The sequence below is a fragment of the Pseudarthrobacter albicanus genome, from assembly GCF_018224015.1.
Classification (GTDB): Bacteria; Actinomycetota; Actinomycetes; order Actinomycetales; family Micrococcaceae; genus Arthrobacter; species Arthrobacter albicanus.
In genome coordinates this window covers 57,672-115,342 of the sequence record NZ_JAGPOT010000010.1, presented here as the reverse complement: position 1 = coordinate 115,342, position 57,671 = coordinate 57,672, and the positions used below count along the sequence as shown (strand labels likewise).

Genomic DNA, 57,671 nt, shown 5'->3' with positions numbered 1-57,671 from the left:
GGTCGAGCCCGACGGCGGCGCGCCCCGGCTTGGTCGGGGTGGCCCAGACGGGTCCCACGCAGAAATAGTCCAGTCCGCTGCGGCCCGGCGAGGCCGCGATGGCAGCGTCGACCTGGTCCGGGCTGTGGGTGGACAGCCCGATCACGGTGTCCTTGCCGAGGAAGGTCCTCGCCGCCGCCAGCGGGAGGTCCTTCTGGCCGATGTGGAACACCGGTGCCGCCGACAGCGAGGCGATGTCCGCCCGGTCATTGACTGCCCACAGCCGCCCGTGGCGGCGGGCGGCGGTGTGCAGGATCTCGAGGAGCTCGAGTTCCTCGGCCGCCTCCAGGGTCTTGTCGCGCAGCTGGATGATATCGACTCCGCCGGCGAAGGCGGCGTCGAGGAAGTCCTCGAAGTCGCCGCGGTCCTTGCGGGCGTCGGTGCACAGGTACAGGCGGGCGGTGGTGTGGAGGGCATCCTTGTTCATGACACCAGCCTAGTTCCCCTAAACTGGGCCCATACCGCGGGAGCCCGCTGCGGCCGTTACGCCACTGGCGTTCGGCACAGGCGGGCTGAGAGGGCGCTGAGCCGACCGCTTGACCTGATCCGGCTAGTACCGGCGTAGGGAAGGAATCCTGCATGGGCACAGCATCACAGCGTGATAAGACACAGCGTGATAAGACACTGCGTGATAACGCTGCGATTGATGACGTCACGGCTGGCGTTTGTTACGACGTCGCGGTGATCGGCGGCGGGGTGATCGGCCACGGCATCGCCTGGGAGGCAATCCGGTCGGGACGCTCCGTCGCCCTGATCGACGACGCCCCCGGCAGCGGGGCCAGCTGGGCCGCCGCCGGCATGCTCGCCCCCGTCAGCGAACTGCACTACCAGGAGGAGGCACTCCTGGAGCTCATGATCGAATCCTCCCGCCTGTGGCCGGCCTTCGCCGCGGGGCTGGACGGGGCAAGGCCCAGCGGAACGGACGGCGGTCCGGCGGCTGGTCCCGCGGCCGGGGCCGCCGACGGAGCTGGCGCCGGAACCGGTTACCTCACGACGCCGACCCTCGCCGTCGGGGCCGACGCCGCGGACCGGCGGGCGCTCGCGGACCTCCGGGCCGTCCAGCTGGCCGCCGGCCTCTCGGTGGAGCCCCTGACCGTGCGGGAGGCGCGCGGCCGGGAGCCGCTGCTGAGCCCGGGGATCTCCTGTGCCTTTGACATCCCGGCGGACCACCAGGTGGACCCGCGCCGGCTGCTCGCCCGGATCGCGGCCCTGCTGGGAACCCGGAGCCGGAGCCGTGCCGTTGCGCGCCGCGCCGCCGCCCTGCTGTGGGAGGACGGACGGGTGGCCGGGGTCAGCCTCGCCGGCGGCGGCACCGTCCGCGCGAAGGAGACCATCGTGGCGAACGGGCTCGGTGCCGCCGGTCTCGGTGGCCTGCCCGTGGGGCTCACGCTGCCCCTGCGGCCGGTCTACGGGGACATCCTCCGGCTGCGCGTGCCGGGCCACCTGCAGCCGCTGCTCACGTCAACCCTGCGCGGGCTGGTCCGCGGCGTTCCGGTGTACATCGTCCCGCGGCAGGACGGCACCGTGGTGATCGGCGCGACGCAGCGCGAAGACGCTCCCTCGGACCCTTCTGCGGTCTCCGCCGGCGGGGTCTACCAGCTGCTCCGGGATGCCCAGCAGCTGCTGCCCGCGGTGGCCGAGCTGGAACTGCTCGAGGCCACGGCCCGCCCCCGCCCGGGCACGCCGGACAACGCGCCGCTGCTGGGCCGCGTGACGCGCCCCGCCACCGGAAACGGGGCCGGGGAGCAGATCCCGGGCCTGATCATCGCCACCGGATTCTTCCGGCACGGCGTCCTGCTCACCCCCGCCGCCGCGGCCATCTGCCGGCAGTTGCTGGACGGAACGGCCGACCCGCGCTGGGCCCGTTTCCGGCCGGACCGTTTCTCCCACCTCCCCGGACCGGACCACCACCCTCAGGAAACAGACCACCCACAGGAAACCGAACGCCCTCAGGAAACCGAACGCAGCAAGGAAGCAGTATGAACATCACATTGAACGGGGCGGAGCACACCGTCGCCGACGACGCCTCCGTCAGCACGCTGGTCAGCCAGCTCACCGGCCGGACGCTTGCCCCGGACGGCCAGTCCGCCGACGGCCGGAAGCTCGGCGTCGCCGTGGCCCGCAACGCCGAGGTGGTGCCCCGCAGCCAGTGGCACGGCACCGCGCTCGCCGAGGGCGACGACGTCGAACTGGTCACGGCAGTACAGGGAGGATGAACGGCATGAAAGACACCGCACCCGCGGCAGGGGCCGCCGCATTGGAGAGCCAGTTCCACATCGCCTCGAACGATCCGTTCATCGTCGACGGCGTCCGGCTGGGATCGCGCCTGATCATGGGCACCGGAGGGGCGCCGAGCCTGGACGGGCTGGGCGCGGCCCTCCTCGCGTCCGGCACCGAACTCACGACGGTGGCCATGCGCCGCTACTCGCCCGCGGAAGCAGGCTCGCTGTTCCAGCTGCTCGTGGACCACAACATCAGGGTGCTGCCCAACACCGCGGGCTGCTTCACCGCCAGGGACGCGGTGCTGACCGCCGAGCTGGCCCGTGAAGCCCTCGAAACGGACTGGGTCAAGCTGGAAGTCATCGCCGACGAGCACACCCTGCTGCCGGACGCCGTGGAGCTGGTGGACGCCACCGAGCAGCTCGTGGGCCGCGGCTTCAAGGTCTTCGCCTACACCAACGATGACCCGGTGCTGGCCCTGCGGCTGGAGCACTTGGGCGCCACCGCGGTGATGCCACTGGGCGCGCCGATCGGCACCGGCCTCGGTATCCTGAACCCGCACAACATCGAGCTGATCGTCTCGCGCGCGTCGGTGCCGGTGGTCCTCGACGCCGGAATCGGCACGGCCTCGGACGCCGCCCTGGCGATGGAGCTCGGCTGCGACGCCGTGCTGCTGGCCACGGCCGTGACCCGCGCGCAGCATCCGGCTCTGATGGGGGAGGCCTTCAAACACGCGGTCATCGCCGGTAGGCTGGCGAAAACGGCCGGCAGGATCCCGCGCCGCGAGCACGCCCTGGCGTCCTCTGCCATGGAAGGCCGGGCCGAATTCCTCTGAGTCCGGCCGCTCCCGGGCTGGCCGCCGGTCCTGCCGGTCAACCAGCCGCATCATCCACGAGCCCATCGTCAACGAGCAGGGAGCCCGAAATGGCAGCCACGGAAGACATCCTCACCCGCCCCCAGCTTGCTGAAGCCCTGGCGGGGCTGCCGGACTGGCGGTACCGCCTCGGCGGGCTGGTGACCGTGTACAAGGCGCCCACGCCGGCCGCGGCGCTCGAACTGATCGCCGCCGTCGGGCGCCTGGCCGAAGAGCAGAACCACCACCCGGACCTGGACTGGCGCTACACCCGGGTCTTTCTCCGCTACAGCTCCCACGACGCAGGCACCGAGGTGACGCCGCGGGACATCAAGGCGGCGGCTGCGGCCAGTGCGGCGGCCGCCGCCGTCGGCGCCACCGCGGAACCCGGGCTATACCGGACCGTGGAGGTGGGCATCGATACGGAGGATCCGGAGGCGGTCTCCGAGGTCTGGCGGGTGGCCCTCGGCTACCGCAAGGGCAGGTCCGGCGACCTCGTGGACCCCTACGGGCGCGGACCTTCGCTCTGGTTCCAGGAAACCGACACGCCCAACGCCAACCGGCTCCACCTGGACATCCACCGGAGCCAGGCCGAATCCGGTCCCGTGCTCGACAAGACGGCAGCCACGGGAGCCTCAATGAACCGTGACCACGCACCCGACTGGGTGGTGGTCACGGATGCGCAGGGGAACCGGCTGTGCCTGTGCACCGAAGAAGGCCACGGGCCCGCTGTCCCGTAGGTACAATGGGACCGCCAGCGCCGCCTGGGCAGGTTAGAGCCGCAGGATGGCGGTGAGCCGGGACGTGTCCCGACGGGTACGGTGCCGGCCCAGGTACAGGACAGCCGCCACGGCGGCGGCGGTACCCAGGACGACGGGCAGGACCCACGGGATCCAGGTCAGGCCCGGCTGGTAGCCGAGGCCGGCCGCCATGAAGATGATCCAGCTCAGCATCCCGACGGCGACGGCGATGCCGGCCGGCACGGAAATGCCGTACTTGGCGTGCCGCTTGTCATTGGCCCAGACCACGAAACCCGCGGCGACGGTCACCATGGCGACCACAATCAGGGAAAGCATTCAGGACACCTTAGTTTCGTAGGGACAGTTGCCTGTACGGCTGCTGCGGGCACGGGGCCGGGCTAGAGGGCACCGAAACCGACGCGGCGGGCTTCCTCCGCACCGATTTCAACGTAGCCCAGGGCGTTTGCGGGAATGATGACCAGGCGGCCCTTTTCATCCGTCAGGCGGAGTTCGGCTCCCTTGGAGATCGCCTCTCCGACAACCTTGGCCACGGCGTCCGCGTCCTGCGCCGATTCCAGCACAATTTCGCGGCCGATGTTCTGAATGCCGATCTTTACTTCCACAGCAAGGCCTCCCAGCCAATCAAAGTCCAATTAAATATCAAAGGGTCATGTCTATTTGTAGTCTAGGTCTCTTTGGGGAAGCGGGAGATTCCGCGCCAAGCTAAACGATAGATCAGGTCACTGGCCACATCGAGGTCAAGATTCCCGTCGGTTTCCAGCCAGTACCGGGCGCTGACCTGCGCCATCCCGGCAAGCGCCCGGCCCAGCAGTTGGGCTTCGAGCTCGGGCAGCCTGGTGTCTTCGGCGATCACGCGGGCGACGGCGTCGGCGAAGGTCTTGTTGAAGGCCTCCAGCCGCGCGCTCACATCTTCGTCATTGATCAGGTCCGATTCGAACACGAGGCGGTGGGCCTGGTCGTCGCTGGCGATGAACCGGTAATAGGCGCGCATGACGGCCTGGACGCGCTGGTCATTGTCCGTGGTGGAATTCAGGGCGCCGAGCAGGAGCCCGGTGAGCTTGCTCAGATGGCTGTCCAGCAGGGCCAGGTACAGCTCGCGCTTGGACGGAAAGTGCTGGTACAGCACGGGTTTGCTCACATGCGCGGTGTCCGCTATTTCATCCATGGCGGCCCCGTGGTAGCCATTGGCGACAAAGACTTCATGCGCGGCCGCCAGCAGTTGTGCCCGCCGTTCGTCGCGGGGGAGCCGCGCAGAGCGCTGCCCGCCGTTCCGTGCCGCCCCGGACGGTACCTTTGCGGCACTGTCCCCCCCAACCGGAGCCTGATGAATCACTGTCGGCCTACTTTCCCTTGCTGTTTTGTACATACTTTACGCGTGGGTAATATGACCTGGCGGCATCTTCGGGCATAGTTTGAAGTATGGCTTCCAAGTTGACCGCAAACGCCGCCCCCTCCACCCCCGGACCGCTGGTGGAACCGGCCGACGGCCTGAGTCCGGAAGAGGTCCAGCGCTACTCCCGGCACCTGATCATTCCCGAGATCGGGGCGATCGGACAGCGCCGCCTCAAGAACGCCAGGGTCCTCGTGATCGGGGCCGGCGGGCTGGGTTCTCCCGCGCTGCTGTACCTGGCCGCCGCGGGCGTGGGCACCCTCGGCATTGTCGACGACGACGACGTGGAACTGAGCAACCTCCAGCGCCAGGTGATCCACGGCGTCGCGGATGTCGGCCGGCCCAAGATCGAGTCCGCCCGCGACGCCATTGCGGCCCTGAACCCGCTCGTGGATGTCCGCCTGCACAACGTCCGCCTCGACGCCTCCAACGCCCTCGAGCTCTTCGCGGACTACGACCTCATCCTGGACGGCGCCGACAACTTCGCCACCCGGTACCTCGTGAACGACGCCGCCGCGATCCTCGGCAAGCCCTACGTCTGGGGCTCGATCTTCCGCTTCGACGGGCAGGTCAGTGTCTTCTGGGAGCAGCACGGGCCCACGTACCGGGACCTCTACCCGGAGGCGCCCCCCGCCGGATCCGTGCCCTCGTGCGGGGAAGGGGGAGTGTTCGGCATGCTGTGCGCCGCCGTCGGAGCGCTGATGGTGACGGAGGCCGTCAAGCTGATCACCGGCGTCGGGCGTTCCCTGCTCGGCCGTGTGGCGCTCTACGACGCCCTCGGCGGAACCTGGCGCGAGATCAAGGTGGCGCGGGATCCGGCGGCGGAACGGGTCACGGCTCTCACCGACTACGAGGCCTTCTGCGGGATCGCACCCTCGGCGGACGCCGGGACCGAGCACACCGTCACGGCCACCCAGCTCGCCACCATGCTGGCGTCCCGCAAGGCAGGGCTCAAGGACTTCCAGCTCGTGGACGTGCGCGAGAGCGGGGAATACGAGATTGTGCGGATCGACGGGGCCGTGCTGATTCCGCAGGGCAGGATCCTTGCCGGGGAAGCGTGGCACGAGCTGCCACAGGACACGGACATCGTCTTCCACTGCAAGGCCGGCACGCGTTCGGCCGCCGTGCTCGCCGCCGCCCGCGCGGCCGGCTACGAACGCGTCAGCCACCTCGACGGCGGAATCCTCGCCTGGGTGCGGGACGTGGAACCCGGCAAACCCGTCTACTGAACGGTGCGGTGAAGGGCCGCCCTGCGGACAGACGGACGCCACCGGGCAGATCAGGGCGGATGGTTCGAGTTCAGCCGCCCTGATCTGCACCGCTGCAGAACCCGGAGGGGCCGCGCGGCTGTGCGGGCCGGATCGGCTAGGCGGTGTGGCGCTGGTCCTGGGCTTCGGTGCCGGGGGATCCGTCGCCGGCGCCATGCCCGGCCGGGCATTCCGCCTCGGCCGCCGCAGGCGGGGATGCGGGCGCTGCTGCCGGCTGGTCCACCGTGATGCCGTACAGGGCCTCGAGGGCGGCGACGTAGTCGTCCTGCTGCCCGCTGGCGGCGAGTTCGCGGGCACGGACGGTGGGGATGTGCAGCAGCTGCTTGACCATCCGGCGGAGGGCGAATTCCACTTCCTCGGCTGCCGCGGTGCAGCCGTGGCGGGCGCGCACCTTCTCCATCTCGGTATCGAGCACATTCATGGTGTGGCGGCGCAGTGCGACGATCGCGGAATCCACCGACCGTGCCTCGCGTTCCTGCTCGAAGGCGCTGGCAGCCCCGGCAACGATGGTGCTGGCCTGCGACAGCGACTCGGTCTGTTCCTGGGGGGCGGCGAGCCGGACGGACTCAAGCGTCAGCAGCTCCACGCCGTCGAGCTCGCCGACCGCCGGGTCGAAGTCATGGGTGAGGGCCAGGTCGATGGCGATCAGCGGCTGCGGTGATGCGGCCCGGACCCGGGCGAGCTCGGACGCTTCGACGCGCGTGTCCGAGCCGCTGCAGCCGATCATGATGTCGGCCGCGGCGACGGCGGCGGGAAGGGTGTCGCTGTCCAGGGCTGTGCCCCCGCGGGTGGCGACGAAGCCGGCCGCGCGGCCGGAGGAGGAGTAGACGGAGACATCCGTGCAGCCGCGCTCGCGCAGCAGCGCCATCGTGGCCCCGGCATAGGCGCCGGTGCCGAAGACGACGGCTTTCTTGGTGGACCAGTCCGGGTCCTCGGACAGGTCGGTGGCGAGGTCGAGGGCAACGGACACGACCGACAGGCCGCGGGCGCCGAGCGCCGTCTGCGCGCCGACATCCTTGGCGGTCTTGGAGGCCGCCTGGAACAGCCGCACCAGCCCCGAACTTGCCGTGCCTTCGGCCTGGGCGGTGATCAGGGCCCGGCGGACCTGTCCGGCGATTTCGCGTTCCCCGACGACGGCGGAATCCAGCCCGGAACTGACCGAGAAAAGATGCCGGCTGACCTCCGGACCGGTACGGGTGCTGAAGGAGCTGGAGACGAGCTGATCGGTGAGGCCGCTGGCCCCGCTGATCTGGGAGATGAGGGCCGCGCGGGCAGCGTCGACGTCGCCGGGGTGGGGGGCCTCACCGTAAATCTCGAAGCGGTTGCAGGTGGCAAGCACAATCGCACCCGCCACTGCCGGCGATCCGGCGAGGGCGGATGTGGCGAGCTCTGAAGCGCCGGTGCTCAGTTGAGCAACGGTCTCGAGGTCGATGTCGGCGTGTGTAGCCACCAATGAGAAAAGAACCACAGCAGGACCATCATAGCTTTTTCGCCGCCGTGTAGAACAACTATCCGTCGTGGGACGGCGCACGACCGTCGGTGATTCCCGTCATACCGGCGCCCGCGGTGGCCCGCTGACAGGCTGTCGTTATCTTTTAGGCCCGGTTTTGGGCACAATCGAAGGCATGACTCCTAGCGCGGCGGCAATGAACGACACGGCACTCAACGGCACGAGTGCCGGCACGGCAAGCAGCAGTACGGCACCTGGAACGCTCGACGCCGGCCATCCGCTGATGGACGGCCGCACCGCCGGCTCCCCGCTGATCACCGCCTACCGCGGCGGCAAGCCCTCCCGCCGCCCCGTCTGGTTCATGCGCCAGGCCGGCCGCTCGCTGCCCGAATACCTCAAGGTGCGCGAAGGCGTGGGCATGCTGGAATCCTGCCTGCGCCCCGAGCTGGCCTCCGAAATCACCCTCCAGCCGGTACGCCGCCACGACGTCGACGCCGCCATCTTCTTCTCCGACATCGTGATCCCGCTCAAGCTGGCCGGCGTCGGCGTGGACATTGTCCCCGGCGTGGGCCCCGTCCTGGACAAGCCCGTCCGCACCGCCGCCGACGTCGCCGCCCTCCCGCAACTGACCTGGGAAGCACTGGAGCCGATCCGGGAAGCCGTCCGGCTCACCGTGGCCCAACTGGGCAGCACCCCGCTGATCGGCTTCGCGGGCGCACCCTTCACCCTCGCGGCCTACATGGTGGAAGGCAAGCCCTCCCGCGACCACCTTGGCCCGCGCACCATGATGCATGCCGACCCCGAAACCTGGACCGCCCTGGCGAACTGGGCCGCCGACGCCTCCGGCATGTTCCTTCGGGCGCAACTGGAAGCCGGCGCCTCCGCCGCCCAGCTCTTCGACTCCTGGGCCGGATCGCTGGGGCTGGCCGACTACGAGCGCTTTGTTGCCCCAGCATCCTCCCGCGCCCTGGACCATGTCCGGCACCTCGGCGCACCGCTGATCCACTTCGGCACCGGCACCTCGGAACTGCTCGTCGCCATGCGCGACGTCGGCGTCGACGTCGTAGGGGTGGACTACCGGCTGCCGCTGGACGAAGCCAACCGGCGCCTCGGCGGGACCGTGCCGCTGCAGGGCAACATCGACCCGGCGTTGCTTTCCGCTCCCTGGGGCGTCCTGGAAGCCCACGTCCGCGCGGTGATCGCCGCCGGCGCCGCGGCCCCGGGCCACGTCCTGAACCTCGGCCACGGCGTTCCCCCCGAGACCGACCCGGCGGTGCTGACGCGCGTCGTCGAACTCATCCACTCGATCTCCCCGGAGTAGTCCCATGACCGCTGGACCCGGCGCGGGCGACGCTGCTGCCGGGACAACCGCCGTCGTGGTGGGCGGCGGGATTTCCGGCCTGCTCGCCGCCCGGGAACTCGCCCGGTCCGGCGTCCACACCACGGTCGTGGAAGCCACCGGGGCCTGGGGCGGCTGCGTGGGCAGCCACGTCGTGGCCGGCCTGGCCCTGGACAGCGGCGCCGAGTCCTTCGCCACCCGGTCCTCCGCCGTTGCCGACCTCGCCGCCGAGCTGGGCCTGGCGCGGGACATCGTGGCGCCCGACCCCGGCGGCGCCTGGGTCCAGCTGCCCGACGGGCCCCGCGAGCTGCCCAAGACCGGCGTGCTCGGTATCCCGGCCAACCCGTGGGACCCGGAGGTCCGGCGCTCCCTGGGCCTGTCCGGTTCCTTGCGGGCCTCCCTCGATGCCTTGCTGCCCGCTTCGCTGGGGACCACGGCCGAGGTCACGAGCGTCTCGGCGCTGGTCCGGACCCGGATGGGCAAGCGCGTCCTGGAGCGGCTCGTGGCGCCCGTGGTCGGCGGCGTCCACTCGGCCGATCCCGCCCTGCTCGACGTCGATCTGGTGGCACCCGGGCTGCGCGCCGGGATCCGCCGGAACGGCTCCCTCGCCGCCGCCGTCGCCGCCCAGCGCAGGGGAGGGGCCGGCGCTCCCGCAACCGGCCCGCAGCAGCCTGCCCTGCAGCAGCCCGGCCTGCAGCAGGCCGGCCTGCAGAAGGCGGGCTCCGCCGTCGCCGGACTGCGCGGCGGGATGCACACGCTCATTTCCGCCCTGCTGGCCGAGCTGCGCGAGAACGGCGTCACGCTGCTCAGCGCCACCCGTGCCGATGCGGTGCAGCGCACTGCGGAGGGCTGGCGCGTCACCGCGGGCGGCACCGCGTACGACGCCGGGCTGCTCGTCATTGCGGTGGAGGGCCCGGCCGCCGTCGGGCTGCTCGCGGACACCCTGCCGGAGCTCGCGGGCCGCCGCCCCGACGCCGGGCCCGACGTCAGCCTGGTCACGCTCGTGGTGGACCAGCCGCAGCTGGACGCCGCCCCGCGCGGCACCGGAGTCCTGGTTGCCCCGCAGAGCCCGGGAATCCAGGCCAAGGCCCTCACGCACGCCACCGCCAAGTGGGGCTGGCTGGCCGCCCGGACCGGCCCCGGCACCCACGTGCTCCGGCTCTCCTACGGACGCGGCGAGGACCCCGCGCGCGGGCATGCGGCAAAACGCGCTTCCCGGCCCGCTTCCGGCAGTGCCGGGCCGGTTGCCGCGCCGCCCCGCTCCGACGATGAGCTGTTCCAGGCCGCCCTGAAGGACGCCTCGGCGCTGCTGTCGGTCCCCGTCACCGCGGCGGACGTCGTGGACTGGGACGTGGTGCGCTGGTCCGGAGCGTTGCCGTTCGCGTCCCTCGGACACAAGGGCCGCGTCGGCGAGGTCCGGAGCATCTGCGCGGCAGACGGCACGCTGGCCGTGGTGGGCGGCTGGCTCTCCGGGAACGGCCTGGCGGCAATCGTTGCCGACACCCCCCGGCAGGTCCGGGCGCTGCTCGCCTGAACGCCGCCATCCACCCTTTCTGAGCACGTCCACCGTCCCTCAGTCAAAATTCCCTCGCCGGGCCATCCCGGCTAGGGTCGATGACCATGGTTATTCACAGGCCCGACGTTCACGATACGCAGACCGGCCACCATCGGGGATTCCGGCGCGGCGCAGCGGCTGCCGCGCTCGGAGCGGTACTGGTTCTCACGGCAGGAGTTCCTGCCTCCCACGCCGCAACGGGGTTATCCGATTCAGCCGCCGCCGCAACTGCCTCGCCGGGCTCGCTGTCCCTCGGCCTCGAGGAATTGCTGGGCGGCCTGATCGCCCCCTTGCAGCAGCCCACTCCAACGCCACGGCCGACCTCCTCCGGAACCCCTGCACCCACGGAGCAGGCACCCACGGAACCGGCACCGACTGAACCGCCACCGACGGAACCGGCGCCGACGGAACCGGCGCCGAGCACGCCACGGAATTCCCCGACCCGCAGCAGCACTCCGCAGCCTGAGGCGCCGGATGCACCCGTGCAGACCCCCGCCCTGCCCGCTGCTCCAGCCCCCGCCCCGCCCGCGGCTCCAGCCCCCGGCGGGACCACCGCCCCGCCGCCCGCCGGCGGCTCGGCAGTAGCGCCCCCGCCGGCAGCCGGCACCGATCCGGTTCCCGCCGCGGATGCCCAAACTCCGGCAGCCCCGTCCGAACCCGGTTCGTCCGACACCGGTTCGACCGGAATCCCGTCCGCGGGAACCACCGCGCCGCAGACGCCGTCTGGCGCTCCAGCTTCCGCGCCCGCATCCGCGGCCGCCGCCAAGGGCCATTCCGGCAGCACCTCGCTTGAGGCCACCGCGGCCGTCGGGCCCGAAGGCCCGTCCCCGCTGCTCGGCTGGGGCATCGGCCTGGTCACGCTGTCGCTGGCCTCAGGCGTCGTCGTCGTCCGGATGCGCAGCCTGCGCAAAATCTGACGTCCGGGCCCTGACCGCGGAATGCCCTTCGGCAGGAATAGTGTGAAATTTCGCACTTCTACGTGTCGTAGAACTTCCCCATTTCGACTTAGCCGCGGGGAAGGGGCAAACTGGTAACCATGAGCCACACTTCTGCCGAATCTGTCACCAAAACCGAAGAATCAGTAGCCGAAGAATCGGCCGAGCAGTTCTTTACTCTCTGGACGGTGTTCAAGCGTTCCGTCGACGTTACGCGCAGCGCCGAGGCCGTCGGCGACTTCGAGGCACTCCTCGGCCGCCTGGCCGAGGGCGGCGTGGTCCACCGCGGCAGCTACGACGTGTCCGGGATGCGCGCCGATGCCGACGTCATGGTCTGGCTGCACGGCCCCGCGCCGGAGGCGCTCCAGCGCGCGGTCCGCGACATCCGGCGCAGCAAGCTCTTCACCGGCACCGAGATCGCCTGGTCCGCCATGGGCGTGCACCGCGAGGCGGAGTTCGCCAAGAACCACACCCCCGCCTACTCCCGCGGCGTCGAACCGGCGCAGTGGCTCTGCGTCTACCCGTTCGTGCGCTCCTACGAGTGGTACCTGCTGCCCGACGCCGAACGCGGCAAGATGCTGCGTGACCACGGCATGCTGGGCCGCGAGTTCCCCCAGGTCATCTCCAACACCGTGTCCTCCTTCGCGCTCGGCGACTGGGAATGGATCCTCGGCCTGGAAGCGCCGGAACTCGTGGACCTCGTGGACCTGATGCGCCACCTGCGCGCCACCGAAGCCCGCCACCACGTCCGCGAAGAGATCCCCTTCTACACCGGCCGCCGGGTCACCGCAACGGAGATCGCCGAGGTCCTTGGATGAGCAGGCTTGATCCGCAGGGCCCCGGAAGCGGGGCAACCGCGGCTACCGAAGTAAATACCGTCACCGAGGCGGGCCGGATGGCCCCCAAGGAGTACGACGCCGTGCTCCTCGCCTCCTTCGGCGGCCCTGAAGGCCAGGAGGACGTCATCCCGTTCCTCCGCAACGTCACCCGCGGCCGCGGCATCCCGGACGAGCGGCTCGAAGCCGTCTCGCACCACTACCGCGCCAACGGCGGGATCAGCCCGATCAACCAGCAGAACCGCGAGCTGAAGGCCGGCATCGAGGCGGAACTGGCCGCCCGCGGGATCGGACTGCCGGTGTTCTGGGGCAACCGCAACTGGGCCCCCTACCTCCCGCAGACGCTCCAGGACATCTACGACGCCGGCCACCGCAAGGTCCTGATGGTCACCACCAGCGCCTACTCCTGTTACTCCAGCTGCCGCCAGTACCGTGAGGACATCGGCATCGCGCTGACCGAGACCGGACTGCACGGCAGGCTCGAGGTCGACAAGGTGCGCCAGTACTTCGACCACCCCGGCTTCGTCGAGCCGTTCATCGAAGGCACCGCCGCAGGGCTCGCCGACGTCCGCGCCCGGCTCGCCGCCGCCGGCACCCCCGACGCGCCGGTGCACGTCCTGTTCGCCACGCACTCCATCCCCACCCGCGACGCCGAAGCCGCCGGACGCTCCGAGGGCGAGCCCCGTCGGTTCGAGGAAGGCTCCGCCTACGTCGCCCAGCACCTGGCCGCCGGCACCGAAGTCATCCGCCGGGTGCAGGCCGAAACCGGTCTCACCGCCCCGTGGTCGCTCGTGTACCAGTCCCGCTCCGGCGCGCCGCACGTGCCGTGGCTGGAACCCGACATCAACGAAGCCATCGAGGACCTCGCAGGCCAGGGCGTCAAGGGCATCGTGATCGTTCCCCTGGGCTTCGTCAGCGACCACATGGAGGTGGTCTGGGACCTCGACACCGAGGCGCTGGAAACCTGCCGCAGGCTCGGCCTCGCCGCGACCCGCGTCCCGACGCCCGGGACGCACCGCAAGTTCGTCGCCGGCATCGTCGATCTGGTCTGCGAGCGGACCGCCGCGAACAACATCGCCGAACGGCCGCACCTGACCGGGCTCGGGCCCTGGTACGACGTCTGCCGCCCGGGCTGCTGCGCGAACTTCCGCGGCGAGAAGCCTACGATCGCAGGAGCGGACAGTGCCACCGGCACCGGACACGATCCCTACCCGGCCGCACCTGTGGCTTCGGGCAGGGCCGGGGGCACAGCTGCGCCGGCGGCGGATCGGGGGACCCGATGACCGTCCGGATCGGCACCCGCGCCAGCAAACTTGCCCTCACCCAGACCCAGCAGACCGCGGACCAGCTGGCCGCCGTCGGCGGGTTCCCGGTGGAGCTCGTCCACATCCGGACCGAAGGCGACGTGCTCAAGGGCTCGCTGTCCCAGCTGGGCGGCACCGGCGTCTTCGTCGCCGCGCTGCGCGATGCGCTGCTGCAGGACAAGTGCGACGTCGCGGTCCATTCGCTCAAGGACCTCCCCACCGGGCCGGCCCTCGGCCTGACCCTGGCGGCGACGCCGAAGCGCGTCGACGTCCGGGACGTGCTCTGCGCCCGGGACGGCCTCAAACTCGCTGACCTGCCGGCCGGGGCCACGGTCGGCACCGGCTCGCCGCGCCGCGCCGCGCAGCTGCGCGCCGCGCGTCCGGACCTGGACATCCGCGACATCCGCGGCAACGTCGACACCCGCCTGGGCCGCGTCCCCGGCCTGCCGGGCAACACCACCGACGCCGTGGTGGACGGCAAATCCTGCGACCTCGACGCCGTCGTGCTGGCCGCCGCCGGCCTGCACCGGATCGGACGGCTCGACGCGGTTAGCGAGTACCTCGAAACCGACGTCATGCTGCCCGCCGCCGGGCAGGGGTCCCTGGCGATCGAATGCCGCACCGCCGACGCGCCCCGCAAGGCCGGATCCACCGAAGGCTCCCAAGGCGCGCTGGCGCAGGCCCTGGCCGCGCTCGACGATCCGGACACCCGGCTGGCCGTCACCGCCGAGCGCGCGCTGCTCGCCCGGCTCGAGGCAGGCTGCGCGGCCCCGGTGGGCGCCTACGCCTACCGCAAGGGAAGCCTGCTGCACCTCGAAGCCGTCGTCTGCGCCGTCGACGGAACGGCGAGCATCCGGGACAAGAAAGCCACCGACGGCCTCACCGAAGTCGGCGCGACCCTGCTCGGGATCGAACTGGCCGAGGTCCTGCTGGCCCGCGGCGCTGCCGGCATTGCGGACCTGGCCGCGTCCTGAACGCGGCGGACACCAGCAGATGACGGGATGGCGCGGCGGGCCTGAGAAGCCTGTGCTGGACGGCGCGGTGCTGGACGGCGCGGTGCTGGACGGTGCCCGCGTTTTGGTGGCCCGCAGCCCGGACCGCGCCGGGGAGCTCGTGACGGCCCTCCGCGCGGTCGGGGCCGAGCCGCTGCTGCTGCCCCTCATCGATTTCGAGGTGGCCCGCGACCAGCATTCCCTGGATGTCGCCTTCGATGCCCTCGGGGCCGGGGCCTACACCTGGCTCGTGATCAGCAGCGTGACCACCGTCCAGGCGCTCGAGGCCAAGGCCGCCGAGCGCGGCGTGGAACTCAGCGCCTGGCTTCCCGGCAGCCTCCAGATCGCCACGATCGGCCCTGCCACGCGCCGCTTCCTTGAAGCCCGCGGCATCGCCGTCGACCTCGCCCCCGCGGGACCCCAGTCCGGAGCGGGCCTGCTGGACATCTGGCCCGAGGGCCAGTGCAGTGTGCTCCTGCCGCAGGCCGACATCGCCGACCCGCGGCTCCGCCGCGGCCTCGAGGCGCGCGGCGCGTCCGTCCAGGCCATCACGGCGTACCACACGGTGGATTACCCGGCCGATCCGGGCCGGAGCCTGTCCGCCTTCCTGCAGGCATCTCAGGGGCAGGCCGCCGGCAGTGGAGCCGACCATGCAGCCGGCAACGCGGCGGCGGTGCTCACGGCCGCAGAGGCGAAAACCGAAATCGGTGCCGGCAGCCTGCAGGCCGTCGTCGCTGCCTCGCCGAGCGCGGCCCGCCGCATCCACACCGAGCTCGCCCCCCTGGGCGGCTGCCGCTTCGTGGCGATCGGGCGTTCGACGGCGGTGCAGGCTGCGTCGCTGGGTCTCGCCGTCGCCGCCGTCGCCGAGGAGCCCACCGCCTCGGGCCTCGTGACCGCGGTGATCCGGGCACTGGCGCCGGGCCCCTCCGGGTCCGCGCCGGCGCCCGATCCGTCACCAGCAGAGCACCTACCGAAGGACAGAACATGAGCTTCCCGATCCACCGCCCCCGCCGGCTGCGGACCACCCCGGCCATGCGCCGGCTGACCGCCGAACACCGGCTCTCGGCCGCGGAGCTCATCCTGCCCGCGTTCATCCGTGAGGGCCTCACGGAGCCCAACCCCATCGCCTCGATGCCCGGCGTGCAGCAGCACACCTCCGATTCGCTCAAGCGTGCCGCCGCGGAGGCAGTGCAGTTGGGGGTCGGCGGGATCATGCTTTTCGGCGTGCCGGCGGTCCGCGACGCCACCGGCAGCGCCTCGCTGGACCCGGACGGCGTGCTCAACAAGGGCATCCGCGACATCCGGGCCGAGGTGGGCGACGACCTCGTGATCATGAGCGATGTCTGCCTGGACGAATTCACCGACCACGGCCATTGCGGCGTGCTCGACGCGAACGGCTATGTGGACAACGACGCGACCCTGGAGATCTACGGCCGGATGGCCGTGGCGCAGGCCGAGGCCGGCGCGCACATGCTGGGCCCCTCCGGCATGATGGACGGCCAGGTCGGCGTGATCAGGCAGGCGCTGGAGGATGCCGGGCACGCCAACATCCCCGTCCTGGCCTACGCCGCGAAGTACGCCTCCGCGTTCTACGGCCCGTTCCGCGAAGCCGTCGACTCGCAGCTGACCGGGGACCGCCGCAGCTACCAGATGGACGCCGCCAACCGGCGCGAAGCGCTCCTGGAGGTGGAGCTGGACCTGGCCGAAGGCGCCGACCTGGTCATGGTGAAACCCGCCATGAGCTACCTCGACATCCTGGCCGACGTCGCCGCGATGAGCCCCGTTCCCGTGGCCGCCTACCAGATTTCCGGCGAATACTCGATGATCGAGGCGGCCGCCGCCAACGGCTGGATCGACCGCCAGGCAGCCATCACCGAATCCGTCCTGGGCATCAAACGCGCCGGGGCCAACATGGTGCTCACCTACTGGGCCTGCGAACTCGCCGGCTGGCTGAAGGAGTCCTGATGACCAACCCACCCGCCGCAGCCGGTCCCGCCTGCGTGAATCCGACCGCCCCCGTGGGACCGGACCGGATCCTGCTGGGCCTGAACAGCTTCGGCGACGTCGGGGTCTTCCCGGACGGCCACCCCGTCCCGCACGCCGAGGTGCTGCGCCAGCTGCTCGAGCAGGCGGAGCTCGCGGACGAGGTCGGTCTCCACGCCTTCGGCGCGGGCGAGCACCACCGCCGCGACTTCGCCGTGTCCGCACCCGAGGTGTTCCTCGCCGCTGCCGCGGCCCGGACGAAGAACATCCGGCTCGGCTCGGCCGTGACGGTGCTCAGCTCGGACGACCCCATCCGCGTCTTCGAACGCTTCGCCACGGTGGACGCCATCTCCAACGGCCGCGCCGAGGTCATGCTCGGCCGCGGATCCTTCATCGAGTCCTTCCCGCTGTTCGGCCTGGACCTGGCCGACTACGAGGTGCTGTTCGAGGAAAAACTCGAACTCTTCGACAAGGTCCGGGCCCAGGAACCCGTCCACTGGGAGGGCCGCACCCGCCCTGCCGTCACGGGGCTCAGCGTCTATCCGCCGCTCGAGCACCACCTGCTGCCGGTCTGGATCGGCGTCGGCGGAACCCCCGAGTCGGTGCTGCGCTGCGCCCAGTACGGCTACCCCCTCATCCTGGCGATCATCGGCGGCCAGCCGCGCTCCTTCGCCCCGCTCGCGGACCTGTACCGGGAAGCCATGGCCAAGTACGGCCACCCCATGCAGCAGCTCGCCACGCATTCACCCGGCCACGTCGCCGCCACCGACGAGGAGGCGCGCGAGGAGCTCTTCCCGCACTGGATCGCCATGCGCAACCGGCTGGGCGCCGAGCGCGGCTGGGGTCCGGGCAGCCGCGGCGAGTTTGACGCCATGTGCACCCCCGAGGGTGCCCTGTATGTCGGCTCGCCGGAAACCGTCGCCGCGAAGATCGCCCTGCTGAAGAAGAACCTCGGCGTGGACCGCTTCGACCTCAAGTACAGCAACGGGACCCTGCCGCACGCCGCCATGATGCGCTCCATCGAGCTGTACGGCACCGAGGTGGCGCCCCGCGTGGCGGCCCTGCTGGCCAAGGCCTCTCCGGCGAACTGAAAGAATAGGAACCATGACTTCCAGCCACCCTCGCAACGAGGAACTCTTCGACCGCGCCCGCCAGCTGATGCCCGGCGGCGTCAACTCGCCCGTCCGCGCCTTCGGCTCCGTGGGCGGGACACCGCGCTTCATGGTCTCCGCCCGGGGCCCGTACCTGACGGACGCCGACGGCGCGGAGTACGTCGACCTGGTCTGCTCCTGGGGCCCGGCCCTGCTGGGACATGCCCACCCGGCGGTCCTCGCGGCGGTGCACGCCGCCGTCGACCGCGGGCTGTCCTTCGGCGCCTCGACACCGGATGAGGCCAACCTCGCCGCGATCGTCAAGGAACGGGTCCCCGCTGCCGAGCGCGTCCGGATGGTGTCCACCGGCACCGAGGCGACCATGACGGCGGTCCGGCTGGCCCGCGGCTTCACCGGCCGCGACCTCATCATCAAGTTCGCCGGCTGCTACCACGGCCACCTCGACGGGCTTCTCGCCGCCGCCGGCTCCGGCGTCGCCACGCTGGCGCTGCCGGGCTCCGCGGGCGTCACCGCCGCCACGGCCGCCGAGACCCTCGTGCTGCCCTACAACGACCTCGGCGCCGTCGAGGCCGCGTTCGCCAAGCACGGGCCCAACATCGCGGCCGTCATCACCGAGGCCGCCCCCGCCAACATGGGCGTGGTCACCCCCGGGGACGGCTTCAACGCCGGGCTCTCCCGGATCACCCGCGAACACGGCGCCCTGCTGATCCTCGACGAGGTCCTCACCGGCTTCCGGACCGGCTACGCCGGCTACTGGGGCCTTACCGGCGGGGCGGCCGGCGCCGCCGAGCCCTGGACCCCGGACCTGCTGACCTTCGGCAAGGTCATCGGCGGCGGGATGCCGACGGCGGCCCTCGGCGGACGCGCGGACGTCATGGACTACCTCGCCCCGCTGGGCCCGGTCTACCAGGCCGGCACGCTGTCCGGGAACCCGGTGGCGATGGCCGCCGGCGTCGCGACCCTCACCCACGCCACCCCCGAGGTCTACTCGTTCGTGGACGCCCGCTCGCTGGAGCTGTCCACGGCGCTGTCCTCCGCGCTCGATGCGGCCGGCGTGGACCACTCGATCCAGCGCGCGGGGAACCTGTTCTCCGTGGCGTTCGGCACATCCGCGCACGGTGTCCGCAACTACGACGACGCGCAGGGCCAGGAAGTCTTCCGCTACGCGCCGTTCTTCCACTCGATGCTGGACTCCGGGGTCTACCTGCCGCCGTCGGTCTTCGAGGCCTGGTTCCTGTCCGCCGCGCACGACGACGCCGCGATGAACCGGATCTTCGACGCCCTGCCGGCCGCAGCCAAGGCCGCCGCCGCCGCGAAGGCCTGACCCGGGCGACGTGCCCCGCCGTCGTGCTTAAATGACTTTGGCACCCGCCGCGGCGGGTGCCAAAGGTCTTTAACGCTTCAGGGGAGCCGGGCTCAGAACGCCGGAGTCACATCACCGTTGGGCCATTCCTTCTGGATGAAGGCCTTGACCTCGGGGGAGTGGAGCAGTTCGTCGAGCTTCTTGATCCGTACGTCATCCTTGGAGTCCTCGCGCCAGGCCAGGAAGTTGGCGTAGGGGTTGTTGTTCACGGATTCCACGGCGAGGGCCTTGGAGGTGCTCAGGCCGGCCTTGAGAATGAAGTTGCCGTTGATCAGGGCCAGGTCCACCGACGGGTCCTTGAGGTCGTTGATCAGCAGCTCGGGCTGGTTTTCCGAGAACTTCAGTTTTTTCGGGTTTTGTGCGTCGCTCAGCGTCAGCACGGTGGAATCTTCCTTGATGTCCTTGACCAGGCCGGCGACCTGGAGCACCTTGAGGGCGCGGACTTGGTTGGACGGGTCATTGGTGATGGCGACCTTGGCGCCGTCCTGGATGTCCTTGATGTTCTGGACCTTCTCGGAGAACGCGGCGTACGGCTCGATGTGGACACCGGCGCCGTGGCCGAACTTGTATCCCTTGGTCTTGACCTGGTCCTCGAACCACGGGAGGTGCTGGTAGAAGTTGGCGTCGAGGGAACCGTCGCTCAGCGCGGTGTTCGGCGTCTGGTAATCCTCGATTTCCTTGATGTCCAGCTTGAGGCCAGCCTTGGGAGCGAGCTCCTGGTTGACGAACTCGAGGATTTTCGCGTGGGGCACCGGGCTGGCACCGACCTTAAGGGTGACCGGCTTGGCCGGGTCCAGGGTGTTGGTGGCCTGGGTGCTGGGGGTGGAGGACCCGCCGCAGGCCGTCAGCGCCAGGGCAGTGACGATGCCGGTGGCCAGAAGGGTGAGTGATTTACGCATCAGGTGCGTTCCTTTCGAAATAGCCGGGATCAACTCGGCGTGCTGCCGTGATCCGCGCAGATACAGTGGGCGGCTACCCGCTGCAGGGATGTTGGTCTGTGGAGGAAGGCGTGCCGTGTCGGACGGCCCGCCCGGCCCCGCGGTTAGCGGTGATCCAGGCTGCGGGAGATCCGTTCACCGACCAGCTGGATGACCTGGACCAGGACGACGATCAGCACGATGGTGACGATCATGACTGAGACGTCGAAGCGCTGGAAACCGTAGTTGTAGGCCAGCTTGCCGAGCCCGCCGCCCCCGACGAGGCCCGCCATGGCGGAGTAGCCGACGAGGGTGACCACCGTGGTGGTGGCCGCCGCGACGAGGGGAGGAAGGGATTCGCGCAGCAGCACCTTGCTGATGACCTGCATGTTGGTGGACCCCATGACCTGGGCCGCGTCGATCTTGCCGTGGTGCACATCGCGCAGGCAGGTCTCCACGAGCCGGGCGAAGAACGGAATGGTCCCGATGGACAGGGAAACCGACGCCGCCACCGGGCCCAGGCTGGTTCCGGTCAGCGCGCGGGCCAGCGGGATGAGCGCCACCATCAGGATGGCAAACGGGATGGACCGGGTGATGTTGACGACGATGTCGCTCAGGATCCGGTTGATGACCGGCATCGGGCGCAGCCCGCCGGGGGCGGAGACATGAAGGAACACGCCCAGCGGCAGGCCGACCAGCACGGTGAAGAAGGCAGAGATACCGACCATCTGCAGCGTCTCGATGATCGCTTCGGGCAGGGCTTTCACGAGGACGGGGTTGCTGAAGAAATCGTTCATTCGTGCCTTCCTTGTTCCTTGGTCGGATGAAGTCCCTGGTTCGGGACAACGGGGTCCGGGAGGTCAGGGTCGGGGAGCGTGTCGGGGAATTCCGGGGCCGCGCCGGCGACGGGCGCCACCCGGCGGGCGCTGATGCCGCGGTCGGTCAGGTAGCCCAGGACGCCGTCGACGTCCGAGTTTTCGGCCAGTTGTACGCGGAGATGGCCGAACTGCTGGCCGCCGAGCGTCTCGACGCTCCCGGCCAGGACATTAATGTCCATGTCGAAGTGCCGGGCGACGCCGGTCAATACGGGCTCCTTGGCGCTGTCACCGGAGAAGACGATCTCCAGTACGGGGCCGCGTTGCAGGGGCCCGGGCAGGGGAAACGACGGCGGAAGCGGCAGCAGGGCCCGGGCCAGCTGGCTGTCCAGCTCTCCGGCTACGTCCTCGAGGGCCCCGTGTTCGATGATGCGGCCCCGCGACAGGAGGGACACCGAGTTGCAGACGCGCTTCACGACGTTCATCTCGTGCGTGATGATCAGCACTGTCAGCTGCAGACGGCTGGTCAGTTCCTGGATCAGGTCGAGGATCTCGTTGGTGGTTGCCGGGTCCAGGGCGGAGGTGGGCTCGTCGCAGAGCAGCACCTCCGGTTCCGAGGCCAGGGCCCGGGCAATGCCGACGCGCTGGCGCTGGCCGCCGGAGAGCTGGGAGGGGTAGGCGTTCTCAAACCCCTCCAGCCCGACGAGCTTCAGGAGTTCGGCGACCCGCGTCCGGGTCTTGTCCTTCGGGGTCTTGACCAGCTCGAGGGGATGGGCAACATTTCCCGCCGCCGTCCGGGAGTCCATCAGGTTGGCGTGCTGGAAGACCATGCCGATGCGCCGCCGGGCCGCACGGATCTCCGAATCGCGGACAGAACTCAGTTCGGTCCCATCGATGCTGACGGATCCGGAGGTCGGACGGTCCAGGAGGGTCAGGCAGCGCACCAGGGTCGATTTTCCGGCACCGGAATGGCCAATGATGCCGTGGATGGAGCCCTTCGGCACGGAAAGTGTGACGCCGTCGAGGGCCACCACTTCTTTCTTGCCCTGCTGGTAGACCTTGCGAAGGTCGGTAACTGTGATCATTTATCCCTTGAGGGTGGTTCGGGCGCGAAATAACACACGCCCGCTTCAGGGTTTAATTATGTCAGCGGGGGCAGGGGGCCTCCACCTTTGCATTTAGTTCACCAGAAAGGGTGTATTGCTGTGGGTAATTCACCATATGTGCCCTGGCTGCGGGTGGCGGCGGGGTAGGCGTCGCCTCCACTGAATCCACCACCTTCACTCCCTCAGGGTATGCACTGCGGACAGGGACGTGATCTGCGTCGCACCGGCGGTGCGCCGGCCAGGAACAGGCCTGGCCCGGTTCCGGGCGGCCAGGTCCCGCCGGGTGGGAAGCGTCCGTCAGAACTCGCCGCGGCTGGCGTCCTCGGGCGGCAGCACCGGCCAGTCACCCTCGATCACGGCGGCAGGCTTGGTCTTGCGCAGGTAGTTCTGGAAGTCCGCGGCCTGGGACGAGGCCCACTCGATCTGGAGCTGGTGGAGATGGGCGGCCGGCATGCTGAGCTTGGGAAACTTCCCGGCCATGGCATCGAGCATGCGCAGGGTCGCCAGCGCATCGGCGGCCGAGGTGTGCGCGTTGTCCAGGCTGACGCCGTACTCCTCGCACAGGGCTGTGAGCGTGCGCTTGCCCTTGCGGTAGCGGTCCACCTGCTTGTTCATGATGTACGGGTCCAGCACCGGAAAGCGGCTCAGCTGGGGGACGCCGTAGCGCGCCGATTCGGCGGCCAGGACGGTGAAGTCGTAGCTGGCGTTGAAGGCGATGACCGGCACGTGGGCATCGAAAAGCTCCTGGAGGACCGCCGAAAGTTCCCGCGTCACTTCAGCGGCCGGACGGCCCTCGCGGCGCGCCTGCTCGGTGGTGATCCCGTGGATATCGCTGGCCTCCGTGGGGATCTCCACGCCAGGATCCGCGAGCCACTCATGCTCCTTAATGATCCCGCCGGCGGAGTCCACCACGGTGACCGACGCGGTGACGATCCTCGCGGCACGGGAATTACGGCCGGTGGTCTCGAGGTCAAAGGCTGCGCGGGGGAGGGAGTTCCAGGTGCTCATGCCTCCACGCTACCTGCTGCCTCCGACAGTTCTTGATTCCGCACCCTGAACGCAACGCGGGGTCACTTACAGCCCATCCTGCCCGGCGGAATGGGCCGTAAGTGACCCCGCGTTGCGGCTAGTCTGGATCGATGCGGGCGGAGTATGTGGAGGCGGTGCTGGAGCTGGTGGCCTTGATCCCCGCGGGCACCGTGCTGGCCTACGGTGACGTCGCGGAACTCCTGGGTGGCGGCGGCGGCCCCCGGCAGGTCGGGTCCGTGATGAGCCACCACGGCAGCGCCGTCCCGTGGTGGCGGGTCCTGAAATCAAACGGGGAGGCACCGCCGGGACATGAGCATGCCGCCCTGGCCCGGTACCTCCAGGAGGGCACCCCGCTGCACGGCAGCTACCTGGACTATCTCCGTACCGGCGAGGGACGCTGGCGGGTGGACCTGGCCGCGGCCCGGTGGGCGCCATCCGAGGACGACTTCGACCGGATCGACGCCATCGCCGAGCGCCTGGAACGGGCGTTGCATAAATTGTCGGCCCCCGATGATGAAATGACTGTGTGACTACCCCCGGCCCGGCCCCTGTTCTTGAGCTGCCTGCTAATGAGCTGCCTGCTGGTGATCCGCCAGCTACTGATCTGCCGGCATACCCGCTGACCGCCTCCGGGGGCTCCCGTACCCGGGCCTCCGGCGCGGAGCTCCGGCTGCTCCCGCCGCGGAAGCCGCATACCGCCGTCCCGGTGCTCTCCGCAGACCAGCTCGCCGCCGTCGACGTCCCGCACGGCGCGGGCCCCGTCCTGGTGCCCGGGGCGCCGGGGACCGGAAAATCCACCGTCCTCGTGGAGGCCGCAGTCCGCCGGGCACAACGGGACGGCCTGGACCCCGAACGGATGCTGATCCTGGCTCCCGGGCGGCTCGCCGCGGATTCCCTCCGGGACCGCTTCACCGCACGGCTGGACCGGAGCCTGAGTACGACGCCGGCGCGCACCTGGGCGTCGTACGCGTTCGATCTGATCCGGCGGGCCAAGGCGGAAGGCATCCTGCCGCTGCCGCGCCCGCCCAAACTCCTCTCCGGGCCCGAGCAGGACCTGATCATCAAGGAACTGCTCGAAGGTCACGCGCTGCCCGGCCTTGGGCTTGAGTGGCCGGAGGACCTCGGGGCAGCCCTGCAGACCCGCGGTTTCCGGCAGGAGGTACGCCAGCTCTTTGACCGGATCATCGAATCCGGCCGGACCGCGGAGGACCTCGTCGTCCTGGCCCGCCGGTGCCGCCGGCCCGACTGGGTGCCCGCCGCCGCCCTGTATTCCGAATACCGCGACGTCCTGGACCTGCGCATGCCCGAGGCCTTCGACCCGGCCGGCATCATCACGGCCGCGCGCCAGATCTTCCAGGACGCCCCGGACTTCCTGGCCGCCGAGCGGAGCAGGCTGCAGCTGATCCTGGTGGATGACATCCAGGAGGCCAATCCGGCGGTGTTCGAGCTGCTCGCGGACATCGCGGCGGGCAAGGACGCCATCATCACGTCCTCGCCGGACACCGTGGTCCAGGGCTTCCGCGGGGCCCGTCCGGACCTCGTGGCCGAGCTGCCCCGGCTGCTGGCCCCCGCCGGCGACACGGTGCTGGAGCGTCCGCTGTGGTTCGCCCACCGCCACACTCCCGCCGTGGCCGGGGCGTGGCTCTCGGTCGCCGGGCGCATTTCCCGCCGCGCCGGCGGGCAGTCCGCGCGCCGGCTCGAGCAGTGCGGGGCCGAGGGGGCTGATGGTCCTGCCGGGCGCCCCGCGGGCGGCCCCGCCGGCGGACCCGTCGAAGCCCCGGGCCGCGGAACCGATGCCGCGGGGAGTGCCGGCAGCGTCGAGGCGCATCTGCTGCCGTCCCCGGTCCACGAACTGCGCTATGTCGCGCAGCGGATCCTCGAAGCCCAGCTCAACGACGGCCGCGAACTCGGTGACATCGCCGTGATCGTGCGCAACGGCGGCCAGCTCAGCCAGCTTCAGCGGTACCTCGCCGGCCAGGGGATCCCGGTCCGGATTCCTGTCGCCGAATCCGCCGTCCGGGACGAGGTTGCCGTCAGGCCCCTGCTGGACGCCTACGCGGTGGTCCTGGACCCGTCCGTCCTTACCCCCGAGTCGGCCGTCGCCCTGCTCACCTCACGGATCGGCGGCGCCACCTCGATCGAGCTCCGGCGGCTGCGCCAGTCGCTGCGCCGGGAGGAGCTCCTGGGCGGCGGCGGCCGCACCAGCGACGCACTCCTGGTGGAGGCCCTGCTGGAACCGGGGGCCCTGGCCACGCTCGGCATCGAGGGGCACTCCGCCCGGCGGATCGCGCGGATGATCCAGGCCGGCCGGGAAGCCGCCCTGGCACCCGGCGGCAACGCCGAAACCGTGCTGTGGGCGCTCTGGAATTCCACCGGTCTCGCCGCCCGCTGGACCGAAGCTGCCCTGGCCGCCGGTTCGGCCGGGGCCCGCGCGGACCGCGACCTCGACGCCATGATGGCGTTGTTCCACACCGCGGAACGCTTCGTGGACCAGCTGCCGGGTTCCGGGCCGGAACAGTTCCTCGAGTACCTGCTCAACCAGGAACTCCCGATGGACACCCTCGCCGCGCGGGCCCAGCTCGAGGACGCCGTGGAGCTCATGACACCCGCCAGCGCCGCCGGACGGGAATGGCCGGTGGTGATCGTGCCGGGGCTGCAGGAAGGCGTGTGGCCCAACACCAGGCTCCGCGGCGAGCTGCTCGGCAGCACCCTGTTTGCCGACGCCGTCGAACACGGCGTGGAGTACGCCCTGCAGCTGGATCCGCTCAGCCGGCTGCGGGAAATCCGCTATGACGAGCTGCGGAGCTTCTCCACCGCCGTCTCCCGGGCCCGGGAGGTCCTGATCTGCACGGCCGTCTCCTCGGAGGATGAACAGCCGTCCTCGTTCCTGGACTATGTGGCACCGCTGCGCCCGGACCAGGAACGGCGCGGCTTCACCCCCGTGGAGCGGCCGCTGACCCTGCGCGCCCTCGTGGCCGAACTGCGGCAGTACGCCCAGCTGGACGCCACGGCCGCCGAATCACAGGAAGCGACCATGGTGCTCGGCGCCCTGGCCGCTGCCGAGCCCCCGGTTCCGGGGGCGCATCCGGCCAGCTGGTGGGGCCTGGCGCCGCTGTCCTCGGAGGATCCGGTGGTCCCGCCGGGAGGCACCGTCTACGTCTCACCCTCGAAGGTCGAGACTGTGCAGAAATCACCCCTTGACTGGTTCGTCCAGGCCGCGGGCGGCGAGGCGGCGACCGATTTCGCCCGCAGCCTGGGAACCCTGGTCCACGCCATCGCCCAGGACCTCCCGGACGCCTCGGGCGGCGAATACCTCGCGGAACTCGCCCGCCGCTGGCCGGCGCTCGGGATGAAGGACAACTGGGAAGGGAAGCTGGACTTCCAGCGGGCCGAATCCATGGTCCGGAAGCTCGCCCAGTACGTGTTGGTCATGCGCAGCGAAGGCCGCAGCCTGCTCGGCGTCGAACAGGACTTCGAGGTGAAACTGCAGGACATCACCCCCGACGCCGAGGCGGACGCCGACGCGGCCGGGGCGGACGCGGACGCGCCCGCGGACGAGCCCTGGCCCGCCCGGTCCGCCGTGCTACGCGGGCAGGTGGACCGGCTGGAGATCGACGCCGAGGGCCGGCTGGTCATCGTGGACCTCAAGACGGGCAAGCGGCAGCCCGGAAAAGCCGAACTCGAACGCCACCCGCAACTGGGCGCCTACCAGGCGGCCGTGCTGGCCGGAGGTTTTGCCGGGCCCGACGACGGCCCGGCGCCGCGGCCGGGCGGAGCCGTCCTGGCCCAGCTCGGCACCACCACCAAGAGCCCGGGAGTGCAGGCGCAGGCCGCGCTGGACCCGGACCAGAACTGGGCGCTGGAGATGGTGAACGGTGCCGCCCGGGTGATGTCCGGGAGCACCTTCGAAGCCCGCCATGATCCTTCCAAAGGCGGTCACGGCGGGCACGGCTGCCGGCTGCCCGAGGTCTGTCCGCTGTGCGCACGAGGAAAGCAGGTTACCGAATGACCCCCACCGCAGAGCCGGCAGCTCTTCCTGCACCGCGGTTCAGCCCGGAAGAACTGTCCGCCATGCTGGGGGAGAAGAACAGCCCCACGGCCGAACAGTCCCTGATCATTTCCTCACCCCTGACGCCACGGCTCGTCATTGCCGGTGCCGGCTCGGGAAAGACCGCCACCATGGCGGACCGGGTGGTGTGGCTCGTGGCCAACGGCTGGGTCCGGCCCGAAGAAGTGCTCGGCGTGACCTTCACGCGCAAGGCGGCAGGGGAACTCGCCAGCCGGATCCGCGCCAAGCTGGCCGCACTGCAGCGCATCGCCGCCGCCGACGCGCAAAACCAAGAACAACAGAAGGTGTTCCCCGCCGGCCTGCTCGGCGCCGACGCGCCCGAGCCGAAGGTTTCCACGTACCACTCCTACGCGAGCGGGATCGTGTCCGACTACGGCCTGCGGCTCGGCGTGGAACGGGACGTGGTGCTGCTCGGCGGCGCGCAGTCGTTCCAGCTCGCCAGCGAGGTCGTGGAGGCCTACGACGGCGACTACGAGCACTTCCGGTCCGCGAAGTCCACCCTCGTCAAGGCGGTGATCCAGCTCGCCGGTGAATGTTCGGAGCACCTCCGCGACCCTGCCGAGGTACGCGGCTGGCTGCTGGAGCGGATCGCCGGGTTCGAGGCTCTGCCGTACGTTGCTGCCGCCAAGAAGAATCCCAGCCAGGCTGCGGGGGAGCTCAGCGGGATGCTCCGCACCCGGGCGAGCGTCGCGGACATGGTGGGGCGCTACTCCCAGGCGAAACGTGCCAGGGGAGCGCTGGACTTCGGCGACCTCGTGGCCCTGGCGGCGCGGGTAGCCAACGAGATCCCGGTCGCGGCGGAAATGGAGCGCCAGCGCTACAAGGTGGTGCTGCTGGACGAGTTCCAGGACACCTCGCACGCCCAGCTCGTCCTCTTCTCCCGGCTCTTCGGCGACGGCCACGCCGTGACCGCGGTGGGGGACCCGAACCAGTCCATCTACGGCTTCCGCGGCGCGTCCGCGGGGCAGCTCTTCCACTTCGTCCGCGAATTCCCCGTCCGCGCTGCCGCAGGGGAAGACTCAGGGGAATCCGGTGCCGCGCAATTTGCCGTGGCGCCGACGTCGTACCTGACCACGGCCTGGCGCAACGGCCGCAACATCCTCTCCGCCGCCAACGTCATCTCGGCCCCGCTCAGCAAGGCCGCGGCCCATGCCGGTCCCGCCGGCGCCCGGGACATCGCCCAGACCGTCGAGGTCCCTCCGCTGCAGCCGAGCCCGGCCGCGGTGCAGGGCAGGGTCGTGATGGGGCGGTTCGGCACGGATGAGGACGAGGCCGCGGCGATCGCCGGTGATGTCCTGAAGTTCCAGGTGACCGACTTCGACGCAACGCCGTCGGCGGATTCCATCCCGCCGGCCATGGCCGTGCTGTGCCGGCGCAGGGCCCAGATGGAATGCATCCGGCGTGAGTTCGAGTTGCGCGGCATTCCCTACGAGATCGTCGGCCTCGGCGGCCTGCTGGATACCCCCGAAATCATCGATCTGGTCGCCACGCTCCGGGTCCTGTCCGATCCCGGGCGCTCCGACTCCCTGATGCGGCTGCTGGCCGGGGCGCGGTGGCGGATCGGCCCCGCGGACCTGATGGCGTTCCGCGACTGGTCCAGCTTCCTCGCCCGGCGCCGGGGACGTCCCGGCAGTTCCGACGCCGACGATACTGACGCGGATACCGCCGGCGGCGCCGACGACGCCGTGATTGAGGGGGACCTCACGGACGCCGCCAGCCTCGTCGAAGCGCTGGACTGGCTGCCCCGCGAAGGCTGGATCTCCTCGCACGGGCGCGGGCTGAGCCAGGAGGCCCTGGACCGGCTCCAGCGGCTGTCGGCGGAGCTCAGGCAGCTCCGCAGCTACATGGGCGATGACCTGACCACCCTGCTCGGCGAGGTGGAGCGCGCCATGCTCCTGGACATCGAAGTGGCCGCGCGGCCGGGGACCAGCATCCACCAGGCACGGCGGAACCTCGACGCATTCCAGGACGCTGCCGCCGGATTCCTGCATACCTCCCAGCGGGTTGATGTGCTCGCCTTCCTCGCCTGGCTTGAGGCCGCGGCCGCCGAGGAGAACGGCCTCGACGCCGCCGCGCAGGACGTGAACCATGAGGCCGTCCAGCTCCTGACCGTGCACGCCTCCAAGGGCCTGGAATGGGACGTCGTGTTCGTTCCCGGACTCAATTCCGGGGCCTTCCCGGGCAGCCGCGATTCACGCTGGAGCAGCGGCAGCGCAGCCCTGCCCTGGCCCCTGCGCGGGGACCGGGCGGACCTTCCGCAATGGGACCTTGAGCAGCCGGACCAGAAAGGCTGGCTCGACGCCGAAAAGGAGTTCAAGTCCGCCGTCCAGACGCATGGGGAAGCGGAGGAACGGCGTCTGGCCTATGTGGCCTACACCCGGGCCAAACACGTTCTCTGGACATCCAGCGCGGCGTGGGTGGGCTCCCGGGCAGGCATGGCAGGGATGTCGCCGTTCCTGGCGGAACTGCAGGTCCTCGCCGCCGAAGGCGCCGCCGAGATCCACCCCCTGTCCGTCAATGAGGAATCGCTGCCGGAGGAGAGCCCGTTGACCTCCGAACTCGAAGTCGCCCAGTGGCCCTACGACCCGCTGGAAGGGCCCCGTGATCCCCGCACGGGTGCACGCCTGCGGCTCCTGCCCGGCCGCCGCGCGGCCATGGAATCCGCAGCGGCCCGGGTGCTCCGGCACCTCGGGTCCGAAGGGCCGGAGACTCTGCCGGGCGCCTTGGATGACCCCGCGGACGACGCCGGGCACCGGAGGCACCTGCGCGCCCCCGCCACCGGCTGGGCGCGGGAGGCCGCGACGCTGCTGGAGCGCCGCACCCGGCGGACCGCCCTGCACGATGTCCACCTTCCGGGGCACATTTCCGCCTCCACGCTGGTCGACCTTGAGGACGACGCGCGGTCGGTGGTCGCCCGGCTGCGGCGCCCCGTTCCGCGCGAACCCGGGATGTCGGCCCGGAAGGGCACAGCCTTCCACGCCTGGGTCGAGGAGTATTTCGGCGCCGCCGGGATGCTGGACCTGGACGAGGCGGCCGGCTCGGACGACCACATCGATGCGGCGTACGGGCTGGACTCCATGGTGGAGACCTTCCGCCGGTCCGAGTGGGCCGACCGTGCCCCCGCGCACGTGGAGGTCCCGGTGGAGACCCGGATCGGTGAGGTGGTGGTCCGCGGCCGGATCGACGCCGTCTTCCGGGACGCCGACGGCGGCTGGGACCTCGTGGACTGGAAGACCGGCCGCCGCCCTTCCGCCGGCCAGTTGAAGGTCAAGGCCGTCCAGCTGGCCGTGTACCGGCTGGCCTGGGCCAGGCTCAAGGGGGTCCCGCTGGAGGACGTCCGGGCCGCGTTCTACTACGTCGCTGACGATCAGGTGGTCCGCCCGCACGACCTCGGAACGGCCGGGACGCTCGAGGAGATCGTGGCCGCGGCCCTGGGACAGACGGTGCCAACGGCTGGCGCTTAGGGGGGCCGCCGGGCGGGGCCCCGGGCGGTCGCCGCCGGGGGGGCTCCTAGGGTGACTTCGCTTCCACCACGGCGATGGTGGTTGTCGAGGTGTCATCGGCCGGGTTGGCCGGGACCACGGCGATCGACTGGGTCGTGTCCTCGGCGGTAGCGGGATCGGCGTCGGCCGGGACGGCGGCCGGGGGGACGGTGGCTGGCATCGTGCCGCCGGCCGAAGCTGCCGCTTCCTCCCCGGCGTCGGGCACGTTGTCGGCAGTGCCGTCGGCCGGGATTTCGGCCGCGTCGTCGGCGGGCACCTCCTGCGGGCCGCCGTCGTCCTCGACGCCGTCATTGCCGGCGTGGTCGACCGCGTCGGGCGGGATCGGCGTGACGTGCACGGCCGGTGACACGTGAACTGCCGGTGTCATGTGCACAGCGGGCTCCGCGCCGCCTACGGGAACCGCGCCCGGTCCGGACACCGGGTCCGGCGGGAGCAGGGTCACCTTGCTGACGGCGGGTACTGCCTGCGCAGGAGCCGCACCCGGATCCTGGGCGACGGCGGGGCCGGGAGCGGCGACCGGCTGGGGGAGCGGTTCCACGCTGATGGGCTGCCCGCCGTACTCCGCGACATCCTCGGCCAGGGCGGTGAGCATGGACTCGGCCTCCCGGATCATGTCCTGGTCCCCGGCGGCGAGGCCCTTGACCAGGTACTGCGCGAGCGCGAATTCGGCGGACAGGGCAGCACGGCGCAGGAGGTGTGCGTCGGGCGCGTCCCTGCGGCTGGCGGTGTAGTGCTCCAGTACCGAGTCCACGAATGCCTGCTCGTTCGAAGCAACGAGCCAGGCCATGTCGTCGGCCGGGTCGCCGATGCGCAGATCGGTCCACCCGGTTACGGCGGTCACGCGGTCGCCGTCGACGAGGAGGTTGTCTTCGTGCAGGTCGCCGTGGACCACGCACGGGTGGAAACGCCACAGCGAAACGTCTTCCATCGCGTGTTCCCAGCGCCGCAGCAGCAGCGGGGGGATCTTGCCGGTCGTCGCGGCCTGGTCGAGTTCGTTGAGCCGGCGCTGCCGGAACTCGTTGGGGGTGTAGCTGGGCAGGTCGGCATTGCTGACGAGGGACCGGGGCAGGTCGTGGATCGAGGCCAGGGCTGCGCCGATTTCCCGGGCCAGCGCGGCCGATCCGTTGCTCAGTTCCTCGATGGAGCGGGTGGCCCCCGCGAGGTGCGAGTATACAAAGGTGCTCAGCTCGCCCTGCCGGACGGTCCCGGCGACCGTCGGCATGAGGAAGGGGAGCTCCGCCCGGATGGCGGGCACGAAGGCACGCAGCACCAGGAATTCCGTCTCGAGGCGTGCGCTGGCTTCGGCGTGCCGGGGTGAGCGGACGCGCCAGTGTTTGCCTTCGGAATCCAGGAGAAGTGCCGAGTCGAAGTCCGCCGGATCGTCGGGCGCAGAGCTAACGGCGGTCGGGGTCAGGCCGGGGACCGCCGCGGTTGCTACAGCTGCCAGTTCGATTGGTTTTCTTCTCACGGTTCCACGGTAGATTGAGCGGCGCCCAAGTCGGCGATACACCACGGCGAGTCTCGAGATCGGGAATAAATAGGGCCGGGGATCGCGTTGCGGCGGGACGTGCGCCCGCCGTCCTCCGGCGCCCGTCTCCGCGCCCTCGGCCTGCCGGGGAAAATGTCAATTGTCGGCCCGAGTCAGTACGGTGGGTACATGAGTCTTGCTGAGCCACCGTCATCGCCGGATAAGATATCGGAGAATGAGGCCGCAGTGTACAAATCAGCGCCGACCGAAGCACCCCCAGCCACTTCCCTTCTGCGCAGCGTGCCGGCGAACCACCTGATGGACACAGTCCTTCCGGTGCGCCCTGCGCTGATCGACCGCGGATCCGCCGCCCGGATGAAGCCCGGAATGCTGGAGGACCTCCTCCGCTCCGGCGCGGCGCGGGCCATCGTGCTCTCCGGCCGGCAGGCCCTGGTCGGCGGCGACAGCCTCGTGCTCCTGGACGCGGCGGAGCTCGCCGGGCACCTCCGCGACACCGCCTACGCGCCCGACCAGCTGGTCTACCTCGGCTCAGCCCTGCCCGGCTCGGACCTTGACGCAGGCACCCCCCTTGTCCTGTTCCTGCTTCCGCAGCAGTTCGAGGTCCGCACCGAGGAGTTCGAACCGCACGTCGCCGGCATCCCCGACGGCGCGCAGTGGGCCGGCTTCCGTGATGTTGCCGCCCGGCTGAACCCGACGGACACCGCGCTGTTCATCGAGGCCAGCGCCATCGCCAACTGGCATGCCAGCCATACCCACTGTCCGCGCTGCGGCACGGCCACGCAGCCCGAAGCCGGCGGCTGGGTCCGCCGGTGCCCGGCCGACGGCTCCGAACACTACCCGCGCACCGATCCCGCCATCATCGTCACCGTCGTCGGCCAGGACGGCCGCCTGCTGCTGGGCGGCGGCGGTCCCCTCGACGCCAGGAACTATTCCACGCTGGCGGGCTTCGTCGAACCGGGGGAGTCGCTCGAACAGGCTGTGGTCCGCGAGATCGGCGAGGAGGTCGGGGTACGCGTCACCGCAACCCAGTATCTGGGATCCCAGTCCTGGCCCTTCCCTGCCTCGCTCATGCTCGGGTTCACCGCCACGACCTCGGACACGGACGCCAGGCCCGACGGCGTCGAGGTCACCCGGGCGCGGTGGTTCAGCCGGAGCGAGCTGCAGGAAGCGGTCCTCAGCGGCGAGATCGTCATCTCCAGCAGGCTGTCCATCGCGCGGTCCCTCATCGAGCACTGGTACGGCGGCGTGATCCAGGACCGGCCGGAGACCGGATGATTACAGTCCGTCTGCGGCACCCACTGCACCATCCACCCGGCGTCATCCGCGAATGACTGAGCAATAAAGAGTGACTGAGCAACAAAAGTGACCACAGAAAATCTGGACTTCAGCGCATTTCCCGGCAGCCCATCCGCCTACGCCGGCCAATCCGACGCCGCCCAATCCGACGCCGGCCAGCCGGCCGCGGACAACCGCTCGCTCGAGGAACGTATCCTCGGCGGCCTCGACGCCGAACAGCGCGAGGTTGCCAGCACCCTGCACGGGCCGATGTGTGTCCTGGCGGGCGCCGGAACCGGCAAGACCCGGGCAATCACCCACCGGATCGCCTACGGCGTGCACTCGGGACAGTACAACCCGCAGCGGCTCCTCGCCGTGACCTTCACGTCGCGGGCCGCCGCCGAAATGCGCAGCAGGCTCCGCGATCTGGGCGTCGGAAACGTGCAGGCCCGCACCTTCCACGCCGCGGCACTGCGGCAGTTGCAGTTCTTCTGGCCGCAGGCCGTGGGCGGCGCCCTGCCCAACCTGCTGGACCACAAGGCGCAGATGATCGCCGAGGCCGCCCGCAGGCTCCGGCTCAGCACGGACCGGGCCTCCATCCGTGACCTGGCCTCCGAAATCGAGTGGGCCAAGGTGTCCATGCTGACGCCGGCCAACTACCTGGAAAACGCGCACGGCCGCGGAAACCCCGGCGGCTTCGACCTGACCGCCGTCGCACGGGTCTTCCAGTCCTATGAGGACGTCAAGACCGACCGGAACGTGATCGACTTCGAGGACGTGCTGCTGATCACCGTGGGCATCCTGCAGGAGGACCCCAAGGTGGCCGCGACGGTCCGCGAGCAATACCGGCATTTCGTCGTGGACGAGTACCAGGACGTTTCGCCGCTCCAGCAGCGGCTGCTCGAACTGTGGCTCGGCGGCCGCGACGAGCTGTGTGTGGTGGGCGATGCCAGCCAGACCATCTACTCGTTCACGGGCGCCTCGCCGAAGCACCTGCTCGGGTTCAAGGCGATGTACCCGGAGGCCAATGTGGTCAAGCTGATCCGTGACTACCGTTCCACCCCGCAGGTGGTGAAGCTGGCCAACGACCTCCTGTCCGGGCGCCGCAGCGGCGGCCCCGCCGCGGACGCCGCCTGGGCCACGCCGCTCCAACTGGTGGCGCAGCGGCCTGCCGGTCCGGTGCCGCAGTTCACGGAATGTTCCGATGACGAGGCCGAGGCCGCCACGGTGGCCGGCAAGATCCGCGGATTACTCGATGCCGGCACCCAGGCGAGCCAGATTGCCGTGCTGTTCCGGACCAACGGTCAGTCCGAGGCCTATGAGCAGGCGCTCGCCTCTGCGGGCATCGGCTACCAGCTGCGCGGCGGTGAGCGCTTCTTCGCCCGCAAGGAAGTCCGCGACGCCATCCTGCAGCTCCGGGCCGCCACCCGTGCGGTCGCGGAGACCTCCAGTCCCGAGCCGCTCGGCCAGCTGGTCCGGGACATCCTGGCCTCCCTGGGATACACGGAGGCGGCGCCGCACAGCGGCGGTGCCCTCCGGGAACGCTGGGAGTCACTCGCCGCGCTCGTGGCCCTGGCCGACGAGCTCGTGATCAGCCGCGGCGGGCAGTTCACCCTCTCCGGTTTGGTCAACGAGCTCCAGGAGCGGTCCCTCGCCCAGCACGCGCCGACCGTCCAGGGCGTGACCCTCGCCTCCCTGCACGCAGCCAAGGGCCTGGAATGGGACGCGGTGTTCCTCGTGGGGCTCAGCGAAGGGCTGATGCCGATTTCGTTCGCCGATTCGCCGGAATCCGTGGACGAGGAACGGCGGCTGCTGTATGTCGGGATCACCCGTGCCCGGGAGCACCTCTTCCTGTCCTGGTCCACCGCCAGGACGCCCGGCGGCCGGGCAAACCGCAAGCCCTCGCGCTTCCTGGACGGGCTGCGCCCGGATTCGGTCGCCAGCTCCTCGCTCCGCGGCAACGGCCCGGCACCGCGCCGGAAGGCCGCCGTTCCGGCGTCGTGCCGGGTCTGCGGGACCATGCTCTCCTCCGGCGCCGAACGCAAGGTGGGGCGCTGCAGCCAGTGCCCGCCCAGCTATGAGGAACAGACGTTTGACGCGCTCCGGCAATGGCGCAAGGAGGTGGCGCTCGCCGCTGACGTCCCCGCGTATGTGGTGTTCACCGACGCCACCCTCACCGCGATCGCCGAGGCCGTGCCGGCGTCCCTGGAACAGCTGGCCAAGCTCCCCGGGGTGGGTCCGTCCAAGCTGGAGAAGTACGGCGAAGCGGTCCTCGCCGTGCTGGCTGAAAGCACCGTCCTCTGATGCCCGGGCCCGCCAGGACCCCCGCCACGCCGGCGGCCGTTCCGCTGGTCACCGCCGACGGCGCCCCCGTGGAGGTCCGCCGCTCGGCCCGACGGCGCCGCACGGTCGCCGCCTTCTGGGAAAACGGCACCGCGGTGGTCGCCATTCCGGCCTCCTTCAGCCGCGCCCAGGAGCGCGAATGGGTGCACCGGATGCTGGAGAAGCTCCGGCTCCAGGGTGCCCGGGGCGCGGGCGGCGCCGGCCGGCGGCGTCCCCGCAGCGATGCCGCCCTGGCGGACCACGCCGCGGCGCTGTCCGCAAAATATCTCGGCGGGCGCGCCGTGCCGTCCTCGGTCCGCTGGGTGGGCAACCAGAATTCGCGCTGGGGTTCGGCGACGCCGTCGGACGGAACCATCCGGCTCTCCGACAAGCTCCGGCCGATGCCGCAGTGGGTGATCGACTACGTCCTGCTTCACGAACTGGCACACCTGCTGGTGGCCGGCCACAATGCCGCGTTCTGGCGGCTGCTGGAGGCCTACCCGGACACGCAGCGCGCCAAGGCCTTCCTGGAGGGCGTCACGTTCGCCACTTCCCGCGGGCTCGCCGCGGATGACGCGGACGACGCGGACGACGCCGGACAGGCGGAGGCCCCGGACGGAACCGAAGTTCCGGCCGGGGCCGGCCAGCTTTTCTGAGCCTCGCGCGCTAGGCCTTGGGCGTACCGCCCTCGTCCGTGCCGGCTTCGCCGGTCGTGCCTTCGCCGGTGTCGGCTTCGCCGCTCCCGGCCGCGCTTTCCGGCGCTGCGTCCTCAGCAGCGGCCGGCTGATCGAAGCCGCCATTGAGCAGCTTCGCCAGGGCATCGTCAACCTCGGTGTCGCTGGCCTCGGCAAGCTTCCGGCGTTCGCTGAAGCCCGCCGGATTGTCCAGGTCCTCGGCCGTGGGGAGCAGGTCAGGGTGCTGCCAGATGGCGTCGCGGCCTTCGGTCCCGCGCTCGGTCTTGAGCGAGGCCCAGAGCGTGGCGGCCTCCCGGAGGCGGCGTGGCCGCAGTTCCAGTCCCACGAGGGAGGAGAAGGCGTGTTCGGCCGGGCCTCCCGTTGCGCGGCGGCGGCGGACCGTCTCACGCAGGGCAGCGGCGGAGGGCAGGAGCTTCTCTGTCGCAGCCCAGGTCAGTTCATCAACCCAGCCCTCCACCAGCGCGAGTGCCGTTTCCAGTTTTTCGAGGGCCTGATCCTGCGCGGGGGTGCGCTGCGGCATGAACACGCCCTGGGACAGGGCCGCCTGGATGCCTTCGGGGTTGCTCGGATCCAGGTCCCTGGCGAGTTCCTCGATCTTGGAGGTGTCGATGTGGATGCCCCGGGCGTAGGCCTCGATCGCGCCGAGCAGATGCCCGCGCAGCCACGGAACCTGGACGAAGAGCCGGGCGTGGGCTGCCTCACGGACCGCGAGGAACAGCCGCACGTCGCCTTCCGGGAGACTGAGGCCTTCGCCGAATTTCGCCACGTTGGCGGGCAGCAGCGCCATTTCCAGGTCGGCCAGCGGCACGCCGATGTCCGTGGAGCTGACAACCTCGGCCGAGAGGGCACCGATGGCCTGGCCCAGCTGCATGCCGAAGATCGCGCCGCCCATGTTCTGCAGCATCGAGGACGCGCCGCCCATCATGGACTTCATTTCCTCGGGCATCTGCTCGGTCATTGCTGCGGAGAGCGCATTGGCGATGCTGTTGGCGACCGGTTCGGTCAGCCTCTTCCAGGTGCCCAGGGTCTCCTCCACCCATTCGGCGCGGGACCAGGCCCGGCCGATCAGTCCGGTGGCCGGGAGCCCGGTGGCCTGGTCGAGCCAGAGCTCAGCGAGCCGGAGCGCCTCGTCGACGTCGCGGGACTGCTGCGCGGTGACTGACGGGTCGGAACCGCTCGCGGCCACCCGCCGGGCGTTCTCATGCGCCAGCTGCCAGTTGACGGGTCCCTCGGGGGAGGCGCTCATCATCGCCTGGACCTGGGAGAACATCTGGGCCAGGAGGTTCGGATCGTCGGGAAGCCCGGCGGCCTTGGCGAGTTCGGCGGGATCGATGTCGCCCATGCCCTGGCCGCCCATCAGGTTCTTCAGCATTTCTGCCAGTGGATCCTTGGGTTCCTCGTCACCATTGGACGGATTGAGTGGGTTGGAGGTCATGATCCCGCCGTTCGTCGGTGTGGCTGTTTCTCAACTTTCACGGTACCCCGCGGCAAGAGGGGCTGTCTGCCGAAACGGTGCCCCGTTCGCTGTAGGCAAAGAGCGGTCCGGGCTGCCGAACGCGTAGTGTTGGAGGCTGGAATATTTGCTGGCCACGGCCCAGGTTCGGGCGGTGGCCGGAGCGCGCTGTCCACGGGTCCCGGGGCCGGCCCGCGCCGGTACGGAGAGGTCCTTCATTGACGATTACCCAGGGCGACACCCAAGGCGAGCAGCCTTCCGGCGAGCCGTCGGCAGGCCGGGCCCGCGGCCTAAGGGCCCTGTTCTCCGGAACCCGTGAGACGAAGAAACCGGACAGCAGGTCCTCGGCCATGCTGGTCTCGGGCCTGCTTGCGCTGGCCCTCGGGATCACCGCGCTGAGCCTCCCCGTTCCCTACGTGGTCGAATCGCCCGGCCCGACGTTCAACACCCTGGGCGAAGACCACGGCAAGCCGGTCATTTCCGTCACGGGACACGAGGCCTTTCCCGCGAAGGGCAACCTGGACCTCACCACGGTCTACGTCGACGGCGGCCCCAACGGCCCCGTCAGCGTCTTCGAGGCGTTCTCGGCATGGCTGGACGGCAACAAGGCCGTCTACCCCGAGGAACTCATCTTCCCCAAAGGCGTGACGAAGGAGCAGTCCCAGCAGGAGGGCGCCGTCGCCATGGAGACGTCGCAGGAAAACGCCGTCGCTGCCGCCCTCAGGGAACTCAACATCGGGTTCGGGCAGAAAATGGAGGTCGCGAGCCTCCCGGAAGGGTCGGCGTCGAAAGGACTGCTCCAGGCCGGGGACATCCTGGTCTCCATCAACGACAAGCCGATTACCGCCCTCGGCGTCGTCCAGGCCGAACTCGCCGCGGGCAACGGAACGCCCGTCACCGTCGTCGTGGACCGCGGCGGCAGCATGGTGCCGGCCACCATCACCCCGGCGAAGACCTCCGCCGGGCGCTTCGTCCTCGGCGTGGTCCTGCAGTACAAGTTCACGTTCCCGTTCGAGGTGAAGATCTCCCTCGACAAGGTCGGCGGCCCCAGCGCCGGGATGATGTTCGCCCTCGGGATCGTGGACACGGTCACGCCGGGCGACCTGACCGGCGGCAAGCACATCGCCGGAACAGGAACCATCACCCCTGACGGCGCCGTGGGCCCCATCGGCGGGATCGCCCAGAAGATGCTCGGCGCCAGGTCCGGCGGGGCCACCCTGTTCCTGGCCCCGGCAGCCAATTGCGACGACGTGCTGGGCCACATCCCGGACGGCCTGCAGGTGGTCAAGGTGGAGACTCTCGACGGGGCACGGAAGGCCGTCGAACTGGCCGCGTCAGGTGCCGACACATCGGGGCTTCCTGTCTGCACCAGCAACTAGACTGACCGCGGAACTAAGCTCTGCCGCCACTCGTGGCACTTGTGACGGCCGCTGCCCAGCCGGAATCTCCCGCCGGGGCGGCGCCGGCAGTCGATACAATGCATCAAAACCGCACCACCTGCACTGAACCAGCGCACTTGACTGAGAACTACCAACCAGTATTCGACGACCAGCTATGAGGTACCGAGTTTGTCCCGTCCCGCCAGCCCTGTCCCGCCCGGAAGACCCCCGACACGACGAGGCGCCCTGACGCCGACGTTGATTGTCGTCGCCCTGATTGTGGTCGGCTTCATCTTCTTCGCCAATGTCTGGACGGACGTCCTCTGGTACCGGCAACTGGGTTTCTTCGAAGTCTTCCTGACCGAGAACCTCTCGCGGATCGCCATCTTCGTCGCCGGCTTCGCCATCATGTTCAGCGCCGTGTTCTTCGCCATCCGGATTGCCTACCACGCACGTCCGGTCTACGCCCCTGACTCGGACGTCAGGGACAACCTGAACCGGTACCAGGTCCAGCTCGAACCCGTGCGCCGGGTGGTCATGACCGGCCTGCCCATCCTGTTCGGGCTCTTCGCCGGCAGCGCGGCGGCCAGCCAATGGCAGAAGGTCTTGCTGTTCCTGCACCAGCAGCCCTTCGGCCAGAACGATCCGCTGTTCGGCCTGGACATCAGCTTCTACCTGATGACCCTGCCGTTCCTTGGCTTTGTCACCGGCTTCCTGATCAGCGTCGCCATCGTGGCCGGCATCGCGGGCATCCTCACGCACTACCTCTACGGCAGCATCCGGATCATGGAGCGGGGCATCTTCACGAGCCGCGCCGCCCAGATCCATCTGGCCGTCACCGGCGCGGCCTTCCTGCTGCTGCTCGGCGTCAATTTCTGGCTGGACCGTTACTCGTCGGTACAGAACAGCGGCGGCCGCTGGGCCGGCGCGCTGTACACGGATGTGAACGCCGTGATCCCCACCAAGTCCATCCTGGCCGTGGCCGCGGGCCTCGTGGCGGTGCTCTTCATCGTGGCCGCCGTGATCGGCAAATGGCGGCTGGCCGTCATCGGGACCGCCATGCTCGTCATCACCTCGATCCTGGCCGGCGGTGTCTACCCCTGGGTCATCCAGCAGTTCCAGGTCCGGCCCTCGGAGCAGACCCTGGAAAACGAATTCATCAAGCGCAACATCAGCATGACGCGTGCCGCCTACGGCCTGGACAAGGTCCAGGAGAAGCGCTACAACGCCACCACCACGGCCACCACGGGCGCCCTCGCCCCGGACGCGCAGACCACCGCGAACATCCGCCTGCTGGACCCCAACCTGATTTCGGACGCGTTCTCGCAGCTCGAGCAGTTCAGGCCGTACTACCAGTTCCCCAGTGCGCTCAACGTGGACCGCTACGAAGTGGACGGCAAGATCCAGGACACCGTCATCGCGGTCCGTGAACTGAACCCCAACGGCCTGAGCACCAACCAGCAGTCCTGGCTGAACCGGCACGTGGTCTACACGCACGGTTATGGCGTTGTCGCCGCCAAGGGCAACAAGTTCACCGTGGACGGCAAGCCGGACTTCCTGCAGGCCGGCATCCCGTCCACCGGGGTGCTTGGCAATGACACGACCTACCAGCCCCGGATCTACTTCGGCGAGAATTCACCGGAATACTCCATCGTGGGCGCCCCCGACGGGGCCGCGCACCGCGAGCAGGACCGCCCCGCCGGCAAGGAAGGCGAGGCGGACACGCAGTACACCTTCACCGGCAACGGCGGCCCGAACGTGGGCAGCTTCTTCAACAAGATCCTGTACGCGATCAAGTTCCAGTCCTCGGATCTTTTGCTCTCCGACGGTGTGAACCCGGCGTCGCAGATCCTCTACGACCGCAACCCGCGTGACCGCGTGCAAAAGGTGGCGCCGTACCTGACCGTGGACGGCAGCGCATACCCGGCCTTGGTCGACGGCCGGGTGAAGTGGATCGTGGACGGCTACACCACCAGCCAGTACTACCCGTACTCGCAGCAGGAGCAGCTTTCCGCGGCCACCGCCGACTCACAGACGACGGCGGGCCGGACGGTTGCGCTGCCGAACAGCTCGGTCAACTACATCCGCAACTCGGTCAAGGCCACCGTGGACGCCTACGACGGCTCCGTGACGCTGTATGCCTGGGATGACCAGGATCCGGTACTGAAGGCGTGGCAGAGCATCTTCCCGACGTCGCTGAAGCCCTTCTCGGAAATGTCCGGGGCGCTCATGAGCCACGTCCGCTACCCGGAGGACCTCTTCAAGGTCCAGCGCGAGCTCATGGGCCGCTACCACGTCACCCAGGCGGACAGCTTCTACACCAACAACGACGCCTGGTCCGTGCCGAACGATCCCACCGCCAAGGACGAAGTCAAGCAGCCGCCGTTCTACATGTCCCTGCAGATGCCCGACCAGGAAAAGCCGGCGTTCCAGCTGACGTCCTCCTTCATTCCCCAGGTGGTCAGTGGAACCGCCGCCCGCAACGTGATGTACGGCTTCCTCGCCGCGGATTCCGACGCCGGCAACCAGAAGGGCGTGAAGGCGGACAGCTACGGCCAGCTCAGGCTCCTGCAGATTCCGCCGGAGACCCAGGTCCCCGGTCCCGGCCAGGCGCAGAACAAGTTCAACTCGGACCCCACCGTGTCCCAGGCCCTGAACCTGCTGCGCCAGGGCGCCTCGGCGGTCCTCAACGGGAACCTGCTGACGCTGCCTGTCGGCGGCGGCATGCTTTACGTGCAGCCGGTCTACCTCAAGTCCACGGGTGAAACCTCGTACCCCACCCTCCAGCGCGTGCTCGTGGCCTTCGGCGACAAGATCGGGTTCGCACCCACCCTGGACGAGGCGCTCAACCAGCTGTTCGGTGGAAACTCCGGTGCCGCCGCCGGCGACTCGGCCAACAAGGGCCAGACTCCTGGCACCCCGGCCACGCCCGGTGCGACGCCGGGAACAGGCCCCGTGGATGCCAAGGCGGACCTGAAGGCGGCCCTGGACGAAGCGAACGCTGCCATCAGGGCCGGCCAGGACGCGCTCGGCAGGGGTGACTTTGCCGCCTACGGCGAGCAGCAGAAGAAGCTCGCCGCAGCGCTGCAGAAGGCGATCGACGCCGAGGGCAAGCTCGGTACGGCGGCCACGCCGGCGCCGTCGGCCACACCGTCAGCGGCTGCGACGCCCTCCGGCGCCGCGACGCCGGCAGCCGGCAAGTAAGCCGACAAGTAGTCCGCAACCGGGAAGGCCGGGTTTTCCGCTCCGATGGGGCGGGGAACCCGGCCTTCCCGTCGTTCAGCCGGCCGGTCCGCCTTCCGCCGGGCGCCTGGGGACGTCGCCCGGCGGCACCGCAACGCGGCCCGAGACCCACATCACGCCACCCCGATTTGGCCTGAAGTTCACCGGCAGGTAGAGTTGTTCTTGCGACGCGGGGTGGAGCAGTTCGGTAGCTCGCTGGGCTCATAACCCAGAGGTCACAGGTTCAAATCCTGTCCCCGCAACCAAGAGTCTGTTACTGAAACCTTTGGGTTGAAAAACGCTTCGGATTCGCTTAGTGATTGACCCAAGTTGGTGAATGCGCGAGAGAGTCCGCCCGAGAGGGCGGGCTCTCTTGTTTTCCCACTTGAACCGCTTCGCAAGTACTCTCCGATCTGGAAGCAAGCCGCAGATCGCGCTGGGCCTCGGAGCTGCATGGCGACATCCAGCCGGTCTTCGATGTTGGCGACTATTGCGGAAGCGTGCTGCAGTTCCGCCGCGGTCCTGGCCGATCCCAGGTGCCGGAGTCTGCCGGCGGCGGCACCCGTTACAGGACGGCCCGAAGGAATGGCCGTACCTGGGCTCGACGGCCAGCGCCGGCTGTTGGCTGCCTGATCGGCGCAGATCGGGCTGAGCAGGGTTTAGTGACGACTTCCGTGTGATCGTCAGACCGGGTTCGGCCAAGGCACCGGCAGGCGAGTCCACATCACGCCGTCGCTCTGGTCTGTGACGTAGACCCAGCCCGCGTTACGGGACCTGGCCAGCGAGATCACGTGCGCAGTGCTCGCGGCATCAGCGGCGTAGATGAGGTGTCCGAAGCGATGCGCGGGGTACTTGGCAATCCAGGGCGGCTGTACCCAGGTTTCGTAGGTGGCGGCCGTGCCTTCGAAAGTGACCAGCACATCAGCCACCGGTGTGACGACCTGCCAGGCAGTAGCGGCGGCGTTCCCGGGATTGCCCGCCACGATCCTGTTCTCCGCGGTCCCTTTGGCATAGGCGTAGAGCTGCTTGTAGTAGGCCAGCACCGACAAGCCTCCGGCGCCGGCCAACGCCGGGTCGTTCGGCATTTCATCGAAGAAGATTCCATCCAGGGCCGGATACCAGCGGCGATAGGAATCGAGGTCCGCCTGGACGGCGGCCAAGGGGCGGGAGCCGTAACTGGTCGAGACGTACCCGATGACCCTGTGACGCCGGGTGTGGCATTCGGAGATGGCCCTGGTGTAGTCCGGATTCGCTGACGCTCCGGGGCCGCTGCCGGGATTCATGATGGCTATGGACCCGCTTTTCATGGTGTTCACCTGGGCCCAATAGTTCACGGGGGCACTCCATGCGGGGTAGAAGTAGGCGGGGACCAGCTGCCGCTGGTTGACCGCGGCAGACTCGTGAGCAGAGATGCTGCTGGTCTCGGCAAGCGTGTTTGACGAATGTTCCACAATCGACTCCCTGTTCGCTTTGGCGCCCTTGATCACGCACGGCTTCGGCGGAATGTGGGGCCGGGCGGGGGAGGAACCGTTGCCCGGTCAGCCTTGCTGGCCGCCCTCCGGCGGCGCAGCTCCAGCTTCAGGCTTTCCTCTCCTGCGGCCATGGCCCAGCGGTGGTTGGCTGCGAACACGGGCTTGAACAGCCAGCTGAGCCGGCGCAGCAGCGGCTTGGCGGTGCTGACCCGCCAGTCGTACGTGATGACCGCCTCGGGGCCGTCCGGCTCGAATGTCCACCGCCCCGTCCCATTCAGGTCCCCTTCAGCAGTGAGGGCGAAGCCCTTCTCCGTGATCGGCTCGCTGACGGTCATGGTCCACCGCAGTGTGTAGGGCAGCCAGCCCTTCGTGTAGAGGGCAACCGCGCGCCCGACACCATCCGGTCCGGCTTCCCTGATGACCTGAACATCCAGATAGACAGCTGGCCACCAGGAATCCAGCCTCGGGCCGCCCAGGATCTCTTTGACCTCCGCGGCGGTCCCGGGGACGCGCCAAGTCGTCTGCAATTCGTAGTCGGAGCTCTTAGCCATGGCTGGTCCTCCCCGGATGGGCATCGTGCACCAATTCTGCTCCCGGAGCAAGGATCATTCCAGCATTGGTTCCGTCGCGCTGCGGGCGCCTCGCCAACCCGCTTGAGAACCCAGGGCTGAGTAGGTGCTGGCGGGGAGCGCTCACAGGTACTACATCGGACAGATCTTCGGGATCGTCCCCAGGCGGCAGCGTACGGAGGTCCGCCAGGAGTATCTGCATGTTTTTAAGTCAGACCTCGATAGGGCAACCGTGGCATGAAGGAAAGGCCCGGATCTGATGATCCGGGCCTTCCTTTTGTCCCGGGGACGGCCGGGGGTGGGCCTGCCTAGAGCTTGTCGAAGTCGGATTCGTCGACCGTTGACCCCGCAGAGCGGCCCTCGCCGGCGCCGATCGCGGCGGGAGACCCGCCGGACTTCAGCGCTGCGAGCCGCGCCTCGATCTCCGTCTGCTCGCCGAGGTCTTCGAGCGAGTTGAACTGCGCGTCCAGGCTGGACGCGGCGAGTTCCTGCTGTCCGCGGACCTTGGCCTCCTCCCGGCGGATCTTTTCTTCGAAACGGCCCACCTCGGACGTGGGATCCATGAAGTCGATGCTCTTGAGGGCGTCGTGGACCTGGCTCTGCGCCGCGACGGTCTTGGACCGGGCCACGAGCTCGTTGCGCTTGCTGGTGAGCTCGTTGAGCTTGCCCTTCATCTGGTCCAGGCCGTGCTTGAGCTTGTCCACCACGTCGCTTTGTGACGCGATACTGGGCTGCGCGGCCTTGGCCTCATTCTCGGACGCGATCTGGCGCTGCAGGGCCACCTTGGCGAGGTTGTCGAACTTCTCCGCGTCGGCGGCGTTGCCGTTCCCGCGGTATTCGTCGGCCTTGCGGGACGCGGCGAGGGCCTTGTTGCCCCAGTCCTGGGCGTTCTTGACGTCCTCGTTGTAGTCGTCCTGCAGCATGCGCAGGTTCCCGATGGTCTGCGCCACGGCCGACTCGGCCTCCGCGATGTTGTTCGTGTAGTCGCGGACCATCTGGTCCAGCATTTTCTGCGGGTCTTCCGCCTGGTCCAGCAAGGAGTTGATGTTGGCCTTCGCCAGTTGCGCCATGCGGCCGAAAATGGACTGCTTCATGGTGTTACCTTTCGTCCTGCTCAGTGGTTCCCACTGAATTCCGTGAACAGTGGTTGTACTTCCCTACCCGCCGGCCGGAATGTTCCCGCCGGCGGCTGTCAGCGCGGTCTAGAAGCTGCCGGAGTCGCCCCCGCCGAAGTCGCCGCCGCCGCCGAAGTCGCCGCCACCCCCGCCGCCGAAGTCTCCGCCGCCGCCGGAATCGCCGCCGCCCCAGCCGCCTCCGCCGCCCCAGCCTCCGCCTCCGCCGCCATGCAGGATCGAGTTGATCAGGATGCCGCCGAGGATGGCGCCGCCGAGGCCGCCGCCTCCGCTGCCGCCGAACATGCCGCCGCGGCCGTAGCCCTGGTTGGCGTAGCCGCCGAATTGGTCGACGTCGGACTGGGCAAGCTGGGCCGCCTGCGCCGCCAGCGAGTGGGCCTGCTGCGCGTACTGCAGCGCCGTGACCGGATCCGTCCGGCTGATGGACAGGGCGTAATCCAGGTTCCGCTGGGCCTCGGCGAGGCGCGTGCGCGCCTCGGTGCCGACGCCGCCGCGGCGCGCCGTGATGTAGTCCGACGTCGCGCTGATCTGCGCCTGGGCCGACATGATGCTCTGCTGCAGCGACGCCTGGGCGCGGCGCGCCTGTTCCTGCTGGTCACGGATCCCCGTGAGGGCCGCATCCAGCGACTGGTGCGCCGTCTCCACGCGCTTCAGCGTCGCGATGGGATCGATCTTGCCGCCCTGGATCTCGGTCTTGACCTGGGCCAGCGCGGCCTCCACCGCGGCCACCGGGCCGGTGAGTTCCGGGTGGGCCCCGGACTGGATCAGGGCCCGGGCCTGGGCCAGGTCCTGCGAGGTGTCGACGACGGCGGACTCCAGCCCGTTGCGCGCCTCGTCGAGGCTCGCGGCCAGCTTGGCGATGGCGTCGATCAGGACGTTGGTCTGGTGCAGGCTTTCCTCCGCCGCCCGGACGGCGACGGCGGCGAAGCTGCCTTCGCCGGCGGCGAGTTTCCCGCGGGCCGTGGCGGAGGCGTTCTGCACGAAGGCCAGGCGTTCCTTGGCCTGGCTGATGTTGTCGGCCACCTGCACCAGGGCGCTGTCGGCGTATTTGGAGCGCAACTCCGTCAGGGACTGTTCCGCGCTGGCAATCCTGGCCTCGGCTTCCGAGGCGCCCGCGGCGACGGCGGCGAGGGCCTGCGGGGCGTTTTTCTCCAGCTCCCGGAGCGAGTCGAAGTCCGCCTTTTGCTCCTGGAGGGAGGCCAGGGCAGCCTCGGACCGGCGGATGATTTCGCCGAGCCAGCTGCGCTGCTGCTCCTCGGTGTCCGGGATATGGTCGTCGAGCTGCTGCTGCAGTTTGAAGGACTCGGACATGTGCGCCTTGGCGTCCTGCAGCGCCTTGGTGAAGTTGCCGACGGCGGAATCACCGTACTGGGCCTGGGCAAAGCCGAGTTCCTGTTCGCTGGACTTGATGGCATCATCCGCCTCGATCAGCAGCGAACCGCTCTTGCGGCGCAGCTCCGTGACGCTGAGCCCGGCCAGCGGGTCCAGTTCCGCGCCCTGCGGCCCGAAGCCGGCTCCCTGGCCGGCCTTCTTCTTGCGGTTGCGGAGGTAGAGATACGTGCCCACGCCTCCGGCAGCGACGACGCCGGCCCCCACCAGGACCGCGCTGCCGGCGCCTCCGGAAGGAACCGAGCCGCTGCCGCCGCCGGCTGCATCGCCGATCGCGGCGGCCGTATCGATGGCCGCCTGGGCGAAGTCGCGCTTGCCGCCGGCCAGGTTGGCGGCGACGGCGTTCTGGGTGATGTTGCTGGTCTTGGAGGCGATGGCGCTGGCCGAGTTCGGCGCAAAGTAGTACCCGCCGCCGTCGGACATCGCGAGAATGACATCGGCCTTGCCCATGCCCTTCTTTGTGGCTACGGCCTGCGCCCACGCCTTCGCGTCCGCCGGGTTCTCAAAGGTCTTCACCGTGACCACATACAGGTTGTACTTGTGGTCCTTGAGGAGTTTCTGGATGGCGTCCTGGACCTCGGGCTTGCGGCTGCCGAGCACGTTCGCGCTGTCCACGACATTCTGTCCGGACGGGATGGCCACCGGATCCTCGGCCAAGGCCGGAGCGGCGGGAAGCGCCAGCAATCCAGCGACGCCGAGAATGGCGAGGAACCGTTTAAACGTAGACCGCATGTGCAACCCTTCAGCACTTCTGCGACAGGTTCGGCCGAACCTGTCGTTCCAGAATGCAGCAGCGCCCCCACGCAGATGTAAAGCCGCAGGTCGCTGGGGCAATTCCATTTGATTCTATGGTGCACCCAACCGACCGTCCACCGGCGGGAATATGCCACCAGCGAAACGCGCTGAAGGCTGAAAACAACACCTCGGCCGCCCTTCTCGGGCGTTCAGGAACCTCCCAGCAAACCTCCCCTCTAGTATCAGAGAGAGCGTCCATAGTTAAGGGCAGACGAGGATGAAAGGAAGTCTTATGACTGAGAACCCAGTGCAGGGTGCGTCACCAGAGAACCGGGAGCCGGCGAAGCCCTATGAGGGCGCTTCAGGGCAACCCCACGCCCCCGCGCCGGAGTCAGCACAGCCGGAGCCGGCACAGCCGGAGCCGGCACAGGGGAATCCCACCCTGCGGCTGGACGGCGCCGGCGAAGGCGCTCCGCGGCCGGTCTACCCGGCGCGCCAGCCCGGCTATGGCCACCCGGACGCTCCGGCGACCCAGCAGTTCGGCGCTGTCGGGAACGCCCAGGGGGACGCCACCGGGAACTCGGCCCCGGCTCCGCAGGGCCAGACCCCCACGACGCCCGCCCCGGCCCACCAGGGCAGCGCATTCGGCCAGGCCCCCCACAGTCAAACCCAGTACAGCCAGGCGCCCTACGGCCAGACCCCGTACGGCCAGTACCAGAACAGCCCCTCGCAGCCAGGCCCCTATTCAGGCCACCAGCCGGCGTCGGGTCCTTCGTATCTGTCCGGTCCCGGCTATTCAAACAACCCTGCGCATGCACCCAAGCGCAAGGCTGCCTTCGGCGTCCCCACCCTGGTGGCCAGCATCCTCGCGGCCGGCCTGATCGGTGGCGGGGTCGTCGCGGGCAGCAGTGCCCTGCTGGCGGACCGGTCTTCCACCGCCTCCTCCAGCAGCGTCACCAGCCAGTCCGGGCCGGTAATCGTGAACAACAAGGACGATGTCAACGCCATCACCGCCGCCGCGCTGAAGGCCTCGCCGAGCGTCGTGACCATCAAGGCCACCAGCGGCAGCGACGGCGGCACCGGATCGGGCATCATCCTCGACGGTGACGGCCATGTCCTGACGAACACGCACGTCGTCACCCTCGACGGCAAGGCGTCCAAGGCCGCCATCGAGGTGCGCACGAGTGACGGAAAGGTCTCCACGGCCCAGATCGTCGGCACCGATCCGCTCTCGGACCTCGCCGTCGTCAAGATGGACAACGCCTCGGGGCTGGTCCCGGCAACGCTGGGTGACTCGGGCAAGCTGAACGTCGGGGACACCGCCGTCGCCATCGGCTCGCCGCTGGGGTTGACGGGAACCGTCACGGACGGCATCGTTTCGACGCTCAACCGCACCATCAGCGTCGCCTCCTCGGCGGCGCCGAAGGACGGTGCCGACAATTCCCAGGGCGGTGGCCAGGGCTTCCAGTTCGCCCCTCCCGGCGGCGGGCAGGGCCAGAGCACCGCTAACCAGGGGTCGATCTCGATCAACGTCATCCAGACGGACGCCGCCATCAACCCCGGGAACTCCGGTGGCGCGCTGGTCAACACCAAGGGCGAGATCATCGGCGTGAACGTCGCGATCGCCTCGGCCGGCGGAGACTCAAGCAGCAGCAGCGGCAATATCGGCGTCGGCTTCAGCATTCCGATCAACAACGCCAAGCGCGTTGCCCAGGAGATCATCAGCAACGGCAAGGCCACGCACGGGCAGTTCGGCGTCAGCGTCAAGTCAAAGTCTGGGAGCGCCTCGCCCTCCGGGTTCTCGGTCGGCGCGGAAGTCGCCACGGTCGAGTCCGGCTCCGCCGCCGACAAGGCCGGCATTAAGGCCGGCGACGTCGTGACGAAGTTCCAGAACCTCGCCATCAGCGACCCGAACCAGCTGACCGCCGCGGTACGCGAGCAGCCCGCGGGCGCCACAGTCAAGGTGACAGTCCTGCGGGGCGGGCAGCAGAAGGAACTGGACGTGACGCTCGGCACGGCAGCGGAGCAGTAGCGAACACAGGAGCGAAACACAGGACCGGACACCAGCAGTATCCGCGAGGCCGGACGGCACCCCCAGGTGCCGTCCGGCCTCGCCTGTTGTCCCGCACCTCCCGCAACAGCCCTGACACATGCAGGACCGGGCCCGCGCCGCGGCGCCGCTATATGGTTAGCTAGGAGAAACCCCGGCACCCGGGCATTCCGCGGCCCTGGCCGCGCCCGTCCGGCCGTCCCCCCGCATGGAAGGCTGCTGTACAACAGTGGAAGAGACATTGAAGATCATCGTGCTCGTCAAGCACGTCCCTGACGCGCAGTTCGACCGTCACCTGACCGGCGGGGCCAACACCACGGACCGCTCCGAGAGCATCCTCTCCGAGCTGGACGAATACGCCCTCGAAGCCGCGTTGCAGCTCATCGAGGCCCGCGGCGGCGCGGCGGCCGGCAACAAGGTCATCGCCCTGAGCATGGGCCCCGCCGGTGCCGTCAACGCCGTGAAGAAATCCCTGCAGATCGGGGCCACGGAAGGCGTGCACCTCAGCGACGACGCGCTGGCCGGATCCGACGCCGCGGCGACCTCCCTGGCGCTGGCCGCCGCTGTCCGCCACCTGGGCGCGGACGCGCCGGTTGATCTCATCCTGACCGGCATGGCCTCCACGGACGGCGAAACCTCCCTGGTGCCGGCCCAGCTCGCGGAGCGGCTGGACCTCGCGCAGGTCACCTTCGCGTCCTGGCTGGAGCTCGACGGCGGCAAGCTCACCGCCCGCCGCGACGGCGACTCCCACGCGGACACCATCGAGGCCGAACTGCCCGCCGTCGTCTCGGTCACGGACCAGATCAACGAACCCCGCTACCCGAACTTCAAGGGCATCATGGCGGCCAAGAAGAAGACCATCACCACGCTGACCCTGGCCGATATCGGCGTGGACCCGGCGCAGGTCGGATTTTCCGGCTCCTGGACCGCCGTCGAGGCCGCCGAGGCACGTCCGCCGCGGACGGCAGGGACCATCATCACCGACGAAGGCGACGCCGGCATCAAGCTGGTCGAGTTCCTGGCCGCCCAGAAGCTGCTCTAAAGGGGAATTTCCGAACATGGCAAAAGTTCTTGTATTCATTGACAACCCCGGCCAGGTGCTGAAGAAGGCCAGCCTGGAGCTGCTGACCATCGCCCGATCCATGGGGGAGCCCGCAGTCGCTTTCAACGGCGAACTGCACGACGACGTTGCGGCCACACTGGGCGAGTACGGCGCCGAAGTGCTGTACGTCCCGTCCGCCGCAGACCTGGACGACTACCTCGTGGGGCCCAAGGCCTCCTACCTCGCCGCAGCGGTTGAGGCTTCAGGGGCCACCGTGGTCCTGACCGAGAACTCGGCCGAGGGCAGGGAAATCGCGGCCCGCCTGGGCATCAAGCTCGGCGCCGGCGTCATCACCGACGTCGTGGCCGTGGACCCGGACGGGACGGCCCACAAGTCCGTGCTCGCCGGCTCCTACATGACCACGGCGAAGGCCACGACGCCTGTTTCCGTGCTCACCGTGAAGGCCAACAGCATCACGCCCGAGCCGGCCGCCACGGCCGCCGCGCCGCAGCCCGTCACCGTGGAGCTGCCGGAGACCGCCACCGCCGCCTCGGCCCGGGTCACCGCCCGCAACGAGAAGGCTGCCAGCGGCCGCCCGGACCTGTCCGAGGCGCGCATCGTCGTGGCCGGCGGCCGCGGCGTCGACGGCAACTTCGGCCCGCTGGAAGAGCTCGCCGACGTGCTCGGCGCCGCCATCGGCGCCTCCCGCGCCGCGACCGACGCCGGCTGGATCGGCCACGACGCCCAGGTGGGCCAGACCGGCAAGACTGTCTCGCCGCAGCTGTACATCTCGGCCGGCATCTCTGGCGCCATCCAGCAGAAGGCCGGGATGCAGACCGCCAAGGTGATCGTCGCGGTGAACAAGGACGCGGAGTCGCCGATCTTCGAAATCGCCGACTTCGGCGTCGTCGGGGACCTGTTCAAGGTCCTGCCGCAGGCCACCGAGGAACTCAAGAAGCGCAGGGGCTGATTCCTTGGGCAGCAACGCCGTTCCGGCGCCCGGCCCGTTCGATCCGGAGACGCACCGGGTCGAACGGGTGCTGTGTTTCAGCGCGCACCCCGATGACATCGACTTCGGCGCCGCCGGCACCATTGCCGCCTGGACCGCCGCGGGGGTCCAGGTCAGCTACTGCATCATGACCGACGGCGACGCCGGCGGCTTCGACCCGGAACAACGCGACGAAATAGTCCGGCTGCGTACCGCGGAGCAGGAGCGCGCCGCCGCCCTCGTTGGCGTCACCGACATCCACTACCTGCACCAGCGCGACGGCTTCCTTGAACCCTCCCACGAGGTGATGCGGGACGTGGTGCGGCTGATCCGCCAACTCCGGCCCGACGTCGTGCTCGCCATGCACCCCGAACGCGACTGGAACCGGATCCAGAAGAGCCACCCGGACCATCTGGCCGTGGGGGAGGCGGTGACCCGGGCCGTGTACCCGGCGCTGGAAAACCCCTTCGCCTACCCGGAGCTGGCCGCGGCCGGCCTCGAGGCCTACAAGCTGCCCTGGCTGTGGCTCTTCGCCGGGCCCGAGGCGCGTGAAAACCATTTTGTCGAGGTCACGGACCAGGTGGACAGCAAGCTCGCCGCCATCCACGTCCACACCAGCCAGCATCCCGACGTGGAGGCCATGGACCGCACCGTGCGGGCCCTGCTGCAGGACTCCGGCCGCCGGGCGGGACTGCCGGCCGGGCGCAGCGCCGAGGCCTTCCACGTCGTATCAGTCAACGGCCCGGGGACCATCGCCGGCTTCTAGGGTTGCCCGAATGTAACGCCTGTCATATGCTTGCCTCTGTTTAAATCATATTTATTTTGATGGAATGGAAGGCAGACTTTGATGGCGAAGACTGCGCAGCACCCCGTCCTGGTGATCATGGGCGTCTCAGGGTCGGGGAAATCAACTGTGGCCGGCCTCGTGGCCGGCAAGCTCGGATGGGATCTTGCAGAAGGCGATGACCTGCACCCGGCGTCGAACGTTGCCAAGATGCAGGCCGGTGAGCCGCTGACCGATGAGGACAGATGGCCGTGGCTGGAATCCATCGCCGAATGGATCCGGGCGCACGCCCGGGACGGGACGCCGGGTGTGATCACCTGCTCGGCACTGAAGAAGGTGTATCGTGACGCCCTCCGCGGCGAGGGCGTGGTGTTTGTCTTCCTGCAGGGAAGCAAGGACAAGATCTCGGACCGCCTGGCTTCGCGGCACGGGCATTTCATGCCTCCGGCCCTGCTCGAATCGCAGTTCGATGCGCTGGAAGCGCCCACCGAGGACGAAGACTTCATCTCCTTGTGCGTCTCGGCCCTGCCATCCGAGGAGGCGCAGGAAATCATCGACCGGCTCCATCTGGAAACGGCAGACGCCGCAACGCCGTGAACACCGCACAACAAAGCCGCGCAGGCCGTGATCCCTTCATTTGGAAGGGATCACGGCCTGCGCGGCTTTGTTGTGCTTTCGCTGGTACCCGGCGGCGCCGTCCGGAGCTATGCTCCGAGCGGTGCGGCAGCCACGGTCGGCAGGGTCGGGCGGGCGGAGCCGCCGGCCGGTTCCACGGTGATTCCCAGGGCCGCGGCGGAGGCGATGCCCTTGACCACGGCCGGCTTGGAGAGGGCTTCGGCATCCATCAGGCCCTGTGAGACGGGAGCGGAGCCGTCCTTCGGGATCAGCCACATCTGGTAGACCTTGCCGGCCGGCGGTGCCGGGACACCGTTCATCCTGACCACGACGGCGTCCTTCGACGAGGAGATGGTCACGGTGGCGGTGCCGCCGCCGCTGACCTCGACGGTTGCCTGCCGTTTGTCGCCGGCCTGAAGCACCTGGTTGAGCGGATCGTTCTGGTTCGCCACGTAGGCACCCACGCCGACACCGCCCAGGGCGATCGCGGCGGCGGCGGCGACGCCGACGAGCCAGTTGCGCATGCCCTGGGGCCGGCGCCGTTCTTCCCGGCGCCGGCGGGCGGCACCGAGCTCGTCGGCGACGGGCCGTTCGGCCGGCTCGCGGACGGGTTGTGCCGCGACCGGAGGCGCCGCCGGATCGGGCCGGCCGGCAGCAGGGCCGCCGTCGGCCAACCGACCTGCCGGCTGCGCCGGAAGGGCAGCCACGATGCGGTCCAAGAGGCCCGCCGGTGGTTCCTCCTCGGCGGTGAAACTGGTGGCAAGCGTTTCCCGGGCCTGGCGCACGCGTTCGTTGAAGGCGCTGCGCTCGGCCTGCTGCGCGGCGGCGAGGTAGTGCTCGACGGCGGCGCGTTCGGCGTCGTCGAGGGCGTCCAGCGCATAGACCTCCGCCAGGTCAACCACGCGGCCCGAGGTGAGGTCGGTGGCGATATCGGCTGCGAAGCCGCCGGGGACGCGGCCGTTGTTCTGTGCATTCATGTCGGTCATCTCAACTCACCCCCAGACAGGACTTCAGCCGGATCAGTCCGTCGCGGATGCGGGACTTGATGGTGGGAATGGCGGCATTGAGCTTCTCTGCGACTTCCCGGTACGTGAGGCCGCCGTAGTAAGCCAGCCGCACGGATTCCTGTTGCGTGGCGGTCAGCGTCGCCAGGCAGCGCACGACGGCCTCGGCCTCCAGCCGGCTGCCGACCTCGTCGGAGACCGAATCGTGGTCGATCTCCTGGCTGCTGGCGCCATATTTCGCTTCCCGGTCGGTGGAGGACTGGGAGGAGCGCACCTTGTCCACGGCGCGGCGGTGCGAGATGGTCATGAGCCACGCGAGCGGGCTGCCCGCCTCGGGGTTGAACTTGGACGCGTTCTGCCAGACCTGGAGGAACACCTCCTGCGTCGTGTCCTCGCTGAGCTCCGGGTCGATCAGGACCCTGCGGGCCATGCCGAAAACGCGCCGGGAGGTGAGCCCATAGAACTCCGCAAAGGCCGACTGGTCACCCCGGGCAATCCGTTCCAGCAACGCCCCGAGCCGGCGGTTCACGTCGGTTGCGGGGGCCGGGGGAGCGGCGGCCTCGGGGTTCGGGGCGTTGGGAGTGTCCATCACCTTCAAGCATAAGGTGCCTGCCGTCGATTCCGGGCCAGGACGGGCGTCCCCCGGGGTGTAGCCCGCCGCAACCGGCCGGCCCGGGCGTCTGTCCATCTGCACTGTGGTCACCTGCCGCTCCTCGCTCCCTTCCCCGCTGGGGCTGCCCGTGATCCGGCCGGCCGTCCGCCCATGATTTGGTGGGTCTTAGAGGTGATTCGGCACGGCACGGCAAGCGGATGGGCCGGCAGAGCCGGAAACCTTGCGGGGCTGTGTTCCGGAAATGATGCCAGGGCCGTGTCCGGGCTGTGGTGTTGCGACGTGGTGTAGGGCCGTTGTGTAGGGCCGGGTTTCAGAGTTTCGCGCCGGCGAACCCGTTCTGCCGCCACGCCTCGTAGACGGCAATGGACGCCGCGTTCGCAAGGTTCAGGGAGCGCAGGGCCGGCAGCATCGGCAGGCGTACGCGGGAGGTCACATGCGGGTCGTGTTTGAGCTCCTCCGGCAGCCCCACGGACTCCCGGCCAAAGAGCAACACGTCACCGGGGCGGTAGCTGATCTCCGTATAGGAGGCCTCGCCATCAGAGGTGAACGCGAAGACCCGCTCCGGCCGCAGTGCCGCCCAGGCGGCGTCGATGTTGGGGTGGACGGTCACGACGGCGAGGTCGTGGTAGTCCAGCCCGGCCCGCCGAAGCTTGGCGTCGGAAAAATCAAAGCCCAGGGGCTCCACCAGGTGCAGCTCGGCGCCCGTGATGGCGGCCAGCCGGATGGCATTGCCGGTATTGCCGGGGATTTCGGGAGTATGAAAGAGGATGCGGAACACGCTCCCATCCTAGCGATCGGCCGTCCCCGGTCCTGTCACCCCTGCTACGCACGCCTGCCGCTGCGAACGCCCGCCCTCGCTAGTGCATGCCGCGCAGCAGCCGGGCGAGCACGGAAACGTTGACGGTGTTCGGTGCGGGGCCGGAGCCCAGGAACTGCTTGAGCCCGCGGGCCAGGCCTGCGGCGTTGACCACCTGGACGGTGTCAAGGCCGTCGCCGCGGTGGTCGTCTTGTCCTGCGGACGAACGGCGGTGCCGGTCGATGACCGGCTGGTGGAGGTTGCCGTCCGTGCTGTGGACCACAGTCCAGCCGGTGACATTCAGCTCCGGGAAGATGTCCTGCATCCGGCGCACCACACTGGCCAGCTGCGGCGGGGCGATGGACCGTCCGCCGTGGGTCAGCGTGCTGCCGTTCCAGGCGTAGGCGCCGGGAGGCAGCAGCATGGATCCGATGATCGCCATCCGGTAGCCGGCGAGCAACGCATGGTCGATGTGGCTGTTGTCCGCCGGTGACTGCAGGCCGTTGATAAGGCGCGCGGCCGGGATGGCGGGAAGGATCTGCCGGCTGATGAGCTGGACCGTCCGCATTTCCCGCTGGATCCTCGCCTCGGCGCCGAAGATTCCGCGCTTGCGGGGCACGCCATGGACCTGCTGCCGCGCCACGACCTCGGGGATCAGCGGCACTTCGCCGCCTTGGGCGAACTGCTCGAACGGCGGAACGTAGACCGGGGCATCCGCCGCGGTGTTCCGCGGCGTGTTGGGGCGGCGCACGTTGGCGGAAGCGTGGCTGCCCGCCGCAGGGGCGTCAAAATGGGCCCCTTCATCGCCGGCGGCGGGGGAATAGGCGCCGCGGGGTCCGCCGCCGTAGGACCGGTCGTAGTCGGCGCGCCGCTTTGCATCGATGAGGGTCTCATAAGCCAGGGTCACACGCCGGAAGGCTGCTGGATCGCCGCCGTGATCCGGATGCGACAGGCGTGCAGCCCTGCGGTAGGCCACCTTGATCTCCTTGTCCGTCGCCGTCACGGGGATCCGGAGGACCTGGTAGTGCGAGCTGTTGCCCTGGGTCAAACGAGAATCCTTCTGTTGAGGCTGCCAGCCTGTCCTGGACAGCCGGCCTGGCCAGTTTAACCGGCTGGAAGGCTAACGTCCGTATGCGCCCGGATGGTTCCCGCCGGCTGCCCCCGTCCTGGTCGGGGCGGAACCGGTTTCCCGGTGCCATTTGCCGAAGAAGGCCGCTATCCGGATCGGGATAGCGGCCTTCTTCGGCAAATGGCTGGTGACGGCCGGCAAATGGGTAGCGACCGGCCGGCAATTGGCTGGTGACCGGCAGGCCAACGGTGCCGGCCGGCCGCTGCGCCCCGTTCAGAGCCCCGTTCGGAGCCCTGTTCGGAGCATCGTCCAGAGGGACCCGCTTTCAGCGGGCCTTGGGCGACAGCCTGTTCAGTGCCAGCGCACCCACCAGCAGGCCGAAGTCGCGAAGGGCCACGTCGTAGAAGTTGCCCAGGACGATGAGGTTGATGATGATGCCCAGCAGCCAGGCTGCCACCAGCAACGATCCGAAGCGTGGCCTGAACGCCACGGCCAGGCCGGCGATGATCTCAACCACGCCGACGATGTACATGATGGTCTGGGCCGGCAGCGGGACCACGGACGTGGCGACGGGTGCCAGATACATCGTCCAGTGGGTCAACAGGTTGGTGAATTTGTCCAGGCCGAAGATGATCGGCGCCACGGTGAACACCGTCCGCAGCAGCAGGAAGGCCTGCCGCTCCGGGGCGGCCGCGAGCAGCGAGGGGCGTGTCGCGAGGGCTGATGAAGACTTCATGG

The 57,671-nt window shown here is 69.5% G+C and carries 48 protein-coding genes, 1 tRNA gene and 1 riboswitch (1 of these 50 only partly in view); of the genes, 29 read left to right on the top strand and 20 right to left on the bottom strand.

Annotated features, from left to right (window positions below):
• Window positions 1-466: the 5' portion of a thiamine phosphate synthase gene (gene thiE / locus J9611_RS03650; protein ID WP_211877808.1), read on the bottom strand. It extends 233 nt beyond the left edge of the window; 466 of the gene's 699 nt are visible here — the first part of the coding sequence; the start codon lies at window positions 464-466; the stop codon falls past the left edge of the window.
• Window positions 467-492: 26 nt separating this feature from the next.
• Window positions 493-625, top strand: a riboswitch (TPP riboswitch).
• Here thiE and J9611_RS03645 point away from each other — a divergent pair.
• From J9611_RS03645 to J9611_RS03630, 4 genes are all read left to right on the top strand, one after another.
• Window positions 619-2,022, top strand: a complete 1,404-nt coding sequence (locus tag J9611_RS03645) for an FAD-dependent oxidoreductase (RefSeq protein ID WP_211877806.1) — start codon at window positions 619-621, stop codon at window positions 2,020-2,022. (Overlaps the previous riboswitch by 7 nt.)
• A complete protein-coding gene (gene thiS, locus J9611_RS03640) occupies window positions 2,019-2,255 on the top strand; it encodes a sulfur carrier protein ThiS (protein ID WP_211877804.1) in 237 nt (78 codons plus the stop codon). The genes J9611_RS03645 and thiS overlap by 4 nt, the downstream gene beginning before the upstream one ends.
• Window positions 2,256-2,371: 116 nt before the next feature.
• Window positions 2,372-3,094: a thiazole synthase gene (locus tag J9611_RS03635; protein WP_246527340.1), complete on the top strand. Its 723-nt coding sequence runs from the start codon at window positions 2,372-2,374 to the stop codon at window positions 3,092-3,094.
• Window positions 3,095-3,183: 89 nt separating this feature from the next.
• Window positions 3,184-3,852, top strand: a complete 669-nt coding sequence (locus tag J9611_RS03630) for a 4a-hydroxytetrahydrobiopterin dehydratase (RefSeq protein WP_211877802.1) — start codon at window positions 3,184-3,186, stop codon at window positions 3,850-3,852.
• Window positions 3,853-3,885: 33 nt separating this feature from the next.
• Here J9611_RS03630 and J9611_RS03625 read toward each other — a convergent pair whose 3' ends face one another.
• The 3 genes from J9611_RS03625 to J9611_RS03615 all read right to left on the bottom strand — a co-directional run bounded on the left by J9611_RS03625 (window position 3,886) and on the right by J9611_RS03615 (window position 5,206).
• Window positions 3,886-4,188, bottom strand: coding sequence for a hypothetical protein (locus tag J9611_RS03625; RefSeq protein WP_211877794.1), 303 nt, complete (start codon window positions 4,186-4,188; stop codon window positions 3,886-3,888).
• A 62-nt stretch (window positions 4,189-4,250) separates the two neighbouring features.
• Entirely contained in the window at window positions 4,251-4,475 is a 225-nt protein-coding gene (locus tag J9611_RS03620; RefSeq protein WP_211877792.1) for a DUF3107 domain-containing protein, read from the bottom strand.
• 62 nt (window positions 4,476-4,537) lie between these two features.
• A complete protein-coding gene (locus J9611_RS03615; RefSeq protein WP_211877790.1) occupies window positions 4,538-5,206 on the bottom strand; it encodes a TetR/AcrR family transcriptional regulator in 669 nt (222 codons plus the stop codon).
• Between the two features lie 86 nt (window positions 5,207-5,292).
• Here J9611_RS03615 and moeB point away from each other — a divergent pair, with 86 nt between their 5' ends.
• The gene (gene moeB / locus J9611_RS03610) at window positions 5,293-6,492 is read left to right on the top strand and encodes a molybdopterin-synthase adenylyltransferase MoeB (protein ID WP_211877788.1); all 1,200 of its coding nucleotides are present in this window, start codon (window positions 5,293-5,295) and stop codon (window positions 6,490-6,492) included.
• A gap of 136 nt (window positions 6,493-6,628) precedes the next feature.
• Here moeB and J9611_RS03605 read toward each other — a convergent pair whose 3' ends face one another.
• The gene (locus tag J9611_RS03605) at window positions 6,629-7,999 is read right to left on the bottom strand and encodes a glutamyl-tRNA reductase (protein ID WP_307857007.1); all 1,371 of its coding nucleotides are present in this window, start codon (window positions 7,997-7,999) and stop codon (window positions 6,629-6,631) included.
• 157 nt (window positions 8,000-8,156) lie between these two features.
• On the opposite strand from J9611_RS03605, the gene hemE reads away from it, so the two are divergent.
• The 10 genes from hemE to hemL all read left to right on the top strand — a co-directional run bounded on the left by hemE (window position 8,157) and on the right by hemL (window position 19,361).
• A complete protein-coding gene (gene hemE, locus J9611_RS03600) occupies window positions 8,157-9,302 on the top strand; it encodes a uroporphyrinogen decarboxylase (RefSeq protein ID WP_211877786.1) in 1,146 nt (381 codons plus the stop codon).
• A 4-nt stretch (window positions 9,303-9,306) separates the two neighbouring features.
• The gene (hemG, locus tag J9611_RS03595) at window positions 9,307-10,854 is read left to right on the top strand and encodes a protoporphyrinogen oxidase (RefSeq protein WP_211877785.1); all 1,548 of its coding nucleotides are present in this window, start codon (window positions 9,307-9,309) and stop codon (window positions 10,852-10,854) included.
• A 503-nt stretch (window positions 10,855-11,357) separates the two neighbouring features.
• Complete coding sequence (locus J9611_RS03590) at window positions 11,358-11,792, top strand: hypothetical protein (protein ID WP_211877783.1); 435 nt, start codon at window positions 11,358-11,360, stop codon at window positions 11,790-11,792.
• Window positions 11,793-11,911: 119 nt separating this feature from the next.
• The gene (gene hemQ / locus J9611_RS03585) at window positions 11,912-12,628 is read left to right on the top strand and encodes a hydrogen peroxide-dependent heme synthase (RefSeq protein WP_211877781.1); all 717 of its coding nucleotides are present in this window, start codon (window positions 11,912-11,914) and stop codon (window positions 12,626-12,628) included.
• Entirely contained in the window at window positions 12,625-13,929 is a 1,305-nt protein-coding gene (locus tag J9611_RS03580; RefSeq protein WP_211877779.1) for a ferrochelatase, read from the top strand. Before hemQ ends, J9611_RS03580 begins: the two co-directional genes overlap by 4 nt.
• Window positions 13,926-14,924, top strand: coding sequence for a hydroxymethylbilane synthase (gene hemC, locus J9611_RS03575; RefSeq protein ID WP_211877777.1), 999 nt, complete (start codon window positions 13,926-13,928; stop codon window positions 14,922-14,924). Before J9611_RS03580 ends, hemC begins: the two co-directional genes overlap by 4 nt.
• Window positions 14,925-14,943: 19 nt before the next feature.
• Window positions 14,944-15,930, top strand: coding sequence for a uroporphyrinogen-III synthase (locus J9611_RS03570; RefSeq protein WP_211877775.1), 987 nt, complete (start codon window positions 14,944-14,946; stop codon window positions 15,928-15,930).
• Complete coding sequence (gene hemB / locus J9611_RS03565) at window positions 15,927-16,907, top strand: porphobilinogen synthase (RefSeq protein ID WP_211877774.1); 981 nt, start codon at window positions 15,927-15,929, stop codon at window positions 16,905-16,907. Before J9611_RS03570 ends, hemB begins: the two co-directional genes overlap by 4 nt.
• Entirely contained in the window at window positions 16,907-18,016 is a 1,110-nt protein-coding gene (locus J9611_RS03560) for an LLM class flavin-dependent oxidoreductase (protein ID WP_211877773.1), read from the top strand. The genes hemB and J9611_RS03560 overlap by 1 nt, the downstream gene beginning before the upstream one ends.
• A gap of 13 nt (window positions 18,017-18,029) precedes the next feature.
• Window positions 18,030-19,361, top strand: coding sequence for a glutamate-1-semialdehyde 2,1-aminomutase (gene hemL / locus J9611_RS03555; RefSeq protein ID WP_211877771.1), 1,332 nt, complete (start codon window positions 18,030-18,032; stop codon window positions 19,359-19,361).
• Between the two features lie 92 nt (window positions 19,362-19,453).
• Here the strand turns inward: hemL and J9611_RS03550 are convergent, their stop codons facing one another.
• From J9611_RS03550 to J9611_RS03535, 4 genes are all read right to left on the bottom strand, one after another.
• Window positions 19,454-20,299 carry a MetQ/NlpA family ABC transporter substrate-binding protein gene (locus J9611_RS03550; protein ID WP_211877770.1) on the bottom strand — a complete coding sequence of 282 codons (846 nt, stop codon included), beginning with the start codon at window positions 20,297-20,299 and terminating at the stop codon, window positions 19,454-19,456.
• Window positions 20,300-20,442: 143 nt separating this feature from the next.
• Window positions 20,443-21,114 (bottom strand): methionine ABC transporter permease, encoded by a 672-nt coding sequence (locus tag J9611_RS03545; protein WP_211877769.1) that lies wholly within the window; start codon window positions 21,112-21,114, stop codon window positions 20,443-20,445.
• A complete protein-coding gene (locus J9611_RS03540) occupies window positions 21,111-22,217 on the bottom strand; it encodes a methionine ABC transporter ATP-binding protein (protein WP_211877767.1) in 1,107 nt (368 codons plus the stop codon). Before J9611_RS03540 ends, J9611_RS03545 begins: the two co-directional genes overlap by 4 nt.
• A 318-nt stretch (window positions 22,218-22,535) precedes the next feature.
• Window positions 22,536-23,246: a 3'-5' exonuclease gene (locus J9611_RS03535; protein WP_211877766.1), complete on the bottom strand. Its 711-nt coding sequence runs from the start codon at window positions 23,244-23,246 to the stop codon at window positions 22,536-22,538.
• Between the two features lie 131 nt (window positions 23,247-23,377).
• Between J9611_RS03535 and J9611_RS03530 the strand changes: the two genes are divergently transcribed.
• The 3 genes from J9611_RS03530 (at window position 23,378) to J9611_RS03520 (ending at window position 30,800) form a co-directional block, all read left to right on the top strand.
• Complete coding sequence (locus tag J9611_RS03530) at window positions 23,378-23,797, top strand: MGMT family protein (protein ID WP_211877765.1); 420 nt, start codon at window positions 23,378-23,380, stop codon at window positions 23,795-23,797.
• Window positions 23,798-23,886: 89 nt separating this feature from the next.
• The gene (locus J9611_RS03525; RefSeq protein WP_211877855.1) at window positions 23,887-27,276 is read left to right on the top strand and encodes an ATP-dependent helicase; all 3,390 of its coding nucleotides are present in this window, start codon (window positions 23,887-23,889) and stop codon (window positions 27,274-27,276) included.
• Window positions 27,273-30,800 carry an ATP-dependent helicase gene (locus J9611_RS03520; protein ID WP_211877762.1) on the top strand — a complete coding sequence of 1,176 codons (3,528 nt, stop codon included), beginning with the start codon at window positions 27,273-27,275 and terminating at the stop codon, window positions 30,798-30,800. The genes J9611_RS03525 and J9611_RS03520 overlap by 4 nt, the downstream gene beginning before the upstream one ends.
• Before the next feature lie 46 nt (window positions 30,801-30,846).
• Here the strand turns inward: J9611_RS03520 and J9611_RS22680 are convergent, their stop codons facing one another.
• The gene (locus J9611_RS22680) at window positions 30,847-32,307 is read right to left on the bottom strand and encodes a macrolide 2'-phosphotransferase (protein ID WP_372447755.1); all 1,461 of its coding nucleotides are present in this window, start codon (window positions 32,305-32,307) and stop codon (window positions 30,847-30,849) included.
• Window positions 32,308-32,625: 318 nt separating this feature from the next.
• On the opposite strand from J9611_RS22680, the gene nudC reads away from it, so the two are divergent.
• From nudC to J9611_RS03500, 3 genes are all read left to right on the top strand, one after another.
• Window positions 32,626-33,603: an NAD(+) diphosphatase gene (gene nudC, locus J9611_RS03510; protein ID WP_246527323.1), complete on the top strand. Its 978-nt coding sequence runs from the start codon at window positions 32,626-32,628 to the stop codon at window positions 33,601-33,603.
• Window positions 33,604-33,816: 213 nt separating this feature from the next.
• The gene (locus tag J9611_RS03505) at window positions 33,817-35,907 is read left to right on the top strand and encodes an ATP-dependent DNA helicase UvrD2 (RefSeq protein WP_211877854.1); all 2,091 of its coding nucleotides are present in this window, start codon (window positions 33,817-33,819) and stop codon (window positions 35,905-35,907) included.
• The gene (locus J9611_RS03500) at window positions 35,907-36,581 is read left to right on the top strand and encodes a M48 metallopeptidase family protein (RefSeq protein WP_211877760.1); all 675 of its coding nucleotides are present in this window, start codon (window positions 35,907-35,909) and stop codon (window positions 36,579-36,581) included. Before J9611_RS03505 ends, J9611_RS03500 begins: the two co-directional genes overlap by 1 nt.
• A 10-nt stretch (window positions 36,582-36,591) precedes the next feature.
• Here J9611_RS03500 and J9611_RS03495 read toward each other — a convergent pair whose 3' ends face one another.
• The gene (locus tag J9611_RS03495) at window positions 36,592-38,055 is read right to left on the bottom strand and encodes a zinc-dependent metalloprotease (RefSeq protein WP_211877759.1); all 1,464 of its coding nucleotides are present in this window, start codon (window positions 38,053-38,055) and stop codon (window positions 36,592-36,594) included.
• 236 nt (window positions 38,056-38,291) lie between these two features.
• On the opposite strand from J9611_RS03495, the gene J9611_RS03490 reads away from it, so the two are divergent.
• From J9611_RS03490 to J9611_RS03480, 3 genes are all read left to right on the top strand, one after another.
• Window positions 38,292-39,452, top strand: coding sequence for a YlbL family protein (locus J9611_RS03490; RefSeq protein ID WP_372447754.1), 1,161 nt, complete (start codon window positions 38,292-38,294; stop codon window positions 39,450-39,452).
• A gap of 189 nt (window positions 39,453-39,641) precedes the next feature.
• On the top strand, window positions 39,642-42,656 hold the full coding sequence (locus J9611_RS03485; RefSeq protein ID WP_211877758.1) for a UPF0182 family membrane protein: 3,015 nt from the start codon (window positions 39,642-39,644) through the stop codon (window positions 42,654-42,656).
• Between the two features lie 207 nt (window positions 42,657-42,863).
• Window positions 42,864-42,940, top strand: a tRNA-Met gene (locus J9611_RS03480).
• A 417-nt stretch (window positions 42,941-43,357) separates the two neighbouring features.
• On the opposite strand, the gene J9611_RS03475 is transcribed toward J9611_RS03480, so the two are convergent.
• From J9611_RS03475 to J9611_RS03460, 4 genes are all read right to left on the bottom strand, one after another.
• Window positions 43,358-44,125: a spherulation-specific family 4 protein gene (locus tag J9611_RS03475; RefSeq protein WP_211877756.1), complete on the bottom strand. Its 768-nt coding sequence runs from the start codon at window positions 44,123-44,125 to the stop codon at window positions 43,358-43,360.
• 32 nt (window positions 44,126-44,157) lie between these two features.
• Window positions 44,158-44,697, bottom strand: coding sequence for an SRPBCC family protein (locus J9611_RS03470; protein ID WP_211877755.1), 540 nt, complete (start codon window positions 44,695-44,697; stop codon window positions 44,158-44,160).
• Between the two features lie 326 nt (window positions 44,698-45,023).
• The gene (locus J9611_RS03465) at window positions 45,024-45,809 is read right to left on the bottom strand and encodes a PspA/IM30 family protein (RefSeq protein WP_211877754.1); all 786 of its coding nucleotides are present in this window, start codon (window positions 45,807-45,809) and stop codon (window positions 45,024-45,026) included.
• A gap of 108 nt (window positions 45,810-45,917) precedes the next feature.
• Entirely contained in the window at window positions 45,918-47,969 is a 2,052-nt protein-coding gene (locus J9611_RS03460; protein WP_211877753.1) for a TPM domain-containing protein, read from the bottom strand.
• 295 nt (window positions 47,970-48,264) lie between these two features.
• Here J9611_RS03460 and J9611_RS03455 point away from each other — a divergent pair, with 295 nt between their 5' ends.
• The 5 genes from J9611_RS03455 to J9611_RS03435 all read left to right on the top strand — a co-directional run bounded on the left by J9611_RS03455 (window position 48,265) and on the right by J9611_RS03435 (window position 53,433).
• A complete protein-coding gene (locus J9611_RS03455; RefSeq protein ID WP_211877745.1) occupies window positions 48,265-50,004 on the top strand; it encodes a trypsin-like peptidase domain-containing protein in 1,740 nt (579 codons plus the stop codon).
• 259 nt (window positions 50,005-50,263) lie between these two features.
• Window positions 50,264-51,064 carry an electron transfer flavoprotein subunit beta/FixA family protein gene (locus tag J9611_RS03450; protein WP_211877850.1) on the top strand — a complete coding sequence of 267 codons (801 nt, stop codon included), beginning with the start codon at window positions 50,264-50,266 and terminating at the stop codon, window positions 51,062-51,064.
• A gap of 16 nt (window positions 51,065-51,080) precedes the next feature.
• Window positions 51,081-52,034: an electron transfer flavoprotein subunit alpha/FixB family protein gene (locus tag J9611_RS03445; RefSeq protein WP_211877742.1), complete on the top strand. Its 954-nt coding sequence runs from the start codon at window positions 51,081-51,083 to the stop codon at window positions 52,032-52,034.
• Window positions 52,035-52,038: 4 nt separating this feature from the next.
• Window positions 52,039-52,818, top strand: a complete 780-nt coding sequence (locus tag J9611_RS03440) for a PIG-L deacetylase family protein (RefSeq protein WP_211877740.1) — start codon at window positions 52,039-52,041, stop codon at window positions 52,816-52,818.
• An 81-nt stretch (window positions 52,819-52,899) separates the two neighbouring features.
• Complete coding sequence (locus tag J9611_RS03435; RefSeq protein WP_211877738.1) at window positions 52,900-53,433, top strand: gluconokinase; 534 nt, start codon at window positions 52,900-52,902, stop codon at window positions 53,431-53,433.
• A gap of 107 nt (window positions 53,434-53,540) precedes the next feature.
• On the opposite strand, the gene J9611_RS03430 is transcribed toward J9611_RS03435, so the two are convergent.
• The 5 genes from J9611_RS03430 to J9611_RS03410 all read right to left on the bottom strand — a co-directional run bounded on the left by J9611_RS03430 (window position 53,541) and on the right by J9611_RS03410 (window position 57,669).
• Window positions 53,541-54,437: an anti-sigma factor gene (locus tag J9611_RS03430; RefSeq protein ID WP_211877737.1), complete on the bottom strand. Its 897-nt coding sequence runs from the start codon at window positions 54,435-54,437 to the stop codon at window positions 53,541-53,543.
• 1 nt (window position 54,438) lies between these two features.
• Window positions 54,439-55,044 (bottom strand): ECF RNA polymerase sigma factor SigK, encoded by a 606-nt coding sequence (gene sigK / locus J9611_RS03425; protein WP_211877736.1) that lies wholly within the window; start codon window positions 55,042-55,044, stop codon window positions 54,439-54,441.
• 334 nt (window positions 55,045-55,378) lie between these two features.
• Complete coding sequence (locus J9611_RS03420) at window positions 55,379-55,846, bottom strand: tRNA (cytidine(34)-2'-O)-methyltransferase (protein WP_211877735.1); 468 nt, start codon at window positions 55,844-55,846, stop codon at window positions 55,379-55,381.
• Window positions 55,847-55,925: 79 nt separating this feature from the next.
• On the bottom strand, window positions 55,926-56,912 hold the full coding sequence (locus tag J9611_RS03415; protein WP_211877733.1) for a J domain-containing protein: 987 nt from the start codon (window positions 56,910-56,912) through the stop codon (window positions 55,926-55,928).
• Window positions 56,913-57,258: 346 nt separating this feature from the next.
• On the bottom strand, window positions 57,259-57,669 hold the full coding sequence (locus J9611_RS03410) for a hypothetical protein (protein ID WP_211877731.1): 411 nt from the start codon (window positions 57,667-57,669) through the stop codon (window positions 57,259-57,261).
• Between the last annotated feature and the right edge of the window lie 2 nt (window positions 57,670-57,671).

Excerpts from the sequence above, each read along its gene's own strand:
- hemQ (WP_211877781.1), top strand. The coding sequence starts at position 11,912 with ATGAGCCACACTTCTGCCGAATCTGTCACCAAAACCGAAGAATCAGTA.
- J9611_RS03470 (WP_211877755.1), bottom strand. The coding sequence starts at position 44,697 with ATGGCTAAGAGCTCCGACTACGAATTGCAGACGACTTGGCGCGTCCCC.
- J9611_RS03630 (WP_211877802.1), top strand. The coding sequence starts at position 3,184 with ATGGCAGCCACGGAAGACATCCTCACCCGCCCCCAGCTTGCTGAAGCC.
- J9611_RS03465 (WP_211877754.1), bottom strand. The coding sequence starts at position 45,809 with ATGAAGCAGTCCATTTTCGGCCGCATGGCGCAACTGGCGAAGGCCAAC.
- hemC (WP_211877777.1), top strand. The coding sequence starts at position 13,926 with ATGACCGTCCGGATCGGCACCCGCGCCAGCAAACTTGCCCTCACCCAG.
- J9611_RS03495 (WP_211877759.1), bottom strand. The coding sequence starts at position 38,055 with ATGACCTCCAACCCACTCAATCCGTCCAATGGTGACGAGGAACCCAAG.
- J9611_RS03545 (WP_211877769.1), bottom strand. The coding sequence starts at position 21,114 with ATGAACGATTTCTTCAGCAACCCCGTCCTCGTGAAAGCCCTGCCCGAA.
- J9611_RS03540 (WP_211877767.1), bottom strand. The coding sequence starts at position 22,217 with ATGATCACAGTTACCGACCTTCGCAAGGTCTACCAGCAGGGCAAGAAA.
- J9611_RS03460 (WP_211877753.1), bottom strand. The coding sequence starts at position 47,969 with ATGCGGTCTACGTTTAAACGGTTCCTCGCCATTCTCGGCGTCGCTGGA.
- J9611_RS03410 (WP_211877731.1), bottom strand. The coding sequence starts at position 57,669 with ATGAAGTCTTCATCAGCCCTCGCGACACGCCCCTCGCTGCTCGCGGCC.
- J9611_RS03445 (WP_211877742.1), top strand. The coding sequence starts at position 51,081 with ATGGCAAAAGTTCTTGTATTCATTGACAACCCCGGCCAGGTGCTGAAG.
- moeB (WP_211877788.1), top strand. The coding sequence starts at position 5,293 with ATGGCTTCCAAGTTGACCGCAAACGCCGCCCCCTCCACCCCCGGACCG.
- J9611_RS03580 (WP_211877779.1), top strand. The coding sequence starts at position 12,625 with ATGAGCAGGCTTGATCCGCAGGGCCCCGGAAGCGGGGCAACCGCGGCT.
- J9611_RS03430 (WP_211877737.1), bottom strand. The coding sequence starts at position 54,437 with ATGACCGACATGAATGCACAGAACAACGGCCGCGTCCCCGGCGGCTTC.
- J9611_RS03550 (WP_211877770.1), bottom strand. The coding sequence starts at position 20,299 with ATGCGTAAATCACTCACCCTTCTGGCCACCGGCATCGTCACTGCCCTG.
- sigK (WP_211877736.1), bottom strand. The coding sequence starts at position 55,044 with ATGGACACTCCCAACGCCCCGAACCCCGAGGCCGCCGCTCCCCCGGCC.
- J9611_RS03635 (WP_246527340.1), top strand. The coding sequence starts at position 2,372 with ATGGGCACCGGAGGGGCGCCGAGCCTGGACGGGCTGGGCGCGGCCCTC.
- hemG (WP_211877785.1), top strand. The coding sequence starts at position 9,307 with ATGACCGCTGGACCCGGCGCGGGCGACGCTGCTGCCGGGACAACCGCC.
- J9611_RS03530 (WP_211877765.1), top strand. The coding sequence starts at position 23,378 with ATGCGGGCGGAGTATGTGGAGGCGGTGCTGGAGCTGGTGGCCTTGATC.
- J9611_RS03535 (WP_211877766.1), bottom strand. The coding sequence starts at position 23,246 with ATGAGCACCTGGAACTCCCTCCCCCGCGCAGCCTTTGACCTCGAGACC.
- J9611_RS03520 (WP_211877762.1), top strand. The coding sequence starts at position 27,273 with ATGACCCCCACCGCAGAGCCGGCAGCTCTTCCTGCACCGCGGTTCAGC.
- J9611_RS03570 (WP_211877775.1), top strand. The coding sequence starts at position 14,944 with ATGACGGGATGGCGCGGCGGGCCTGAGAAGCCTGTGCTGGACGGCGCG.
- J9611_RS03560 (WP_211877773.1), top strand. The coding sequence starts at position 16,907 with ATGACCAACCCACCCGCCGCAGCCGGTCCCGCCTGCGTGAATCCGACC.
- J9611_RS03500 (WP_211877760.1), top strand. The coding sequence starts at position 35,907 with ATGCCCGGGCCCGCCAGGACCCCCGCCACGCCGGCGGCCGTTCCGCTG.
- hemE (WP_211877786.1), top strand. The coding sequence starts at position 8,157 with ATGACTCCTAGCGCGGCGGCAATGAACGACACGGCACTCAACGGCACG.
- J9611_RS03645 (WP_211877806.1), top strand. The coding sequence starts at position 619 with ATGGGCACAGCATCACAGCGTGATAAGACACAGCGTGATAAGACACTG.
- J9611_RS03455 (WP_211877745.1), top strand. The coding sequence starts at position 48,265 with ATGACTGAGAACCCAGTGCAGGGTGCGTCACCAGAGAACCGGGAGCCG.
- hemL (WP_211877771.1), top strand. The coding sequence starts at position 18,030 with ATGACTTCCAGCCACCCTCGCAACGAGGAACTCTTCGACCGCGCCCGC.
- nudC (WP_246527323.1), top strand. The coding sequence starts at position 32,626 with ATGGACACAGTCCTTCCGGTGCGCCCTGCGCTGATCGACCGCGGATCC.
- J9611_RS03625 (WP_211877794.1), bottom strand. The coding sequence starts at position 4,188 with ATGCTTTCCCTGATTGTGGTCGCCATGGTGACCGTCGCCGCGGGTTTC.
- hemB (WP_211877774.1), top strand. The coding sequence starts at position 15,927 with ATGAGCTTCCCGATCCACCGCCCCCGCCGGCTGCGGACCACCCCGGCC.
- J9611_RS03435 (WP_211877738.1), top strand. The coding sequence starts at position 52,900 with ATGGCGAAGACTGCGCAGCACCCCGTCCTGGTGATCATGGGCGTCTCA.
- thiS (WP_211877804.1), top strand. The coding sequence starts at position 2,019 with ATGAACATCACATTGAACGGGGCGGAGCACACCGTCGCCGACGACGCC.